Annotated in this window: 60 protein-coding genes (2 of these 60 only partly in view); 25 read left to right on the forward strand and 35 right to left on the reverse strand. The window is 60.6% G+C overall.

Annotated features, from left to right (window positions below):
- Both AB7951_RS24505 and AB7951_RS24510 read right to left on the reverse strand, forming a co-directional pair.
- On the reverse strand, window positions 1-203 hold the 5' portion of the coding sequence (locus AB7951_RS24505) for a type II toxin-antitoxin system RelE/ParE family toxin (RefSeq protein ID WP_441256077.1). It extends 103 nt beyond the left edge of the window; only the first 203 of its 306 coding nucleotides appear in the window; it begins with the start codon at window positions 201-203; its stop codon lies beyond the left edge, outside the window.
- A complete protein-coding gene (locus AB7951_RS24510) occupies window positions 203-430 on the reverse strand; it encodes a hypothetical protein (protein WP_120288294.1) in 228 nt (75 codons plus the stop codon). The genes AB7951_RS24505 and AB7951_RS24510 overlap by 1 nt, the downstream gene beginning before the upstream one ends.
- Before the next feature lie 86 nt (window positions 431-516).
- On the opposite strand from AB7951_RS24510, the gene AB7951_RS24515 reads away from it, so the two are divergent.
- On the forward strand, window positions 517-1008 hold the full coding sequence (locus AB7951_RS24515; RefSeq protein ID WP_439083791.1) for a hypothetical protein: 492 nt from the start codon (window positions 517-519) through the stop codon (window positions 1006-1008).
- Window positions 1009-1014: 6 nt separating this feature from the next.
- Here AB7951_RS24515 and AB7951_RS24520 read toward each other — a convergent pair whose 3' ends face one another.
- From AB7951_RS24520 to AB7951_RS24530, 3 genes are all read right to left on the reverse strand, one after another.
- Window positions 1015-2619 carry a Na+/H+ antiporter gene (locus tag AB7951_RS24520; protein WP_120288292.1) on the reverse strand — a complete coding sequence of 535 codons (1605 nt, stop codon included), beginning with the start codon at window positions 2617-2619 and terminating at the stop codon, window positions 1015-1017.
- A 167-nt stretch (window positions 2620-2786) separates the two neighbouring features.
- Window positions 2787-3485, reverse strand: a complete 699-nt coding sequence (locus AB7951_RS24525; RefSeq protein WP_089262695.1) for a DUF1345 domain-containing protein — start codon at window positions 3483-3485, stop codon at window positions 2787-2789.
- Window positions 3486-3498: 13 nt separating this feature from the next.
- On the reverse strand, window positions 3499-4425 hold the full coding sequence (locus tag AB7951_RS24530; RefSeq protein WP_120288291.1) for a polyprenyl synthetase family protein: 927 nt from the start codon (window positions 4423-4425) through the stop codon (window positions 3499-3501).
- Window positions 4426-4593: 168 nt separating this feature from the next.
- Here AB7951_RS24530 and mtgA point away from each other — a divergent pair, with 168 nt between their 5' ends.
- From mtgA to AB7951_RS24545, 3 genes are all read left to right on the forward strand, one after another.
- Window positions 4594-5256 carry a monofunctional biosynthetic peptidoglycan transglycosylase gene (mtgA, locus tag AB7951_RS24535; RefSeq protein ID WP_120288290.1) on the forward strand — a complete coding sequence of 221 codons (663 nt, stop codon included), beginning with the start codon at window positions 4594-4596 and terminating at the stop codon, window positions 5254-5256.
- 298 nt (window positions 5257-5554) lie between these two features.
- Window positions 5555-5740, forward strand: coding sequence for a 50S ribosomal protein L32 (rpmF, locus tag AB7951_RS24540; RefSeq protein WP_068732923.1), 186 nt, complete (start codon window positions 5555-5557; stop codon window positions 5738-5740).
- Window positions 5741-5975: 235 nt separating this feature from the next.
- Window positions 5976-6641 carry a hypothetical protein gene (locus AB7951_RS24545; RefSeq protein ID WP_120288289.1) on the forward strand — a complete coding sequence of 222 codons (666 nt, stop codon included), beginning with the start codon at window positions 5976-5978 and terminating at the stop codon, window positions 6639-6641.
- 182 nt (window positions 6642-6823) lie between these two features.
- On the opposite strand, the gene AB7951_RS24550 is transcribed toward AB7951_RS24545, so the two are convergent.
- The gene (locus tag AB7951_RS24550) at window positions 6824-7150 is read right to left on the reverse strand and encodes a hypothetical protein (RefSeq protein WP_120288288.1); all 327 of its coding nucleotides are present in this window, start codon (window positions 7148-7150) and stop codon (window positions 6824-6826) included.
- Between the two features lie 207 nt (window positions 7151-7357).
- On the opposite strand from AB7951_RS24550, the gene AB7951_RS24555 reads away from it, so the two are divergent.
- The 3 genes from AB7951_RS24555 to AB7951_RS24565 all read left to right on the forward strand — a co-directional run bounded on the left by AB7951_RS24555 (window position 7358) and on the right by AB7951_RS24565 (window position 11317).
- Entirely contained in the window at window positions 7358-9112 is a 1755-nt protein-coding gene (locus AB7951_RS24555; protein WP_120288287.1) for a phosphodiesterase, read from the forward strand.
- A 231-nt stretch (window positions 9113-9343) separates the two neighbouring features.
- Window positions 9344-9709 (forward strand): DUF1304 domain-containing protein, encoded by a 366-nt coding sequence (locus AB7951_RS24560; RefSeq protein WP_089262707.1) that lies wholly within the window; start codon window positions 9344-9346, stop codon window positions 9707-9709.
- A 405-nt stretch (window positions 9710-10114) separates the two neighbouring features.
- On the forward strand, window positions 10115-11317 hold the full coding sequence (locus AB7951_RS24565; protein WP_231081223.1) for an ABC transporter substrate-binding protein: 1203 nt from the start codon (window positions 10115-10117) through the stop codon (window positions 11315-11317).
- Window positions 11318-11573: 256 nt separating this feature from the next.
- Here AB7951_RS24565 and AB7951_RS24570 read toward each other — a convergent pair whose 3' ends face one another.
- The gene (locus AB7951_RS24570) at window positions 11574-11936 is read right to left on the reverse strand and encodes a hypothetical protein (protein WP_120288285.1); all 363 of its coding nucleotides are present in this window, start codon (window positions 11934-11936) and stop codon (window positions 11574-11576) included.
- Between the two features lie 215 nt (window positions 11937-12151).
- Between AB7951_RS24570 and AB7951_RS24575 the strand changes: the two genes are divergently transcribed.
- Window positions 12152-12901: a DUF5131 family protein gene (locus tag AB7951_RS24575; protein ID WP_093759745.1), complete on the forward strand. Its 750-nt coding sequence runs from the start codon at window positions 12152-12154 to the stop codon at window positions 12899-12901.
- On the opposite strand, the gene tcmP is transcribed toward AB7951_RS24575, so the two are convergent.
- Window positions 12857-13753 carry a three-Cys-motif partner protein TcmP gene (gene tcmP, locus AB7951_RS24580; protein ID WP_120288284.1) on the reverse strand — a complete coding sequence of 299 codons (897 nt, stop codon included), beginning with the start codon at window positions 13751-13753 and terminating at the stop codon, window positions 12857-12859. The two genes, AB7951_RS24575 and tcmP, sit on opposite strands and share 45 nt — an antisense overlap.
- A 946-nt stretch (window positions 13754-14699) precedes the next feature.
- Here tcmP and AB7951_RS24585 point away from each other — a divergent pair.
- Window positions 14700-16967, forward strand: a complete 2268-nt coding sequence (locus tag AB7951_RS24585) for a transglycosylase domain-containing protein (RefSeq protein WP_120288283.1) — start codon at window positions 14700-14702, stop codon at window positions 16965-16967.
- 51 nt (window positions 16968-17018) lie between these two features.
- Here the strand turns inward: AB7951_RS24585 and AB7951_RS24590 are convergent, their stop codons facing one another.
- From AB7951_RS24590 to AB7951_RS24605, 4 genes are all read right to left on the reverse strand, one after another.
- Window positions 17019-17855: a M48 family metallopeptidase gene (locus AB7951_RS24590; protein ID WP_089262719.1), complete on the reverse strand. Its 837-nt coding sequence runs from the start codon at window positions 17853-17855 to the stop codon at window positions 17019-17021.
- A 291-nt stretch (window positions 17856-18146) separates the two neighbouring features.
- Window positions 18147-19472, reverse strand: coding sequence for a polyhydroxyalkanoate depolymerase (locus tag AB7951_RS24595; RefSeq protein WP_089262721.1), 1326 nt, complete (start codon window positions 19470-19472; stop codon window positions 18147-18149).
- A 136-nt stretch (window positions 19473-19608) separates the two neighbouring features.
- Window positions 19609-20424 (reverse strand): ABC transporter permease, encoded by an 816-nt coding sequence (locus tag AB7951_RS24600; protein WP_120288282.1) that lies wholly within the window; start codon window positions 20422-20424, stop codon window positions 19609-19611.
- Complete coding sequence (locus AB7951_RS24605; protein WP_093760075.1) at window positions 20421-21215, reverse strand: ABC transporter ATP-binding protein; 795 nt, start codon at window positions 21213-21215, stop codon at window positions 20421-20423. Before AB7951_RS24605 ends, AB7951_RS24600 begins: the two co-directional genes overlap by 4 nt.
- A 109-nt stretch (window positions 21216-21324) precedes the next feature.
- Between AB7951_RS24605 and AB7951_RS24610 the strand changes: the two genes are divergently transcribed.
- Together AB7951_RS24610 and AB7951_RS24615 are read left to right on the forward strand one after the other, a co-directional pair.
- Entirely contained in the window at window positions 21325-22641 is a 1317-nt protein-coding gene (locus AB7951_RS24610; RefSeq protein ID WP_089262725.1) for an ActS/PrrB/RegB family redox-sensitive histidine kinase, read from the forward strand.
- A 221-nt stretch (window positions 22642-22862) separates the two neighbouring features.
- Window positions 22863-24086 (forward strand): LON peptidase substrate-binding domain-containing protein, encoded by a 1224-nt coding sequence (locus AB7951_RS24615; RefSeq protein ID WP_120288281.1) that lies wholly within the window; start codon window positions 22863-22865, stop codon window positions 24084-24086.
- 88 nt (window positions 24087-24174) lie between these two features.
- Here the strand turns inward: AB7951_RS24615 and AB7951_RS24620 are convergent, their stop codons facing one another.
- Entirely contained in the window at window positions 24175-25413 is a 1239-nt protein-coding gene (locus tag AB7951_RS24620) for an MFS transporter (RefSeq protein ID WP_439062095.1), read from the reverse strand.
- 114 nt (window positions 25414-25527) lie between these two features.
- On the reverse strand, window positions 25528-26208 hold the full coding sequence (locus AB7951_RS24625; protein WP_120288279.1) for a DUF938 domain-containing protein: 681 nt from the start codon (window positions 26206-26208) through the stop codon (window positions 25528-25530).
- Between the two features lie 145 nt (window positions 26209-26353).
- On the opposite strand from AB7951_RS24625, the gene AB7951_RS24630 reads away from it, so the two are divergent.
- Together AB7951_RS24630 and AB7951_RS24635 are read left to right on the forward strand one after the other, a co-directional pair.
- On the forward strand, window positions 26354-27394 hold the full coding sequence (locus tag AB7951_RS24630) for an MBL fold metallo-hydrolase (protein ID WP_120288278.1): 1041 nt from the start codon (window positions 26354-26356) through the stop codon (window positions 27392-27394).
- Between the two features lie 50 nt (window positions 27395-27444).
- Window positions 27445-28275, forward strand: a complete 831-nt coding sequence (locus tag AB7951_RS24635; RefSeq protein WP_231078240.1) for a class II aldolase/adducin family protein — start codon at window positions 27445-27447, stop codon at window positions 28273-28275.
- Between the two features lie 10 nt (window positions 28276-28285).
- Here the strand turns inward: AB7951_RS24635 and AB7951_RS24640 are convergent, their stop codons facing one another.
- A complete protein-coding gene (locus tag AB7951_RS24640) occupies window positions 28286-29341 on the reverse strand; it encodes a HoxN/HupN/NixA family nickel/cobalt transporter (RefSeq protein WP_120288277.1) in 1056 nt (351 codons plus the stop codon).
- Window positions 29342-29560: 219 nt separating this feature from the next.
- Here AB7951_RS24640 and AB7951_RS24645 point away from each other — a divergent pair, with 219 nt between their 5' ends.
- Complete coding sequence (locus AB7951_RS24645) at window positions 29561-29797, forward strand: hypothetical protein (protein WP_068732887.1); 237 nt, start codon at window positions 29561-29563, stop codon at window positions 29795-29797.
- Window positions 29797-30051 carry a hypothetical protein gene (locus AB7951_RS24650; RefSeq protein ID WP_089262737.1) on the forward strand — a complete coding sequence of 85 codons (255 nt, stop codon included), beginning with the start codon at window positions 29797-29799 and terminating at the stop codon, window positions 30049-30051. Before AB7951_RS24645 ends, AB7951_RS24650 begins: the two co-directional genes overlap by 1 nt.
- A gap of 37 nt (window positions 30052-30088) precedes the next feature.
- On the opposite strand, the gene AB7951_RS24655 is transcribed toward AB7951_RS24650, so the two are convergent.
- Complete coding sequence (locus tag AB7951_RS24655; RefSeq protein WP_068732883.1) at window positions 30089-30337, reverse strand: hypothetical protein; 249 nt, start codon at window positions 30335-30337, stop codon at window positions 30089-30091.
- A 161-nt stretch (window positions 30338-30498) separates the two neighbouring features.
- Between AB7951_RS24655 and AB7951_RS24660 the strand changes: the two genes are divergently transcribed.
- Window positions 30499-30648, forward strand: coding sequence for a hypothetical protein (locus AB7951_RS24660; protein ID WP_170849725.1), 150 nt, complete (start codon window positions 30499-30501; stop codon window positions 30646-30648).
- A gap of 78 nt (window positions 30649-30726) precedes the next feature.
- Here the strand turns inward: AB7951_RS24660 and AB7951_RS24665 are convergent, their stop codons facing one another.
- The 4 genes from AB7951_RS24665 to AB7951_RS24680 all read right to left on the reverse strand — a co-directional run bounded on the left by AB7951_RS24665 (window position 30727) and on the right by AB7951_RS24680 (window position 34627).
- Window positions 30727-31653: a dihydrodipicolinate synthase family protein gene (locus AB7951_RS24665; protein ID WP_068733701.1), complete on the reverse strand. Its 927-nt coding sequence runs from the start codon at window positions 31651-31653 to the stop codon at window positions 30727-30729.
- Between the two features lie 71 nt (window positions 31654-31724).
- A complete protein-coding gene (locus tag AB7951_RS24670) occupies window positions 31725-32708 on the reverse strand; it encodes a TRAP transporter substrate-binding protein (protein WP_120288275.1) in 984 nt (327 codons plus the stop codon).
- A gap of 28 nt (window positions 32709-32736) precedes the next feature.
- Window positions 32737-34002, reverse strand: a complete 1266-nt coding sequence (locus AB7951_RS24675; RefSeq protein ID WP_093759765.1) for a TRAP transporter large permease — start codon at window positions 34000-34002, stop codon at window positions 32737-32739.
- Between the two features lies 1 nt (window position 34003).
- Window positions 34004-34627, reverse strand: coding sequence for a TRAP transporter small permease (locus AB7951_RS24680; protein WP_120288274.1), 624 nt, complete (start codon window positions 34625-34627; stop codon window positions 34004-34006).
- Between the two features lie 179 nt (window positions 34628-34806).
- Here AB7951_RS24680 and AB7951_RS24685 point away from each other — a divergent pair, with 179 nt between their 5' ends.
- Window positions 34807-35484: a GntR family transcriptional regulator gene (locus tag AB7951_RS24685; protein ID WP_120288273.1), complete on the forward strand. Its 678-nt coding sequence runs from the start codon at window positions 34807-34809 to the stop codon at window positions 35482-35484.
- Between the two features lie 30 nt (window positions 35485-35514).
- Here the strand turns inward: AB7951_RS24685 and AB7951_RS24690 are convergent, their stop codons facing one another.
- Complete coding sequence (locus AB7951_RS24690) at window positions 35515-36693, reverse strand: M20 aminoacylase family protein (RefSeq protein ID WP_120288272.1); 1179 nt, start codon at window positions 36691-36693, stop codon at window positions 35515-35517.
- Between the two features lie 539 nt (window positions 36694-37232).
- Between AB7951_RS24690 and AB7951_RS24695 the strand changes: the two genes are divergently transcribed.
- Window positions 37233-37703 carry an aminoacyl-tRNA deacylase gene (locus AB7951_RS24695; protein ID WP_089262750.1) on the forward strand — a complete coding sequence of 157 codons (471 nt, stop codon included), beginning with the start codon at window positions 37233-37235 and terminating at the stop codon, window positions 37701-37703.
- Window positions 37704-37795: 92 nt separating this feature from the next.
- Here AB7951_RS24695 and AB7951_RS24700 read toward each other — a convergent pair whose 3' ends face one another.
- Complete coding sequence (locus AB7951_RS24700; RefSeq protein WP_089262752.1) at window positions 37796-38596, reverse strand: AMP nucleosidase; 801 nt, start codon at window positions 38594-38596, stop codon at window positions 37796-37798.
- Between the two features lie 327 nt (window positions 38597-38923).
- On the opposite strand from AB7951_RS24700, the gene AB7951_RS24705 reads away from it, so the two are divergent.
- From AB7951_RS24705 to AB7951_RS24715, 3 genes are all read left to right on the forward strand, one after another.
- Window positions 38924-39343, forward strand: a complete 420-nt coding sequence (locus AB7951_RS24705) for a CBS domain-containing protein (RefSeq protein ID WP_120288271.1) — start codon at window positions 38924-38926, stop codon at window positions 39341-39343.
- Between the two features lie 330 nt (window positions 39344-39673).
- Window positions 39674-41077 carry an NfeD family protein gene (locus AB7951_RS24710; protein ID WP_120288270.1) on the forward strand — a complete coding sequence of 468 codons (1404 nt, stop codon included), beginning with the start codon at window positions 39674-39676 and terminating at the stop codon, window positions 41075-41077.
- A complete protein-coding gene (locus AB7951_RS24715; RefSeq protein ID WP_441256078.1) occupies window positions 41074-41838 on the forward strand; it encodes an SPFH domain-containing protein in 765 nt (254 codons plus the stop codon). Before AB7951_RS24710 ends, AB7951_RS24715 begins: the two co-directional genes overlap by 4 nt.
- 98 nt (window positions 41839-41936) lie before the next feature.
- Here the strand turns inward: AB7951_RS24715 and AB7951_RS24720 are convergent, their stop codons facing one another.
- The 7 genes from AB7951_RS24720 to AB7951_RS24750 form a co-directional block, all read right to left on the reverse strand.
- Complete coding sequence (locus AB7951_RS24720; protein WP_089262760.1) at window positions 41937-42140, reverse strand: hypothetical protein; 204 nt, start codon at window positions 42138-42140, stop codon at window positions 41937-41939.
- A gap of 135 nt (window positions 42141-42275) precedes the next feature.
- On the reverse strand, window positions 42276-42569 hold the full coding sequence (locus AB7951_RS24725; protein WP_120288269.1) for a GYD domain-containing protein: 294 nt from the start codon (window positions 42567-42569) through the stop codon (window positions 42276-42278).
- A gap of 36 nt (window positions 42570-42605) precedes the next feature.
- Window positions 42606-42971 carry a cytochrome C oxidase subunit IV family protein gene (locus AB7951_RS24730; RefSeq protein ID WP_089262764.1) on the reverse strand — a complete coding sequence of 122 codons (366 nt, stop codon included), beginning with the start codon at window positions 42969-42971 and terminating at the stop codon, window positions 42606-42608.
- A gap of 9 nt (window positions 42972-42980) precedes the next feature.
- Window positions 42981-43703 carry a heme-copper oxidase subunit III family protein gene (locus AB7951_RS24735; protein WP_093759781.1) on the reverse strand — a complete coding sequence of 241 codons (723 nt, stop codon included), beginning with the start codon at window positions 43701-43703 and terminating at the stop codon, window positions 42981-42983.
- Window positions 43704-43719: 16 nt separating this feature from the next.
- Window positions 43720-44424 carry a cytochrome c oxidase subunit 3 gene (locus tag AB7951_RS24740; RefSeq protein ID WP_093759783.1) on the reverse strand — a complete coding sequence of 235 codons (705 nt, stop codon included), beginning with the start codon at window positions 44422-44424 and terminating at the stop codon, window positions 43720-43722.
- Entirely contained in the window at window positions 44421-46196 is a 1776-nt protein-coding gene (locus AB7951_RS24745) for a cbb3-type cytochrome c oxidase subunit I (protein WP_120288268.1), read from the reverse strand. Before AB7951_RS24745 ends, AB7951_RS24740 begins: the two co-directional genes overlap by 4 nt.
- An 81-nt stretch (window positions 46197-46277) precedes the next feature.
- Window positions 46278-47111 (reverse strand): cytochrome c oxidase subunit II, encoded by an 834-nt coding sequence (locus AB7951_RS24750; protein ID WP_120288267.1) that lies wholly within the window; start codon window positions 47109-47111, stop codon window positions 46278-46280.
- Between the two features lie 255 nt (window positions 47112-47366).
- On the opposite strand from AB7951_RS24750, the gene AB7951_RS24755 reads away from it, so the two are divergent.
- Together AB7951_RS24755 and AB7951_RS24760 are read left to right on the forward strand one after the other, a co-directional pair.
- Window positions 47367-47552, forward strand: coding sequence for a hypothetical protein (locus AB7951_RS24755; protein ID WP_147421598.1), 186 nt, complete (start codon window positions 47367-47369; stop codon window positions 47550-47552).
- A gap of 159 nt (window positions 47553-47711) precedes the next feature.
- Window positions 47712-48623, forward strand: a complete 912-nt coding sequence (locus tag AB7951_RS24760) for a DUF2189 domain-containing protein (RefSeq protein WP_120289089.1) — start codon at window positions 47712-47714, stop codon at window positions 48621-48623.
- Between the two features lie 152 nt (window positions 48624-48775).
- Here the strand turns inward: AB7951_RS24760 and AB7951_RS24765 are convergent, their stop codons facing one another.
- The 6 genes from AB7951_RS24765 to AB7951_RS24790 all read right to left on the reverse strand — a co-directional run bounded on the left by AB7951_RS24765 (window position 48776) and on the right by AB7951_RS24790 (window position 53409).
- Complete coding sequence (locus AB7951_RS24765) at window positions 48776-49648, reverse strand: amidohydrolase family protein (RefSeq protein WP_120288266.1); 873 nt, start codon at window positions 49646-49648, stop codon at window positions 48776-48778.
- 12 nt (window positions 49649-49660) lie between these two features.
- On the reverse strand, window positions 49661-50053 hold the full coding sequence (locus AB7951_RS24770) for a RidA family protein (protein ID WP_115031419.1): 393 nt from the start codon (window positions 50051-50053) through the stop codon (window positions 49661-49663).
- A gap of 22 nt (window positions 50054-50075) precedes the next feature.
- Window positions 50076-50885, reverse strand: a complete 810-nt coding sequence (gene hpaH / locus AB7951_RS24775; protein WP_439062702.1) for a 2-oxo-hept-4-ene-1,7-dioate hydratase — start codon at window positions 50883-50885, stop codon at window positions 50076-50078.
- Window positions 50882-51742 carry a fumarylacetoacetate hydrolase family protein gene (locus tag AB7951_RS24780; RefSeq protein WP_120288264.1) on the reverse strand — a complete coding sequence of 287 codons (861 nt, stop codon included), beginning with the start codon at window positions 51740-51742 and terminating at the stop codon, window positions 50882-50884. The genes hpaH and AB7951_RS24780 overlap by 4 nt, the downstream gene beginning before the upstream one ends.
- An 89-nt stretch (window positions 51743-51831) precedes the next feature.
- Window positions 51832-52440 carry a flavin reductase family protein gene (locus AB7951_RS24785; RefSeq protein ID WP_120288263.1) on the reverse strand — a complete coding sequence of 203 codons (609 nt, stop codon included), beginning with the start codon at window positions 52438-52440 and terminating at the stop codon, window positions 51832-51834.
- Window positions 52441-52443: 3 nt separating this feature from the next.
- Window positions 52444-53409 carry a tripartite tricarboxylate transporter substrate binding protein gene (locus AB7951_RS24790; protein WP_120289088.1) on the reverse strand — a complete coding sequence of 322 codons (966 nt, stop codon included), beginning with the start codon at window positions 53407-53409 and terminating at the stop codon, window positions 52444-52446.
- Window positions 53410-53544: 135 nt separating this feature from the next.
- Here AB7951_RS24790 and AB7951_RS24795 point away from each other — a divergent pair, with 135 nt between their 5' ends.
- Window positions 53545-54333 carry an IclR family transcriptional regulator gene (locus AB7951_RS24795; RefSeq protein ID WP_120288262.1) on the forward strand — a complete coding sequence of 263 codons (789 nt, stop codon included), beginning with the start codon at window positions 53545-53547 and terminating at the stop codon, window positions 54331-54333.
- 436 nt (window positions 54334-54769) lie between these two features.
- A protein-coding gene (locus AB7951_RS24800) for an NAD-glutamate dehydrogenase (RefSeq protein WP_439062094.1) crosses the window boundary here: on the forward strand, window positions 54770-55277 show its 5' portion. 4319 nt of this gene lie beyond the right edge of the window; the window shows 508 of its 4827 coding nt (coding positions 1-508); the start codon lies at window positions 54770-54772; its stop codon lies beyond the right edge, outside the window.

Genomic DNA, 55277 nt, shown 5'->3' on the forward strand with positions numbered 1-55277 from the left:
GAAAACGGATAGCGCACGATCGGCAGCATACGGGCCTCGTCTTCGCTCGTAGCCACACCTGTGAACGGGAATTGTTCGAGTTGTGTGCAAACCCGCTCGATACGAGCCACAACGGCACGTGCAGCCGCCTCATTGCGCTCGGATATATAAAGGAAAATCTCTTCGAATTCGATCAGGGCGGTCTTAGACCACCTGACTTTCATCAGCGAAAGCGATTGAAGAGAGCCGCAACTTCTTCTTCGCTAGCCAACTGGCCAGCTCGCATTTCAGCAAGACCGCGGAGCACGGCGGCCCGCTCTTCGTCATTCAATTGGTAGACACCGACGTGCTTTGCCTCGATCTCATTGAACGACGTCAAAAACTCTTCCTGCGCCTCTTCCGGCCAGGTGGCGACTTGTTCAAGGATGAGTTCGATATCCTGACGGGTCATCGATTATGTTTAGCACATTTTTGCTGCCATGGCGATAATTTCAATCTATAGTTTTATTTTAGGATACAGCACGCGAAGAGGCAGTCTTGCGTCTCGGCAATCGCTTATTCGGATTGGCACCCGGGCCGAACGCTACGGTCGCCGGCGCCTTTTTCTTTCTTGTCTCCTCAGCCTCTTCCAACGCTCAGATGTTTGGCCTGCCCGGCCGCTTCACGCGGCCTGACATCGCGCCATCACAGCAGACGCCGCCGGCCGCGCCCCCTCAGGTGCCGAAGCGGACCGGCAACGCTGCAGCTCACTGGGGACCACTCTTCAAAGCCCAAGTGGAGCGATGCTGGAAAAAGCCCGGTGGTGGCGGCAAGGAGCCGATCGAGGCAATCTTTGTGATCAAGCTGAATCGCGATGGCATGATCGATGAGGCGCGCCCGATATCGATCACCTCGACCACGCCCTATAGCAAGGCGTATCAGATGAGTTGCATGCGTGCGCTCGAGAACTGCCAGCCCTACAGGCTTCCTGATGCCTATTACGACGAGTGGCGCTTCTTCGAGCCGGTCTTCACCGAGCGCATCCGCTGAGCAACGCTACAGCGGAATCCGCCGGAACTCGCGGTTGCTCAGCCCCGCTTCTTCCAGATCCAGATCGCGCTCGATGCGGCGGCGGCTCTCGTCGGTGATCTTGCCGTCGCGCAGTTGCGCGTGGATGAATTTGCGCTCGGCCTTGATGAGTTCGCGCACCAGATCGATGCCAACCGCCGAGACGTCGACGTCGGGATCGAATTCGCCCGGCAACTGGTTCGAGCGGCTTTCATGGCGCGCGCGCAGCAGCTTCACGACCTCGTCGGATAGTTCGCGATCGTCGGTCATGGCATCGAGCCGCGCCAGGGCTGTGGCCAGCGCCTCCCGGCGCGTGGCGAGTTCGGCCTCATGCTCGGCGATATACTCCTCGCGGCCGATTTTGGTCACGCCGAGCCACTTCACCACGATGGGCAGGCACAGGCCGAAGCCAACCAGCGTGATGAGAATGATGTTGAAGGAGACGAACAGGATCAGGTCGCGCGACGGAAAGCCTTCGTTCGAGACCAGCGTGAATGGCAGCGCCAGCGCTGCGGCGAGCGATACGGCACCGCGCACGCCGGTGAAGGCGACGACGAAGGTCCATTGCCAGTTCGGCGCCGGATCGCGCTTGCGCAGGTCAGCGCTCAGCCAACGCGGTACATAAATCGCCGCATAGACCCAGACGAAACGCGCCACGATGATCACGACGGTGACGAGCACCGTGGCCCACATGATCTCGGCAAACGGAAACGCCTTCGATTTCTCGATCAGCGCCCGCATCTGGAAGCCGGTCAAAAGGAACAGTAGACCCTCGACCAGATAGATCACCAAATCCCAGAAGAAGATGCCCTGCAGGCGCGTCGCCGCCGAGATTAGCAGCGGGCCGTTCCAGGAAATGTAGAGACCGCAGGCCACAGTGGCGATGATGCCGGAGCCACCGAAATGTTCGGGAATGAGATAGGCGACATAGGGCGTCAGCAACGACAGTGTGATTTCGACCTGTGGATCGCGCGCGCGGTGACGCATGCGCAGGCTGATCCAGCCGATGGCGAGGCCGAAGACGAGTTCGCAGGCGAGAATGGCGACGAAGGTGCCGGCCGCCTTCGGCAGCGAGAACGCCCCCGTGGTGATCGCCACCACCGCAAAGCGATACAGGATCAGCGTCGTCGCATCATTGGCGAGACCCTCGCCTTCCAGCACCACCAGAATGCGGCGCGGCAGGCCGATTTTTCGCGCAATCGCCAGCGGCGCCACCACGTCGGGCGGCGCGACGATGGCGCCGAGCAGGAAGCCGACCGACCACGGCAGCCCGATCAGAAAATGCGTCGCGGTGGCGACGAGGCACGCCGTGAAGATCACGCAGCCGACGGCCAGGAGCGTGATGATCCGCAGATTGGCGCGGAATTCGCGCCAGCTCATGGCGACGGAGGCCGAATAGATCAGCGGCGGCAGCACGCCGAGCAGCACCACATCCGGCGGCAATTCGATCGATGGCATGCCCGGCACGAAGGCCAGCGCAATGCCGGCCAGCAGCAGCAGGATCGCGGGGGCGATGCTGATGCGCTTGGCCAGCCACGCGGTGCATGCGAGGGCGGCGATCAGGACCAGGAAAATCTGAAACTTGGCTTCCACGCGGCGGCATCCTCTACACGCCTAATTTGCCCGGATGGGAAGTGAGGTCAATGCGATCGTCATTGCGAGGAGCCCTTGCGACGAAGCAATCCAGTCTTACTTCGCTTGTGGCCTTCTGGATTGCCGCGTCGCTTCGCTCCTCGCAATGACGGCGGAGAGGTCGAAGCTCAGATCGCGCTTGCCGCGATATTGACCATCAGCGCCACCAGCGCCGTGTTGAAGATGAAGGAGACGATGCCGTGGGCCGTGGCGGTGCGGCGGATGGATTTCACGGTGATGCCGACGTCGGAGACCTGCGCGGTCATGCCGATGACGAAAGAGAAATACACGAAGTCCCAATAATCGGGCTGTTCCTTCGTGTCGTCATCGCCAGACGGAAATGCCAACCCGCCGGGTTTGGCTCCGCGATAGAATTGATGGGCATAGTGCAGCGAGAAAGTCGTGTGCACGGCGGCCCAGGACGAGGCGATGGTGACGATCGCCAGCGTCAACTCCCAGCCCGTGCGATGACCCTCACCAAGTTCGAACACGATGGCCGCGATGCTGGCGAAGGCGCCCAAGGCTGCCACCAGCAGGATGATGAAACTGCCATCGTCCTGCAGGGCGGCGTTGCGGCGGATGTGTTTCTGACCGCCGCTTGACAGCATCATGCCGTAGACCAGCATGAGATAGAACGCGATGAACACGTCCCAGCCGATCAGCAGACGCGTCACCAGCCGCAGCGAGGATGGCAGCACGAAGAACGCGACGATGCCGATCAGAAGCGCCAGAAACGTGCGCGGTCGCCCATAGACGACACGGAGCGGCGCCGGCATCTTGCGAAAACGGACAAGGAGCTCATCGAGATCCTTGCCCGTCTCCGACATGATCAGGTCTTCCTTAGTTCTTGCGCTCGGCCACGAAGCGGGCGGCGGCGCGCAGCACGTCGCCCTTGGCGCCGAAGATCGACAGCGATGCGTCGGCAGTGGCGATCAGATCGGCGACACGCTTCTTGGCGCCTTCTACGCCGAGCTGCGTGACGAACGTCGTCTTGTTCAGTACGGCATCGGCACCGGCGGGCTTGCCGAGCGCCGCGGCGTCGCCTTCGACGTCGAGCAAATCATCGGCGATCTGGAAGGCTTCGCCGAGCGCGCGGCCGTAATCGTCGAGCGCCTTGTATTCCTTCTGCGTGGCCTGGCCGAGCAGCGCACCGGCGATGACGCCGTAACGCAGCAGCGCACCGGTCTTCATCTGCTGAACACGCGCGACGTCGACCGGCCCCTTGTCGCCGAAGCGGCCTTCGCCGGCGAGATCGAGCATCTGGCCACCGACCATGCCGCCCAAACCAGCGCAGCGCGCGAGGGCTCGGGTCAGCAGCAGGCGCACCGTCGCATCGGAATGGATCTCATCGCGGGTGACGATGTCGAAGGCCAGCGTCAGCAGCGCGTCGCCGGCGAGGATTGCGGTGGCATCGTCGGTCGCCTTGTGCAGGGTCGGGCGGCCGCGGCGCAGGTCGCTGTTGTCCATCGCCGGTAGATCGTCGTGGATCAGCGAATAGCAGTGGATGCATTCGAGGGCGGCGCCAACCAGCAGCGCCTGCTCGCGATGCACGCCGAATACCGCCGCGCTCTCGACCACCAGGAACGGACGCAGCCGCTTGCCGCCGCCGAGCGAGGAGTAACGCATCGCATCCATCAGCCGCTTCGGCCGGGCGATTTCATCGGGTAGCACGCCATCGGCGAGCACTTTGGTCAGTACGGCTTCGGTATCGTCCGCGGTCTGGTCCAGGCGCGAGGCAAAATCTTTGGTGGAAGCACCGGTCGACATTAAGAATAGCTCCAGAACAATTTGGCCGGACAATCCTCTATGGCAAAGGCCACGTCAATTGCGCCTGCGGCGTCCCGCCGCGATTGGTCGCGGCAAGCTTAACCGGCTTGAAAAGAGCGGGGAAAGCCCGCTTTATCAGCGGCATAGCTCCGACCGGGAACGCCCCTCTTGCGCCTTATCCGCCGCCTCATCCTGATCGGAATCCTGCTCCTCGCATTGCCCTATCTGCTGACGCCGCTTTATGCCGTCGGCCGGCCGATTTCGGCGCTGATGGCCTGGCGCTGGATCACCGGTTCCCCCGTGGAGCGGACCTGGGTTGACCTCAAGGCCATGTCGCCGGCGCTGCCGCGCAGCGTGGTCGCGTCCGAAGACGCCAAATTCTGCAGCCATCGCGGCATCGACTGGGATTCCCTGCAAAACGCCATCGACGACGCCCAGGACGGCGAAGTCTCCGGCGGCGGTTCCACCATCACCCAGCAGGTGGCGAAAAACCTGTTCCTGTGGTCGGGCCGCAGCGTGATCCGCAAGGGCCTCGAAATCCCGCTGGCCATGTGGGTCGATCTGATGCTGTCCAAGCAGCGGATCCTGGAAATCTACCTGAATATCGCCGAAATGGGCCCATCCGGGCAGTTTGGCGCCCAGGCCGGCGCCGAATATGCCTTCAATCGGCCGGCCTCAAACCTGTCGGCCCGGGAAGCCGCGCTTCTGGCGGCGATCCTACCCAATCCGGTCACCCGCAGCGCCCGGACGCCGGGGCCGGGGGTGCGGCGTCTGGCGGGAACCTATATGGCGCGGGCGCAGGCGGCGGAGCTGCAGAGGTGCTGGAACTAGGCTGTCATTCCGGGACAGGCGCAGCGCCAGCTGCGAACGAGCCCGGAATCCCGATATGTTCAAAACACTTCGAGGTTCCGGGCCCATGCCCGTCGGCTTTGCCGCCGGTCCTGTCCCGGAACGACGAGTTCGGGGCCCCATTTGCCCTAAAATTCCCGCGGCCCCGCCCTAGCCATCGCGTCGTCATTCCGTTATAAGCCCGGCCTTATCAGCGATTTTGCCCGCGCGTTCTGTGCTGGCCGCCTGTCACCGGGCGCCGATCGAAACCATCTGCCAAGAACCTGCAAGGACTTTTCCTATGGCCGTTCCGAGAAGAAAAACATCGCCGTCGCGGCGTGGCATGCGTCGTTCGGCTGACGCACTCAAGACCCCGACCTATGTCGAGGACAAGGACTCCGGCGAACTGCGCCGTCCGCACCACCTCGACCTGAAGACCGGCATGTATAAGGGTCGTCAGGTTCTGAAGGTGAAGAAAGAATCCTGACCACTGGATGGAGGGCAGCGCCACGTCAGGTGGCGCCGCCTTCGCTCGTCCACGTAAGGTCCGGGTCAGGCGGGTCGAAGCGCCAGCGGGCAAGCCGAGAAAGCTGTTCAGACTATAATTCTGAACTGGTCTTCCGCCCGAATTCGCTCCAACTCTGGAGCTAATGCGTTGTCCCGGTGATGTCCTGCATCGCCCACATGCGTTCTGGTTCTCTCGCTCGCAAAGAAGGCCTTCGATGGCGTCGATCGGTTTCCCGCTGCTGCTGATTCCAGTGGCGATCTGCAACATCATCGCCTTCCTGATGCCCGACCTCGCGCTGTCGGGTCCGATCCCCCTCTTCCCGATCACGCTGATGTCGAAAGACATCTGGATGGTGACGCTCAACGACCTGCTCGTTGCGCTCAGCATTCTCTTGCTGTGGCTCGAAGTGATGCGCGCCGCGCGCCCGGCGCCGAAATATTTCACCGATCATTTCCTGTCGCTGCTGGTGTTCGGCGCGGCAGCTACTGAATTCGTGATGCTGCCGAAATTCGGCAACGCGACCTTCTTCCTGATCACCCTGACGGCGATGGTGGATTTCCTCGCCGGCATCTCGCTCCGCGCCCGCCGTCCGCGCCGCGTCGCCGCGCCGGTTTATGCACCGGAGCCAGCACCGCGTTATGAGCCAGCGCCAGTCGCTCCGACGCCTCCGCCCACTCACGTTCCGGCCGCGACGTCAGTTGCCGAAGCCGTGCTGACCGATCGTCCGGAGCCAAAGGTCGAGAAGCTCGAACGGATCGAGCCGAAACTTGAATCGACCCCGGTCCCGCCGGAAGTCGCGGCGCATACGTCGCCGCAAATCACGTCACCGGATTTGCAGCCGGGTGGCGTCGCGTCGCCTGACGACAAGCCGAAGACGTAAGCGACGGACCTCTCAGCCCGTCGTCCTCGCGAATGCGGGGACCCATAGCCTCCGATTTCAAAACTGAAACAGGGGCAGAGCCACATCCACAGCGTCTTTTATTAATTCTTCGGTGTTTATGGGTCCCCGCCCCGCGCACGCCTTCGGCGTGCTAGGCGAGGACGACAGCGGAGAGTGCCGAGTCAGGCCGTACGCTGCGTGCGGCTGATCGCCGATCCCGCAACATACATATTTGCCACCGCCCGATAGGCCGCCTCGACATCGGCGACATCCGCGCGGCGCAGCACCCGCGTTTGCGGCGCCTGCTCGGCGGTCGCGATCAGATGTGCGATGAAGGATGCGTCGGGCCGTGCCACGCGTGACGACACCGGGGCGGTATGCTGCACCGGCTCAAGCCGCGTCAGCGCGACGGCTTCCACGATGACCGACTCTTTTTCGACCACGAAATCGCCGGCGCGCCGCATCGGCTGCGGCGTCGTGGCGTAAGCGCGGGTCGCGGAAATCGACATCGTTAACAGTGCTCGCGTCTCAATACGGGACGAGGGTTGCCCCTCCACCCTCTGCGTCGCAAGGGTCGTGCCGCGGCTCTCCACAACTCAGATCGGGGCCTCATCAGCTTTGCGAAGGCCTGCCCGGCTACACTTTCTTAAGTCTTTAGGAACTTTGACTAACGATTGTAGCGATCTGAGCCGTATTGTCGGGGGGCGAATCACCCGATGACGTCCCAAAACGAGGCGACTTTGACATCCGCTGTTTCCCAGAGCGCCGATTCTTCCTTGCAGGCAGGTCGCGCTTCCGAGCCGCAGGCAGCAGAGATTCTGGCCGCACTCGGCCAGGCCGCCTTCATCTGGGACATTGCCAGCGACCGGATCACCTGGACCGACCAGGCCGCCGCCATCTTCACCGACATTTCCCCGGCCGCCATCGCCAGCGGCGCCGAGCTTGCGACTCTTATTGAGCCGCAGCGTGGCATTCGCACCGAGGCACTGGCCAAGGCACTCGCTTCCGGCGGCGGCACCTACCGGATCGAATACGGACTACGCGCCTCGACCACGGCCGCCGTGCTGTGGATCGAGGAAAGCGGCAACTGCCGTGCCGATGCCGCGGGCAAGGCGGTGCGTGTCGAAGGCGTCGTCCGCATCGACAACGAACGCCATGCCCGCGACGAACAACTGCTGAAACTGGCGCAGCACGATCCCGTCACCGGCGAACTCAATCGTGCGCATCTTCTGGCGTCGCTTGCCGAAGCGATCGAGGAAGCCACCCGCTTCCGCTCGTCCTTTGCCTTCATGCTGATCGGCATCGATCATCTGGCGCGCATCAACGACGCCTTCGGCTTCGATATCGCTGACGAGGTGATCGTCGAGATCGCCAGGCGGATTCGCGCGCGGCTGCGCGGCGGCGACGTGATGGGCCGCTTCTCCGGCAACAAGTTCGGCCTGATCCTGAAGAACTGCACTGTTGACGATGCCACCATCGCCGCCGAGCGCTTTCTGGTCGGCATCCGCGACGACGTCATCCCGACGCAATCCGGCCCGGTCTCGGTGACCGCCACCATCGGCGCCGTCAGCGTTCCCCGCTATGCGCAGAACGTCAACGAAGCCGTCAACCGCGCGCAGGAAACCCTGAACGGCGCCAAGCGCCGCCGCCACGGCAGCTTTGCCCTGTGGCGGCCGAACGTGGAGCGCGATGCGCAGCGCCGCGTCAATATCCGCGTCACCGACGAGATCGTGACTGCGCTGAACGAGCGCCGCATCGTCACGGCCTTCGAACCCGTGATGCATGCCGACAGCCGCACCCCCGCTTTCTATGAAGCGCTGGTGCGCATGAAGCAGGATGACGGGCAATTGCTGCTGGCGCCGGATATCGTGCCGGTGGCCGAGAAGCTGGGGCTGATCCGGCTGGTGGATCACCGCGTGCTCGAACTGGTCGTCGCCGAACTCGCCGCCGCGCCGGATGTGCAGCTCTCGCTGAACATCTCGCCGGATACGACAATGGATCCGGACTGGTGGACCTCCATCGAGTCGATGATGGCGGCCCATCCCGGTGTCGCGCAGCGGCTGATCGTCGAGATCACCGAGACCGTGGCCATCCAGGACCTCGACGACGTCCGCGGCTTCGTCACGCGGCTGAAGAATTTCGGCAGCCGCATCGCCATCGACGATTTCGGCGCCGGCTACACCTCGTTCCGCAATTTGCGCAAGCTCGGCGTCGATATCGTCAAGATCGACGGCGCCTTCGTGCAGAACATCGCGCATTCCGCCGACGACCGCGCTTTCGTGCAGACCCTGATCGATCTGTGCCATCGGCTCGGCATCAAGACCGTCGCCGAATGGGTGCAGGACGAGGAGTCCGGCCTGCTGCTGCGCGACTGGGGCTGCGACTACATTCAGGGTCGCCTTACCGGCCTCGCGTCATCCGCGCGTCCGTGGCTGGACCCGGCATCGCTGCCGAAGCCGGCGGTGGGATAGTTTCGGTCCCACACTGTCATTCCGGGCTATCTACCTTCGTCATTCCGGGGCGCTTTCTCAGCGAAGCTGAGAATGCGAACCTCAGCCACTCCAATGGGAGTGGCGGGGAATCTTGTTATGGTATGAACACATCCAGATTCCGGGTTCGCGACCGCCAAGAGGCGTTCGCGCCCTCAGGCAAACCAATTGGTTTGCCGGGAATGACGCTGGGGATACTAACGGGGGGCTCTCATGAACTTCATCGGTAATCTTCTGACCGCGCTGGTCGCGGCGCTGCACATCTATTTTCTCGTGCTGGAAATGTTTCTCTGGCAGAAGCCGCAGGGCCTGAAGACCTTCCGGAACACGCCGGAGAAGGCCGAGATCACCGCAGTGCTCGCCGCCAATCAGGGCCTCTATAACGGCTTCCTCGCCGCCGGGCTGATCTGGGGCCTGCTGCATTCCGCACCCGCCTTCGCGTTCCAGATCAAGGCGTTCTTTTTGCTGTGCGTGATCGTCGCCGGTGCTTACGGCGCAGCGACGGTGAGCAAGCGCATTCTCTATGTGCAGGCTGCACCGGCGGCGCTGGCGCTGATCGTGTTGTGGCTGGCAAGTTAGCCCGGAGCGCCGCGCGGCTCCTTCTCCCCGCCTGCGGGGAGAAGGGTGGGATGAGGGGCATGGCACGCAGCCGCGACAAACGTTCGCCCTCGGATCGCACAAACTGTGCAGCGGCTCACTGACCCGCACCGACGGAGTTAGGGTCAACCCGTGTGCATGGCCCCTCACCCGCCGCGAAGGCGCGGCGACCTCTCCCCACCTAGCGAAGCTTCGCTTCGCCAGGAGCGGGGAGAGGTGAAGGAAAGTGCCCATCTCCTCGCCTTGCCAACGCGAAATCCTTGCCTCACACTCCCCGATAACGACGGCGCCCACACGGGAACGACTGTCGAGTGACATCATCAGGGAGGCAACGACATGAGAACTACGCTTCTTCATCGCTTCGCCACATCGGCCAAATTCGTCGGGATGGCGGCGATTGCGCTCACGGCCACATCCGCCGCGATCAATCCGGCATCCGCGCAGAAGAAATACGATCCCGGCGCCACCGATACCGAGATCAAGATCGGCCAGACCGTGCCGTTCTCGGGCCCCGCCTCGGCCTATTCGTCGATCGCCAAGACGCAGCTCGCTTATTTCAAGATGGTCAACGACCAGGGCGGCGTCAACGGCCGCAAGATCAACCTGATCCAGTATGACGACGCCTATTCGCCGCCCAAGGCCGTGGAGCAGGTGCGCAAGCTGGTCGAATCCGACGAAGTCCTGCTGACCTTCCAGATCATCGGCACGCCGTCCAATGCGGGCGTGCAGAAATATCTGAACCAGAAGCAGGTGCCGCAACTGTTCGCCGCCACCGGCGCCACGCGCTTCACCGATCCGAAGAACTTCCCCTGGACCATGGGCTACAATCCCAACTACCAAACCGAAGGCCGGATCTACGCCAAATACATCCTGAAGAACCATCCGACCGCCAAGATCGCCATCCTCTGGCAGAATGACGATCTCGGCCGTGACTATCTCACCGGCATGAAGGCCGGGCTCGGCGACAAGGCCGCGTCGATGATCGTTTCGGAAGCGTCCTATGAACTCGCCGACCCGACCATCGACTCGCAGATCGTCAAGCTGAAGTCCTCCGGCGCCGACCTCTTGTTCAACGCCTCGACGCCGAAATTCGCCGCGCAGGCGATCAAGAAGGTGGCGGATCTCGGCTGGAAGCCGATCCACATCGTCGACATCAATGCGACCTCGGTGGGCGCCGTGCTGGTGCCTGCGGGGCTCGACAATTCCAAGGGTCTCATCTCGACCAATTACGGCAAGGACCCGCTGGACCCGCAGTGGAAGGACGACGAGGGCATGAAGCGCTACATGGCCTTCATGGACAAATATTATCCCGACGGCGACAAGAACTCGAACTTCAACACCTATGGCTACGGCAATGCCCAGCTCATGGTGGAAGTGCTGAAGCGCTGCGGCGACGACCTCACCCGCGCCAATGTGATGAAGCAGGCCAGCAGCATTTCGGGCTTCAAGACCGATCTCGGCCTGCCCGGCATGAGCCTGTCCACCTCACCCACCGACTACCGCGTCAACAAGCAGTTGCAGATGCAGCGCTTCAACGGCGAGCGCTGGGAACTGTTCGGCCCGATCATCGAGGATGATTCGGCGGGTTAGGCTGCACACGACAAAGCCACGCGCGGGATCATCGGCGCGTGGCTTTGCATTTGTGCGCGGCTTCAACTTTCGCTGACGCGCTCAACACTCTCACCACGTCATGCCCGGGCTTGACCCGGGCATCCATCTTACTTGTTAGCGTACAGCAAAGCTGGATGGCTGGGTCATCTAGCGAAGCTCGCCTCGCACTGCTCGGCCATGACGAGAGTGTGGTGCGTGTGGCAGAGGCCTCCGGCGCAAGCGCGCCATCGCGCACCTATGCCGTCTTAGCAAACATCGTCAGCACACCATCGGCGATATTGATCGCCACCACCTGCGCCGAACTCATGCCCTTTTCCTTGAGCGCATTGGCGGCCGCCGGCGACGCATCGATCGAGGCGCGCAGCGCCTTCAGATCCTCCTCGCTGGATTTCGACACGACCTCCTCGACCTGCTTCTTCACCGCCTCCGGCAATTGCTTGACGTCCACCACCTGGATGCTGGAAATCTTGGCGCTGGTCCGCTCGCCGGATTTGGCCGGAGCCTTCTCAGCCTGGTTCGCAGCTCCCTGTGCGAGCACGAAACCCGGCGTGCCGAGCGAGAGAATGGCCGCGAGGGCCGTCGCTGTCATAATGCGCATGGTCGTTCCTTTCCGGTTGGGAAGGAGCGAAGCAATAGCGATGAAGTGTGCGGAAGGTCTGGAATGGGTGTGGTAGTTTAGTGAGGTTAATGCGGCGATGATGTGGGAGACATCGCGAGCGCAGATTTTCGCCGCCTCTATTGAGTAGGTTTGGAAGACTGAGTAACTAAATCTAACCACTTTCTTGAGATTCTATAGGAACTTGAGAGGCTCCTATGGCTGACACATCAATCGAGTGGACTGACGCAACGTGGAATCCGGTCGCCGGATGTACCGTGCTGACAGCTGGATGTACAAACTGCTACGCAATGCGGATGGCCGCCAGACTCGATGCGATGGGCGCTGAAAAATACAAAGGGCTTACTCGCAAGAGCGGAGGCAGAGCCGTTTGGACCGGGAAAATTCGTCTCGATGAAAAATCACTCGATGCGCCGCGATCATGGTCGAAGCCGCGCAAGGTCTTTGTGAATTCTATGTCCGACCTGTTTCACGACGATGTGCCAGTCGAGTTTATCCGTCGTGTCTGGAAGGTGATGCAAGACACGCCGCGCCACACCTATCAGATTTTGACAAAGCGCCCGGAGCGGATGGCGCAGATTCTCAACCATCCGGGCTTTTCCGTACTTCCGAATGTGTGGCTTGGCACAAGCGTCGAAGATGGCCGCGTTCTCAATCGCCTAGATGCGATTAGAGCCGTGCCGGCAGCAGTGCGGTTTGTATCGCTAGAACCACTCATTGGATCTGTTGCCGCGGGCGACCTACGAGGAATTCATTGGGTGATCGTTGGCGGGGAGAGCGGCCCGCGCTCACGCGAGATGAAACTCGAATGGGTAGATGAGATCGAAGCTATGTGCCGGCGGTCAGGGGCAGCATTCTTCTTTAAGCAGTGGGGCGGGAAGAACAAGAAAGCAGCTGGCCGCCTACTTCGTGGTCGAACTTTTGATGAGATGCCGCTTCGAGTCTAAAAGATGACTCCCGATATTCGTTGCCAAGCCGATTGCTTTTGGCGTCTTGTTTGAGATGCAGAGGAAAAGCGAGAACATCTGTGGCCCTTTGCGAACGGGCAATGCCAACGGTTTGAGAACTTTACTAAATATGGTGCTGAGCCTCTTCTGAACATAAGCTTCAAGTCCGCGTGGGTCCAAGTCCCTTCGCCGTTCTGGAATGGCACCCAGCAGGTCGGCGGCCTCAACAGGATATAACTCCGACTCCCACGCTGCAGAGCCGAACATACGCGTAAGCGCAGCACGCTTAGATTCATCGATATCCGGTAGGCGACGCGTTGCCTGTCTAAATAGACCTGCTAGTGGGAACAAGAACCAAACGTCAATTGCTTCTGTTGAAGCAAGTGCTTCTAGTGTGGACCATTCGACCTCCATTCCGTATGGGTCAAGGAAGACCACAGCTCTCTTGTCATCCCATCTGTTGTTGTCCACCAGTTGTCGCAGTGCTGTATTGGCATCTTCTTCCGCGACCACAATCTTCCGCTGAAGATTGTGTGCAGCTAGATCGTTTAATGCAGCTACGTAATTTTTATTCTTTTCGATAAATACGAGAAAATCGAAGAGTGGGCGCGTATCGATAGCAATTTGAGCCGAGCCGCGCCGGCGCTCAACCACCTCGTCGGCTGGTGCCTCAACTAGAGAGGCTCCCTTTCGCTCTGTTCGCACTGTGCGACTGCCTGTCCCAGCGAAGGCGTCGATGTACCAAAGGTTCTTAAAGTGAGGCCTTAGAGCGGTCGTGAATGCACGTAGATATCCTTCAATGATGGATAGCTTGAGTTCGGTGTGCTGACCTCCAAACTCGTGATCGATCATCTACAAGCCCCACTCGAAGGCCTCCCCAGACCCTCAAATTAGAATGCCTCAACCAGTACGCGAGAACAAGATTGAACTAACTTTTTAGCTGTTCACCAGTTGACACCTTTACGGATCAGACTATATTCCTTTTCGTCCTACTCACGAGGGGCGCTTCTCGAGGGCGCTTTCGAAGTGGAGTTTGGATGCGGCGCCCGCGGACGTGCCTCGCAAGCACGCACTCGGGAGGTCGGGGGTCACCGTCCGGGCCCACTACGGGGCTCTGCCGGAAACGGCTGGACGGGTGCGGGTGAAGGCAGGCGAAAGCCTGTCCGGAACGAAGGACTTTCATTAGTCCTGCCCAGTACCCGGAAGCACGGTCCCTCGAACAGAAAAGCCGCGATGGCGCGCCGAAAGGCGATGCGCGGATCGCAAGGGCCTTCGCAAGGCCGGAGCGACACGCGAGAATGTTGAAGTTGCGCCTTTCGGCGCGTCATCCCCCTCATTGTCGAGGGGGAAAACCGGTCCACCCGCTTTGCGCCACGGGCGCGATACGGACGGCGCGTGGGCGGTGGTAAGATTTCCCTTTTTGCTGGACGTGGCTGTTTGACAGTTGAAGCGGAAGCCGCGGCAGCGTGTGACGCAGGGCGCGCTCCACATACTCTCGTGTCATCCCCGCCTAGTGCGCCGAAGGCGCACGCGGGGCGGGGATCCATAGACACGTGCAGAGATAATCGAGACGAGGATCTCGCAACGCTTATCCTTCGGGCCAAACATGAACTCGGAGGTTATGGATCCCCGCCTTCGCGGGGATGACAGCCATGTTGGCAGAGGCTTCGCGCATACGAGCACGTACAAATAGCGGCCTGACCATGGAACCGCGTTTCCCTTACGTTAACTTCTGCGTAACCGCCCCTTAAACCGCGGCGGCTAGGCTCCGCGGTATCGGGTGGCGTGGTGTTTGCGTATGGCGTGGGGCAAGAAAAAGAGCGGGCGCAAGGAGCCGACCTTCGGGATCGGCGCGGCGCTGTCCGATCTGCGCCTCACGGCGGATGATCGCGTGCCCGGCGGCGGCGATGATCGGCCCAAGAAGACTCCCAAACAGGCGCCGAAACGCGAGTCCAATAGTGGCGGCGACAAGCCGCGCAAATCCAGAACTTCGAGCAAGGCGCGCAGCGGCGGTTTCGGCAAGGGCGTCAAGCGGCTGTTCTACTGGGGCGCGGTGCTCGGCCTGTGGGCGGCGATCGCCATTGTCGGCGTCGTGATCTATGTCGGCGCGCATCTGCCGCCGATCCAGTCGCTGGAAATTCCGAAGCGCCCGCCGACGATTCAGATCGTCGGCATGGACGGCACGGTGCTGGCGACGCGCGGCGAACAGGCCGGCGCCAATGTGTCGCTGAAGGATCTGCCGCCCTATCTGCCGAAGGCGTTCATCGCGATTGAAGACCGGCGGTTCTATTCGCATTACGGCGTCGACCCGATCGGCATCGCGCGCGCGGCGGCCACCAACCTGATGCATCGCGGCGTGTCGCAGGGCGGCTCGACGCTGACGCAGCAGCTCGCCAAGAACCTGTTCCTGACGCAGGAGCGCACCATGGCGCGCAAGCTGCAGGAAGTGGAGCTGGCGTTCTGGCTGGAGCGCAAACATTCCAAGGCGGAGATCCTGGAACTGTATCTCAACCGCGTCTATTTCGGCTCCGGCGCCTACGGCGTGGAAGCGGCGGCGCAGAAATATTTCGGAAAACCCGCCAAGAACGTCACGGTGGCGGAAGCGGCGATGCTGGCGGGGCTCGTGAAGTCGCCGTCGCGCCTCGCGCCGAACCGCAATCCGGAAGGCGCCGAGGCGCGCGCCAAGGTGGTGCTGGCGGCGATGCAGGACGCCGAATTCATTACGGCCGCGCAGGCCAAGGGCGCGACCGGCGTGCCGCAATACAACGTCAAGCCGGTCGGCGCCGGCACGGTGAATTATGTCGCCGACTGGATCGGCGAAGTGCTGGACGATCTCGTCGGCCAGGTCGACGAGAGCATCATCGTCGAGACCACCATCGATCCCAAGCTGCAGAGCGTGGCCGAAGCCGCGATCATCGACGAACTCGCTGCGAAGAGCGTCAAGTTCAACGTCACGCAGGGCGCGCTGGTGGCGATGACGCCGGACGGCTCGGTGCGCGCCATGGTCGGCGGCCGGAACTACAGCGAGAGCCAGTTCAACCGCGCGGTGACCGCGAAGCGCCAGCCGGGATCAAGCTTCAAGCCGTTCGTCTATCTCACCGCCATCGAGGCGGGGCTGACGCCGGAGACGATCCGCACCGACGCGCCGATCGATATCAAGGGCTGGAAGCCGGAGAACTACACCCACGAATATTTCGGCTCGGTGACCCTGACCCAGGCGCTGTCGATGTCGCTGAATACGGTGGCCGTGCGGCTCGGCATCGAGGTCGGCCCGGCCAGTGTGGTGCGCACGGCGCATCGGCTGGGCATCGCCTCGAAGCTGGAAGCCAATGCCTCGATCGCGCTCGGCACCTCGGAAGTGTCGATGACCGAACTGGTCGGCGCCTATGCGCCCTTCGCCAATGGTGGCCTCGCCGTGTCGCCCCATGTGGTGAACCGCATCCGCACCGTCGAAGGCAAGAAGACGCTGTATACGCGCCCAGCGGAGACCGCGAGCCAGGTGATCGACGGCCGCGCCGTGGCGATGATGAACACGATGATGCAGCAGACGATTTTGTCCGGCAGCGCCAAGAAGGCCGAGCTGCCGGGCTGGCAGGCCGCGGGCAAGACCGGCACCAGCCAGGATTTCCGCGACGCCTGGTTCATCGGCTACACCTCGCAGCTCGTCACCGGCGTCTGGCTCGGCAATGACGACAATTCGCCGACCAAGAAGGCGACCGGCGGCGGACTGCCGGTGGAGATCTGGTCGCGCTTCATGAAGACAGCGCATCAGGGCCTGCAGCCGCAGCCGGTGCCTGGATTGGCGCCGTCGAATTCGTTCAGCACCAATCCGATCGGCCAGGCGCTGTCGAGCCTGCTGCCCGGATCGCCCGCACCGTCGCCATCAGCGCCACCGGAACGCGGCTATGTGCCAAGCGCCCCCGTCTATAACGGCTATCGCCCGCAGCCGCCGGCACCGACCCAGACCAGCTACCCCGCCGCGCGCCAGCAGCCACAGCAGAACGTGCGGCCGGAAGCCGCGAGCGGGCTCGATGGCTGGCTGACGGAGCGACTGTTCGGGAGATAGTGAGCGAGCGTCCCGGACACGATGCACAGCACCGCGGCCGGGACAGGAAGCTCAGTCCTGCACGCCGAAGCGATGCAGGTCGTTGCCATGGGTATCGAGCCAGGCCTTGGCGCGTTCGGTTGCGGGGCAGATACGCCCGACCACGCGCCAGAACTTCACCGAGTGGTTCATCTCGACGAGATGCCCGACTTCATGGGCCGCGAGATAATCCAGCACGAAGGGCGGCGCGAGGATCAGACGCCAGGAGAACGACAGCGAGCCCTCGGTGGTGCACGACCCCCAGCGGCTCGACTGATCGCGGATCGAGATCCGCTTCACCTTGACGTTCAGCTGCGCCGCATAGCGGTTCGATGCCTTGACGAGATCGGCCTTGGCTTCGCGCTTGAGGAAATCGTGGATACGTCGGTCGATATGCTCGACATCGCCGGCGACGCAGATGATCTTTTCGCCGTTGTCGCGGGTCTCGGTCCACACCGTCCCCCGCCCCGCGCGGTGCACGATTCTATGCGGAGTTCCCCGCAACGGAACCGTTGTGCCGTGTTCGAAGGGTGCTGCCTTCGGCAAACGGCCGAGACGCGCGGCGATCCAGGCGCCATGACGTTGTGCAAAGTCCTTTGCATCGGCCAATGACCCACGCGGCGGCATGGTCAGGATGGCTTCGCGCTCGCTCGGATGAATGCGCAGCGTATAACGCGTCGCACGGCGGTGCCTGCGCAGGCGTATGGCGAAGATCTGGGAGCCGTGTTTGACGGCAAGCGTGTCTGGTTCGGTGGGGCGGCGGTAGAGAAGTGCGCGGAAGGCCATGTCAGTAGTCCCGGTCGTCAGTAGATCGACCGGATTCTGCCATAACCGCCGCCACGGGAATTGCTCGGCGCAAAAACAAATCATTTGCCCAATATACGGGGTCAAAAGGCGATTTGTCCCCTACCGGATGGGGTCCGGAACAGGAATCTGGATTCAAAAGAACGTTGAATTTCGGAATCTAAGAGTGAATCGCGCACCGCTGCTAGAAATAGGCGGAAAATCCGGTTTCCATGCCTATTTTCAAGGGCTTAGAAAGCGCGCCATCGCAACTCACCCGCGATGATCGCGCATTTCAACGATGTTGTTTTCGATTCATCGATGGTGATCGCGCACATGCGATGACGATGCATCGTCACCGCATGTGCGCGTGTTGAATCACTCAGCAGCAGCGGCGCGATGGCGCGCGCTTGCTGCGCTCAGCATGAAGTCAGACACGCGCGGCACGATTTCAGATTTGAATCGCGATCCATTGAACACGCCGTAGTGTCCAACGCCCTTCTGAACGTAATGCACACGACGCTCATCGGGGATCGAACTGCACAACATATGCGTCGCTTCGGTCTGACCGAGGCCGGAAATATCGTCGTTCTCGCCTTCGACGGTCATCAGCGCAACGTTGACGACCTTCGACGGATCAACAGGCTTGCCGCGATGGGTCATCTCGCCCTTCGGCAGCGCATGTTTGACGAACACGGTATCGACGGTCTGCAGGTAATACTCTGCAGTCAGATCCATCACCGCCAGATATTCGTCGTAGAATTCGCGATGCTTGTCCACGAGATCGCCATCGCCCTTCACCAGGTTCTCGAACAGCTTCTTGTGTGCTTCCACGTGGCGGTCGCGATTCATGCTGATGAAGCCGCTGAGCTGCAAAAAGCCTGGATAGACGTCGCGCATGATACCTGGATGCGGAAACGGCACCTTGGTGATCACGTTGTTGCGGAACCAATCCATGCCCTTTTCGGCCGCGAGATTGTTCACAGCGGTCGGATTGCGGCGTGTATCGATCGGGCCGCCCATCAGCGTCATCGACAGGGGCACATAGGGATCGTTCTCGGCTTCCATCACCGACACCGCAGCAAGCACCGGCACGGCGGGCTGACAGACGGCGAGAACATGGACGTTGCCGCCGAGCACGTGGAACATCTCGATCACATAGTCGATGTAGTCTTCGAGATCGAAGCGGCCCGCGGCCAGAGGTACCTGACGCGCATCCGACCAGTCGGTGATGTAGACCTCATGGGTCGGCAGGAAGGCTTCGACGGTACCGCGCAGCAATGTCGCGTAGTGACCGGACATCGGCGCCACGATCAACACACGCGGCTGCGGTGCGCGCAGCGGACGCGGGTGCTTGCGATCGAAATACAACAGACGGCAGAACGGCTTTTCCCACACCGAGCGAATCTCGATCGGCGTGCGCACGCCGTTCACGTCGGTATCGTGAAGGCCCCATTCCGGCTTGCCGTAGCGACGCGTGGTGCGCTCGAACAATTCGCAGCCCGCTGTCACCGACTTGCCGAACTCGGTCTGCGAGAACGGATTCAGCGGATTCTGAAACAGCATCCTGGTAGCGTCTGTCATCGCGCGCGCCGGATTGAGCGACGCGTAGGCCATCTCATACATCCAGTACATCGGGGTGGTCAGAGCCGGGCTCGTCTCGGACGGCAGGGCTGGCGGCCTGCCAAATTCACCTATCGGCATCTGTCCTCACTCGTTGAGCGTCTGCTTTTGCGCTGCAGTATATACTGGTGTCTGCGTAAGAAAGCGTCAATGCGCCGCACACATGGCTTTCAGGCCATTGGCGGTAAAAACGGCGGTTATCCCTTGATAAATGGTCTTATTCGCCGCCGGAGATCAACGTTCCGGCGCGCCTGGCGCTGTTCAAAAGCCCAAGAAATATCGCGAATGAAACAATAAACAGCACGACGTTGATGGCCAGCGCAGTCAACATCAGGTCGGCGCGGAAGGTGTGATCGAACAGCAGCGCCCGCATGCCCTCGAACACATAGGTCGGTGGCAAGGCCCAGGCGACATATTGCAGCCACGTCGGCAGCACCGAGACTGGATAGTAGACGCAGGCCAGCGGCATCAGCCCGAACATCAGCGTCCAGACAATGCTCTCGGCGCCGAGGCCGTTGCGCAGTACCAGACCCGACACGAAGATACCGAGCGACCAGCTGGTGAAGATCAGGTTGCAGAAGAACGCGATCAGCGGCAGGCCGAGCGCGAACAGGTTGAATTTGAAGAACATTGCGAGAATCACCATCGGGATGATGCCGATGGCGAGGCGGATCAGGCTCATGATCATCAGCGAGATCAGAAACTCGATCGGCTTCAGCGGGCTCATCATCAGGTTACCGAGATTGCGCGCCCACATTTCCTCGAGGAAGGAGATGGAGAAACCAAGCTGGCCGCGAAACAGGATGTCCCACAGGATCACTGCGCCGATCAGCGTGCCGCCGGCCTGGGCGAAGAACCCGGCGTTCTGCGAGATGTAATTCTGCAGGAAGCCCCAGGTGATGATCTGCAGCGCCGGCCAATAGACCAGTTCCAGCATGCGCGGCCACGACGACACCAACAGATACCAGTAGCGCAGCACCATCGCATTGATGCGATGCATGGCGATGCCGTGTGACCGCTCTACGAGGCTCATGGCGCCTGCTCCCGGTCGCGACCGCGCGCGACGTCGAGGAACACGTCTTCCAGCGTCGTGCGGTTATAGCGCAGCAAAATCTGCTCCGGGCTATCGTCGTCCTCGATGCGGCCCTTCTTCATGATGATGACGCGGTCGCATAGCCGCTCGACTTCCAGCATGTTGTGCGAGGCCAAGAGGATCGTGGCGTTGTTGCTCCTGCGATAGGTCTCGATATGTCGCCTGATCCAGTCCGCGGTATCCGGGTCGAGCGAGGCCGTCGGCTCATCGAGCAGCAACAGCTCGGGCGCATTGATCAACGCCTTGGCCAGCGCGACGCGCGTTTTCTGGCCTGCAGAGAGCTTGCCGCTGGCGCGGTCGAGAAAATCCTTGAGATCGAGGTCTTCGGCCAGTTGCGCGATGCGGCCCTTGAGGTCAGGCACGGCATAGAGCTTTCCGAACACGGTGAGGTTCTGCCGGACCGTGAGTCGCATCGGCATGTCGACGTAGGGGCTTTCAAAATTCATCCGGCCGAGCACTTCGGCTGATTGCGCCGGCATCGCACAGCCGAGCACCGAGACCTTGCCCGAGGTCGGCAGCGTCAGCCCCATGATCATGGCAATGGTGGTGGTCTTGCCGGCGCCGTTGCCGCCCAGGAGACCGGTGATGCTGCCGCGCGCGATCTTGAACGAGATGTCGTCCACGGCGCAGTTGGTCTTGTAGAATTTGACGAGATGAGCGACGTCGATCGCCGCCGCAGCATTGCGATCAACCGTCGCCGCATGACCTGACTTGGTGTCTTCAATCGTCATTGCTGCCGTTCCATGCGGCATTGTGGCGGCGAAGGCAAGCTTGGGCGCTTCAAGTGGCCGCAGCCCGCATGGGTTTGTGGTCATCGCCCGGGGCGTCTAATGTCCTGATATGACCGATATTTCCGCCTCCGACTTTCGCCAGCCGCGCCGTTATGTTCGCCTCGACACGATCCTGCGTTTGCGCTGGCTCGCGGCGCTCGGCCAGTTGGCTGCGATCTTCGTCGTGGTGCAGGGGCTCGAATACGACGTCGCCATCATTCCCTGCGTGACGATCATCGGCCTGTCGGCGACCCTCAATCTCGTGCTGCAGACGCTGTTCAATCCGGTCCACCGCCTGGAACCGCTCTTCGCTGCGGCCCTGCTCGCCCTCAATATCATCGAGCTCGCAGGATTGCTCTACTGCACCGGCGGATTGCAAAATCCGTTCTCGTTCCTGTTTCTGGCACCGGTGCTGATCTCGGCGACGGCATTGCCGACGCGGTTCACCATCGCGCTCGGCGTTCTCGCGGCAGCCTCTGCCACCGTGCTGGCCTTCTTTCATCTGCCGCTACCATGGGACTCCGCAGAACCGCTGGTGCTGCCGCAAATCTATCTGCTCGGCGTCTGGTTCTCGATCCTGACCGCCATCGGCGTGACCAGCCTCTATGCGTTTCAGGTCACCGAGGAAGCCCGCAAGCTTTCGGACGCACTCGCCGCCACCGAACTGGTGCTGACGCGCGAGCAGCATTTGACCCAGATCGACGGTCTCGCCGCCGCTGCCGCGCACGAATTGGGAACGCCGCTCTCGACCATCTTCTTGATCTCCCGGGAGCTCGAGAAGAACATCCACAACAACCCGGAACTTGCCGATGACCTGAAGACCGTCCGCGAACAGGCGCAGCGCTGCCGCGAGATTCTGTCCAAGATCACGCAGCTGAATTCGAGCGGCGCGCCATTCGACCGCATGCCGCTCTCGCAGCTGATCGAGGAAGCGGTGGCGCCGCATCGCGACTTTGGCATTGCCATCAAGATACGTATCGCCGTCGCCAACGCCCCCGAACCAGCCGGCATGCGCAATCCGGCGATCCTCTACGGCGTCGGCAATATTCTGGAGAATGCGGTCGATTTCGCGCGAGAGCAGGTTGAAGTGAACGCCTGGTGGAATGCGGAAAGTATCGTGATCTCGATCTCGGACGATGGCCCGGGCATTCCGCCAGACCTGCTGAAGCGGATCGGCGAGCCCTATCTGTCGCGTCGGCGCCCCGCCGAGGAGGGCGAACACCGCGGCCTCGGCCTTGGCGTGTTCATCGCGCGCACGCTGCTGGAGCGTACCGGCGCCAGAGTCACTTTCAGCAATCGTGTATTTCCCGATCACGGCGCGGTGGTGCAAATCTCATGGCCACGCGACGCGTTCGAGACTGCGGACCAGTTGGCCGATGTCGACTGACGCAAGTCTCACTGTCGTTTGAACGCAGCCGACAGTTGCACCTCATTGACAGCTAGGCGCGTTTGAGCCAATTTTATCTCGGTTGATACGACCTGCCGGTTGCGCCCTGAACGGGACGGTGAACGTATCACTTCCTTTGCCGACGCCCTTTGTCCGAGCGACCGGGTCAGCAACGCAACCACCTGATGCCTCCTGGTTCGCTCACGCAAAGGACGAAACAGATGCGCGATTTTCGCGATGCAAAGGCTATGGCGCAGACCCTGCGCGAAAACCTCACCACCAAAGCCGTCACGATCAGTCACAGCGAAAGCCTGGAGCTGATATCGAGAATATTGGGTGTCGCTGACTGGAATACCTTGTCGGCGATGCTGCAGGTCGGTCGAACATCGCCGGAAACGGCAACCGTCAAGCTTCAAACCGGAATATCAAGCTACCCCGCCATTCCTCTGAGAGATCTCGTTCCATTCCCGACAACGACCTACCCGCTTTTTGTCGGACGGGAGAAAACAATACTCGCTCTGAAAGATGCCTTCGAGCGGCAGCGGGAGGTCGTGCTTGCTATTCAAAAGAACGAAACTGTTGACGAACCTGGCTTCGAGGACATCTACGACATTGGCGTTCTCGCCCAGTTGCTTGAAATTCAAAGGCTCGATGACGGCACGCTCAGAGTTCTGGCACAGGGGCGTCAACGCGTCGTGATTCAGCGTTTCGTAGGCGAGACTGGCTCGTATAGAGCCGATGTTACAGGCGTGAGTGAGGGTCCTATTCCTGATGAGCCCGAACTGATCCAGCAGGCAGTCAAGCGGTTCGAGAGCTACGTTTCGGCTCACGACATGCGCGTGCCACTAATTTGGCCGCCACTGGAGAGAACCCTCGACCCCGGACGGGTTGCCGACGTCATCGCCTCGCATATCGTCCTGCCGATCAGCGAAAAGCAGAGGCTGCTGGCGACCCTCGACCCCGTAAAGAGGCTGAAAAGCGCCGATGCCCTCATCGACCTGTCGACGCTGCCGCTTTCGTCCGCGCTTCACGCGACTCGGCGACGCGCTATCGAATATGCCGACCAGAGAGGTCATCAATATGCAACCTTGGAGCACCTGTTACTCGCACTGGTCGATGACGCCGATGCCGCGGCGGTGCTGCGGGATTGCAATGCCGATTTCGGCACGTTGAAAGCCGACCTGATCCGCTACCTCGATAAGGAACTGAAAAATCTGATGATCGAGACCGGCAAGAATGGCCAGCCGACGGCAGCATTTGTGCGCGTGTCTCAGCGTGCTGCGGTTCACGCGCAGGAGCTTGGCTGGTCTGAAGTGAGAGGGTCGAACACCCTGCTGGCCATCTTTCCCGAAACAAGAAGTCCGGCTGTCCGCCTGCTGAGCGGACAAGGTATCACCCAGAAGCTGGTGGCTGCCTCGATCACTGGAAACACAGGAACGGCCTGACGACGGCCGGACGTCTCAGAGTGTCGTTCACAAATGCCGGCTTGGGCGATGTTGATCGCCCGGCCGGCAAGTGTGTGATGCGCCTTGGTTAGACCGCCGGATCGGGAAACGCCGCAGCCTGCTGCACCGCGCGGCGCTTGATGAAACCGGCCATGACCAGCGCCACGAGCCCGAGAACGACCGGCGGGAAAACCACAGCATTGACCGTGGACCAGCCATAATTCGCCAGCAACTGGCCGGAGGAGAACGAGCCAACCGCCATCAGGCCGAACACCAGAAAGTCGTTGAAGGCCTGCACCTTGTTGCGCTCCTGCGGCCGATGGGTTTCGAGCACCAGCGCGGATGCGCCGATGAAACCGAAATTCCAGCCGATGCCGAGCACGACGAGACAAACCCAGAAATGCATCGCGCTCATGCCGGCGATGCCGATCACCGCGGCGATCGCCTCCAGCGCCAGACCTGCAGCCACGACCTTCGATGCACCGAAGCGCGTGATCAGCGATCCCGTGAAGAAGCTCGGACCGTACATCGCCACGATGTGCCACTGCAGGCCAAAATTGGAATCGCTCAGCGTGAGCCCGCAGAGCTTCATCGCCAGCGGCGCCGAGGTCATCACGAGATTCATCATCGAATACGACACCACACCGCAAATCGCGGCCGCGACGAAGCGCGGTTGCCGCACGATCTCCAGCAGCGGCCTGCCGCCATGCATGTCGGCGGGCGCAGGTTTCGGTGCATCCACGGTCGAGAGCAGCGCCATCGCGATCAGGGCAACCACCGCCTGCGCCGCGAAGCTCGCAGCAAACAGATAGGGCGACCAGATATCCATGGTCCATTGCACGAGCTGCGGGCCCAGCACGCCGGCGAATACGCCACCAGCCATCACCCAGGAGACGGCTTTCGGACGATAGGACGGGCTGGCGCCATCGGCGGCGGCGAAGCGATAGGATTGCGCGACAGCACCGTAGAAGCCGCCGAAGAATGTCGCGCAGCAGAACAGTGCGAATGATGCTTTCAGGATCGCGATGGCGCCGAGCAGGCCGCAGATCGCACCGGCGCCACTGCCGATGATGAAGGCGACGCGGCGACCATAGGCGCGGGAGATCATCCCAACCGGCAGTGTTCCGCAGGCAAGGCCGACGACATAGACCGAGATCGGCACCGTCGCGAGCGACACGCTCGGCGCCAGCGTTGCACCAACGATGGCGCCGGTGGCAAAGATGACCGCCGAATTGGCGCCGCCAAGCGCCTGCGCCGCAGCCAGCCGCATCACGTTGGAACGTGCGCGCGCGTCATCGTGAATCTCTGGGGTAGCCGCGTCGATCATGGGGAAATCCGCCCGGATGTGGCCCGGTTCGTCCCGGGGTCTTTATTCGCCACGACTATGACGACCGCCCTGCGGCAGATCAACACACGCCAGCGCGCAAGCACCATGCGCTGATCATCCGGGCAACCGGGCAAATACAAGGATCAGATTGTTGGCGGGCATCTCGATGATCTCAGCCAGCCGAAGGCCGACGCCCTGCGCGACGTGCTCCAGATCCTCGACATCGCGCACGCCCCAGTCAGGATTACCGTCGCGCAGGCTGGTGTCGAACACGGCATTGCTCACGGCCGTATGTTTGCCGCCGCGCTTGAACGGGCCATAGATAAAGAGACGCCCGTCCGGCCGCAGATATTTTGCGGCGCCCGCGATCAAACCTTCGGCGACGGGCCATGGCGCAATGTGGACGACATTGGCGCAGAACACCGCGAGCAGAGCATCCGGGCCGTTGCCGTTCTCCATCTCCGGGCACCATGCCGGATCGGTCAGATCGATCCGCAGCGGCGGTCTGACATTCGTCAATTGCGCATGGGTGCGCCAGGCGGCGATGCTTTTGAGATGAGCGTCGTTGAGGTCGCTCGGCCACCAGGTAATGTCGGGCGTTTGTCCAGCGAAGTGAATGACATGCTGGCCGGTGCCGCTGCCGACTTCCACAACGTCGCCGCAAGCCTGCTGCAGGAAAGTCGCAAGAACCCGCCAGATCGCCTCGTGGTTGCGATGGAAAGCTGCGGCATCGAGCCGGCCATCATCTTCCACGCGTCGGCCATCCCGACCGAATTCGACCACATATTCCGCCATCAGGCCCTCACTGCTGCGGGCAGTATCCCGAAGTTGCCTTCACGAACAAGAGAAGAAAGAGATCGTCCAAACGCAGCCAAATGGGTTAATATTCTGACGAATACCCGATCTGAAGAAGGATCGACCACGCAGAATTGGTGCGCCTATGATCTTCCGTCAGCTGTTCGACAGTGTGTCCGGCACATATAGCTACCTGCTTGCCAGCCGCCACGGCGGCGAGGCGCTGATCCTCGATCCGGTCCTGGAAAAGGTCGATCGCTATTGCCAGTTGTTGCGCGAACTCGACCTGAAGCTCGTGAAGGCGGTCGATACGCATCTCCATGCGGACCACGTCACCGGCCTCGCCGAACTGCGCGATCGCACCCATTGCGTCACCATCATGGGCGACCAGAGCAAGGCCGACGTCGTCGCCATGCGTGTCAGCGACGGCGACAAGGTGACGATCGAGGGCGTCGAGCTCGACGTGATGTATACGCCCGGCCACACCGATGACTCCTACAGCTATCTGATGGGCGACCGCGTCTTCACCGGCGACACGCTGCTGATCCGCGGCACCGGCCGCACCGATTTCCAGAACGGCAGCGCGCGGGCGCAATATGATTCACTGTTCAACCGCCTGCTCAAGCTGCCCGACGAGACGATGGTGTTCCCGGCACACGACTACAAGGGCGACACCGTGAGCACCATCGGCGAAGAGAAGCGCTACAATCCGCGCCTGCAGGTGAAGTCCGTGGAGGACTACATCGAGCTAATGGGCAAGCTCAACCTGCCGAACCCGAAACTGATGGATGTGGTGATCCCGGCCAATATGAAAGTCGGGCTGAAGCCGGACGCGCTGAAGAAGCAAGGCCTGGCGCTGTCTCCGCGGGAGGCCATTGCTCATCTCGGCGATCCCGCCATCCTGCTGGTTGATCTGCGCGAGAGCAGCGAACGCGCCAAGCACGGCGTGCTCGCTGGCGCGCTGCATGCGCCCTACCCGTCGATATCGGACAGCCTCAAGCCCGGCGGCATGTTGCGGGAGGTCGCCACTGCCACCAAGCGCCGCATCGTGTTCTTCTGTGCCTTTGGGGAGCGCTCGGCCATGGCGGTCACTGCCGCAAAGGATGCTGGGATCGACAATGCCGCACATCTGGACGGCGGCATCGATGCGTGGAAGAAAGCTGGCGGCCCGGTGCTGGCCGCATGATATAGCGAGCAAGGCGGACCAACCCGCCACTCGACAGGGGGAGGATGATAATGGCGTCGACACGATCGGCTGCGCCAATGCTGCTGGCAATGGTGTTCGCACTCTCCCTACAACCGGCCTCCGCACAAACCGCAGCACAGACCCCCGCGCCAACATCTGCCGGCACCGTCGACCCAGCGTTGATGCAGGACCTCGTGGTGGCGAACCGCGTCCTCACCGACCTCAATGTCATCGACGGATTCGGCCATGTCAGCATGCGCCACCCGACCGACCCCAATCGCTACCTGATGGGGCGCTCCGTGGCTCCGGCGCTGGTAACGGCCGACGACATCATGGAATACGACCTAGACTCCAATCCGGTCGATGCGAAGGGACGCGCCAGTTTCCTCGAACGCTTCATCCACGGCGAAATCTACAAGGCCCGGCCCGACGTCAAAGCCATCGTCCATACACATTCGCCGGGGATCATCCCCTTCAGCGTCAGCAGCACGCCGTTACGGCCGGTGTTCCACCTCGGCGCCTTCCTGTTTCCCGACGTGCCGGTGTTCGAGATCCGCGATAGCGCCGGCATGAGCAACATGCTGGTCAGCAACACGCAACTGGGCAAGGCGCTGGCCAGTACGCTCGGCGACCGCAGCGTGGCACTGATGCGGGGCCATGGCAGTGTTGTCGTGGCGAGCACAATTCCGATGGCGGTGTTCCGCGCCCATTACAGCAACGTCAATGCGCAGCTACAGTCCCAGGCGCTCGCGCTTGGCGGATCCGTGAGCTATCTGCTGGGCGAGGAAAGCCAGAAAACGCTGGCTGTGATCGACCAGATTCATGGCCGGGCCTGGGATCTGTGGAAGCGCGCAGCGCTGGAAAAGATGGCGCCCAAATAGCGGCGCCGCATCAGGCTTCGTGAACCCGAACCTCGATGTCGTCATAGCCTTTGACGCGATACACGATCACCGAGATTATCCAGCTCAGGATGAAAATCGCGATGATGAGATAGCCGAGCGCGCCGAAATTCTCGTTCAGCGCTTCGATGCCGTCCCAGAAGCTGCCTGACAGGTCGAGCTTGCGGCCGATCAGGCCGAGTGCCTCGACGCCGCCGATCACCAGCGCCACGATCACCGACACCAGCGTGATGATCATGTTGTAATACAGCTTGCGGATCGGCTTCACGAAAGCCCAGCCATAGGCGCGCACCATCAAGACCGAGTCCGTCGCATCGACCAGCGACATTCCCGCCGTGAACAGTGCAGGAAACACGAGAATCGACCACATCGACATGCCATCGGCGCTTTGCGAGGCGGAGATACCCAGCAGCGCGATTTCGGTCGCGGTGTCGAAGCCGAGACCGAACAGGATGCCGAGCGGATACATGTGCCAGCTCTTCGAGATCACGGCGAAGACCGAACGCAGCATGCGGCCGATGACGCCGCGCTGCGAAAGCAAAACATTGAGATCTTCATCGATGAATCGCTCACCGCGCTTCACTGCCTTGAACAGGCGATACACCGATACGAGAATGAAGATATTGGCCACTGCCACGATCAGCAGGAAGAAAGCCGAGACGCTCGTGCCGATCAGGCCGCCGATTTCCTTGAAGTCCGCGAATTTCTCCTGCAGTGCCGACACTGCCAGCGCCACGAAGATGGATGCTACGACGACCACAGTGGAGTGACCGAGCGAGAAAAACAGGCCCACGGACAGCGGCCGCTTGCCGGACTGCATGAGCTTGCGCGTCACATTATCGATGGCTGCAATGTGGTCGGCGTCAACGGCGTGGCGCAGGCCGAAGGTGTAGGCGAGCAGCGCGGTGCCCAGCAGAACCGGCTGGTCGCGGAAGGCGATCAGGGCCCATATCCAGGCCAGCACATTGGCCGGGATCAGAATGGCGTAGATGGCGATGATGCGGCCGCGCAGGTTGTCGGCGCCATCGTTGAACAGTGTGCGGATCATGGAGATTCTTGCAGTCCGGATTACCACCGGATTGTCTCAGGAAGGCCTGACGGACGCAACCTGGCCTCATTCGCGTCGAATTCGCCGCATTTCCGGCACAAAGCGATTAACTGCAGCGGCCAGTTAGGTGGCAGCAGGGGTGCCGCTTCCTATATCTACGTGATAAGAATGACACAGAGTTCGCTGCGCGCCGATCGCGTGGCCTAACCCGAGGCGTTGATGGACACCGAACAGGAACAGAAGACACCCGCAGAACTGAAGGAAATCCGGCTTGCCCGCAAGGCGGCGCAGGAAGCCGAAGGCGTGAAGGCGATGGCCGACATTGCGGCCGCCGATGTCGCCATCCGCAAGCGGACCGAGGAACTGCGCGCGCTTCGCCTTGCCAGGGAAGCCGAAGAACTGGCCAACCCGCCCGAACCCAAACCGAAAGCTACCAGAAAAAAGAAAACGAGCTGATGCCAACTGACGACAAAGCGACGAAATCCGAACGCGACGCCGCGGCCAAAGCGGTACTCGACAACATGGCCCGACTAAAGGCCATGCGCCTTGCCCGCGAAGCGGTATCGCCCCCCGCGCCGGCCAAGAAGAAGACCGCAACGAAATCGGGCAAGACGTCTTCGAGCAAGACATCGTCAAGCAAGTCGGCGGAAAAAGCACAAGCCCTGGCAGCGTGGCTCGCCGATCAGCGCAGCGGCGGCCGCAGGACCTGACTATCGCAGGACCTGCTTTCGCAGGGTCTGATCTATCTCAGGCCGCGCTCGGCGCAGGCCATTCGATCATGGTACGGGTCTTGGTCGCAGAATCGTAGACCTGGATCTGAAGCATCTGAAACTGGTTCTTCAGCTTCATGCCAGCTTCTTCCGCGGCTTCGACCGTATCGTGATGGGATTTGAAATGGCCATCCACCACCAGTGAATAACCTTCGGTCGGCGCCCTGTCGGCGCGAATGAATTTGCGGGCCTGCGGTTCGTCGAGCTCTAACTTCGGTTTTTTCATCGTCACTCCAGAACAAGATTCGCCCGATTTCAAAGCGGGCAGGATTCGCCCCCGTTTACACGGTCATGCGGAAAAACACAGGGCAATTGCGGGATTACGGCAATATCTGCTTCAATCACGGTCAGAATGAGGTCAACACAAGCAATCCGGCGGGGAAAATGATGAGCGGACGAGTGGGCGGAGCCCGCGACGACAAACCGGCCAAGGACGATAAGCAAAAGCCCGTCCCCACGCCGCCGCGGCCTGACGACGACGAGGAAGACGGCGATATCGCCACACCGAAACGCGATCGCGACGACGAAGATATCTAGCTGTGCGAAGGCATCGCTACATAAGACATCGGCGCGCCACGACTGACGCGCCGATAAATTTCAGATAGCGACGAGTCGTTAAGCTGCCTTGAGGCCGACATCCGGCAGCATCGGACGGTGACGCAGCGCCTTGGTCATGATCCCCTCCACTTCCGCCTTTTCATGCGGCAACAGCGCCAGACGTGGCGGCCGGGTCAGTGCGGTACCGCGGCCCATGATGTTTTCGCACAGCTTAATGCACTGGACGAGATCCGGGCGCGCATCGAGATGCAGCAGCGGCATGAACCACTCATAGATCGCCATCGCCTCTTGGAGCCGTCCGGCCTTGGCCAGACGGAACAGCGTCTCGCCCTCGCGCGGGAAGGCATTGGACATGCCGGACACCCAGCCGACCGCGCCCATAGCTACGCTCTCGACGATCACGTCGTCGAGGCCGGCGAACAACACGAAGCGGTCGCCGACCATGTTGCGCGTGTCGATGAAGCGGCGTGTATCGCCCGACGAATCCTTGAAGCAGACGACCGTATCGACATCGGCCAGTGTGGCGAGAATGTCGGGGGTGACATCGTTCTTGTAGATCGGCGGGTTGTTGTAGAGCATGACCGGCAGATCGGTGGCCGTGGCGACCGAACGAAAGTGCGCGGCAGTCTCGTGCGGCTTTGACGAATAAACCAAAGCGGGCATCACCATGATGCCATCGATGCCGACACGCGCAGCCTCCTTTGCGGTATCCACCGCGAAGGCCGTGGTGAACTCCGCGATACCGCACAGCACAGGCACGCGGCCCTTCGCGACCGACTTGGCCGCTTCCATGATCGCGATCTTTTCCTTGCGCTCGAGCGAGGTGTTCTCGCCGACCGATCCGCAGATGATCAGGCCGGACACGCCGTCGCGGATCAGGCCGTCCATGACCTTCGCGGTGGCGTCGATATCGAGCGACAGGTCGTCATGGAATTGAGTGGTGACTGCCGGGAAGACGCCTTCCCAGGAAATACGGGGACTCATGGCAAAACTCCGTGTGATGCCGGCGCGCATAGCGCGCCGGCTGATGAGGATGATGGGCAAGAATTAGAGGATCAGATCGTCGCGCCGACCTTGCGCAGCTCGGCGAGCACTGGCGCTTTCGGCAGCCAGATCTTGTCGAATTCGGCGATGACGGCTTCGGTATCCTTGACGGCCACCTGACGCACGGGCACCGACGTGCCCTTGAAATTCTCGATCAGCGCCGGCTCACCAGCAGCCAATTCGTCGATCTGCGCATCGAGCGTCGACTTCACCGCCTTGGTGATCAGCTCCTTTTCGGCGGCGGGCAGCGACTGCCAGACGCGGCCGGACACGACCGCGGCCATCGGCATGAAGACGGCATTCATCTGCAGGATCGACTTCGACACCTTGTCGAAGCGCTGGTTCCAGGAGAATTCCAGATCGGCTTCAAGACCATCAACCTGGCCGTTCGACATGGCGTCGAACACCTGCGGCGTCGGAATCGGCGTCGGTGCGGCGCCGAGCGATGAGTAGAAGTCGCGATAGACCGGCGTCGGATTAATACGCAGCTTCATGCCCTTGATATCGGCGAGCGTATTGAGATCCCTGACCGCGAAGACCGCGCGCATGCCGGTGATGCCCCAGCCAAGACCGATGGTCCCGGTTTCCGCAGGCAGCACGTCAAACAGTTTGACCGCCGCCGGATGACGCACGAATTTCGCCACGGCCGGCGTCGAGCGCACGATATAGGGCGCGTTGATCGCCGCGATATGCGGCACGCGTGAGCCGAGCTCAGCAGCCTGGATGAAGCCCATATCGAGCGCGCCGGTCTGCAACTGCTGCATCATCGCTGCTTCGTTGCCGAGCTGGCCGGAGTGAAACACCGTCATGGTGAGACGGCCCTTGGTCTCTTCCTTGAGCTGATCGGCGAGCTTCAGCGCAGCCTTGTTCCAGGAATGGCCGTTCGGCGTGATCAGGCCGAGACGCAGCTCCTTGGCCTGCGCCAATGCGAGCGACGGCGCAAACACCGAAGCAGCTGCCGATGCGGCGAGGAAGCGACGACGTGAGATGGTCATGACGGAGGCTCCTTGATGGGTATGGGGCTTACTTGATGAGGGCGAGAGACAGATACGGATAGAGCGAGAGCAGCACCAACAGGATGCAGGAGATGAAGAAGAACGGCAGCGTCACCATGAACATCTTGCCGGGCTTGGCGCCTGTGACGGCGGCGGCGACGAAGAAGCAGAGCCCGACCGGCGGCGACAGCAATCCGAGCACGAGATTGATCACAACCACCACGCCGAAGTGACGCGGGTCGATGTGGTAGATCTCGGTCGCCACCGGGAGCAGAATCGGCACGGTCATGATCAGGCCGGGCACGCCGTCGATCACCGTGCCGATGACCAGCAGGATGACATTGCAGATCAGCATGAAGCTGATCGGATCCTTGGCAACTGTCTGGATCCAGGCGGCGGTCTCCTGCGGCACCTTGCCGAAGATCAGAACCCAGGAAAACACGGCGGCAGCGGCAACGAGAAACAGCACGATCGCCGAATAGATGCCCGAGCGCAGCATCATTTGCGGCAGTTGCGACCATTCGAATTCCTTGGTCCAGTATTTGCCTACGACCGCAGCGGCGACAGCGCCGACGGCAGCCGATTCCGTTGCGTTCGCCAGACCGCCGAGGATGGAGCCGACGATGACGATGGGAATCAAAAGGGTCGGCGAGGTGCGCAGGATGGTCATCACACGCTGTTTCGGCGTCTGATAGTCCGCACGCGGATAGTTGTAGACGTAGCCCATCAGCGCGATGACGACACAAAACATCACCGTGAGGATGACACCGGGAATGATGCCCGCGATCAACATGTCGCTGACCGACACCTGCGCCAGCACGCTGTAGACCACGAACATTACCGACGGCGGAATGATCGGGCCGAGCATGCCGCCGTAGGCGGTGAGACCGGCAGCGAAGGTCTTGTCGTAGCCTTTCTTTTCCATTTCCGGGACCATGATCTGCGCCATGATCGCGACCTGTGCGGTCGCCGAGCCGAGAATGGAGGAGATGAACATATTGGCGAGAATGTTGACGTAAGCCAGTCCGCCCTTCAGTGAGCCGACAAAGGCCATCGCCATGTCGACGATGCGCTTGGTGATGCCGCCGCCATTCATAATCTCGCCGATCAGGATAAACAGCGGGATCGCGATCAGACCGTAGCTGTCGACGCCGCCGAACAGTTGCAGCGGATAGGACTGGAACAGCACCGGATTGCCGGACGCCATGATGTAGACGAAGCCGGCGAGGCAAAGGCAAAGACCGATCGGCACGCCGACCAGCATGATCACCGTGAATGCGGCGAAGGTGATCATATTAGTTCACCCCGTCGAGTTCGGAGAGCTGGAAGCCTTTCGGCGGCACCTTGGCGACGAGGCCGAGGTCCTCGAGCAGATTCGCAATGCCATGGATGGTGATCGACACCGCGAAAATGGGCAGTGTCAGATAGAGGACCCATGTCGGCCAGTTCAGCGTCTGGGTGCGCTCGGTGTAGAGAAAATTGAAGGTCTGGCCCGCGAACTTCTTCGCGTCGAAGCCTGCTTGCGCAAGGCCGATCGGGTCCATCCAGAGCATGCAGGTGACGATCAGGCCGACACCGAACACGATCACCGTGCTCGTGGCGATAATCTTGAAGATCTGCTGGCTTCTGGCCGACAGACGTTCGGTCATCATGGTGACCGCAAAGTCGAGCCGCAGGCGGGTCATCGCGGAGGCGCCGATGAAGGTCAGCCAGACCACCGAATACACCGCCGACTCATCGATCCAGTAGATCGGGAAGTGCGAATAGCGGGTGACGACATTCACCAGGATCAGCGCCGTCAGCAGATACATCAGGCCCATCAGAGCCAGCCGCTCGAAGGCCAGCAGCCCGGCGGACGCCACCAGGATGACCCGGCGGGCCCCGATGGCCGGGGCCGTCGACATCGTCTGGTCACTCATAAACTGCCCCCGCTGTCACGATTGTGATATGATTTTTGGATCGTATAATTTATACAATTTCTCTGTCAAACGCTGATTTGCACAAATTCGCGCCTTGAGGAGTTTTTGTGCGGCAGCGAAGACGGGACGAGATCTGAGATCAATCCGGCTGGAATCCGGAGAAAAGGCTCGATAAATCAATGACCGCGCCGCTGAAGCACCGCACCCTCTCGGCCATGATCACCGATCAGCTCCGCCAGGCGATCCTCGACGGCACGCATCCGGCCGGCGCGCAGTTACGCCAGGACGCCTTGGGCGAAGCCTATGGCGTCAGCCGGATTCCGGTGCGGGAAGCCCTGTTTCAGCTTGAGGCCGAAGGGCTGGTGAAGATCGTCCCGCAAAAGGGCGCCATCGTTTCGGAACTGTCGCTCGACGAAATCAACGACGTGTTCGATCTCCGGGTCATCCTCGAGCCACGGATGCTGGCGCAGTCCGCGCCGCATTTTGTCGACAACGACTTCGCTGCACTCGACGACATCCAGCACCGCTTCGAGAAGGCGATTGCCGCCGGCAATATCAGCGAATGGGGACAGCTCAACGCCGATTTCCACATGGCGATGTATGTCCGGGCGCGGCAGCCGCGCACACAGACGATCGTGATGGCGCTGCTGCAAACCAGCGACCGCTACACGCGCATGCAACTCTCGACCACCACCGCGATGGGCATCGCCGAGAAAGAACACGCCGAACTCATCGCGCTGTGCCGCAGCCAGAAGATCGATGACGCCTGCCGTTTCCTTGAACGTCACATCGAGTCGGTGCGCGCAGACCTTCTGCGCGTCATCGGCCGCACCATTCCGAAGAGCGGCGCGGCGTAGACACGCCGCTCAGATCGCGTTGATCGCGGTCTATGCGAGCTCTTGCTCCACCAGTCCGGCGAGATAGCTCGCACCGATCGGCAGCAGATCGTCGTTGAAATCGTAGCCGGGATTGTGAACGGGCACGCCGCCCTTGTCGGCGGTGCGCTGCCCGAACATCAGATAGGCACCACGGTTGCGTTCGAGCATGAACGCGAAATCTTCACCGGCAAGAATTGGATTGCCTTCGCGCAGCACCTCGGTAACGCCCGGCACCGCCGCCGCCGCTTCTGCCGCGCGCACCGTCTCGTCGGCCGTGTTGATCGTGGCCGGATAGGCGTGGCGATACTCGATCTCCGCCGTGCCGCCGCAGGCCTGCGCGGTCAGCGTCACCGCGCGCATGAACAACTCCTCGACGCGTTCGCACACCTCGGGCTTCAGCGTACGTACCGAGCCGCGCAACTCCACCGTCTCGGGCAGAACGATGTCCGAGGTACCGCCGTGGATCTGGCCGATGCTGATGATGGCGGATTCCAGCGCATCGACCTGACGGGACGGAATCGCGTTCAGCGCATTCACCACCTGTGCTGCCATGGCCACCGTATCGATGCCCTGATGGGGATGCGCGCCATGCGACGAGCGCCCACGCAGCGTTACCTTGAAATAATCGATCGCCGCTAGCGCCGTGCCGGTCAGCGCCTTGACGGTGCCGAGCGGCATGTCCGGGCTGTTGTGGATCGCATAGATGGAATCGCAGGGGAAACGCTCGAACAACCCGTCGTCCATCATCGCCTTGGCGCCAGCGAGCCCTTCTTCAGCCGGCTGAAAGATCAGATGCACAGTGCCGGCGAAATTGCGCGTCTCGGCAAGATATTTCGCAGCACCAAGCAACATGGTGGTGTGCCCGTCATGGCCGCACGCATGCATGCGGCCAGGATTCTGCGAGCGATATTCAACACCGTCGCCCTCCTCCATCGGCAGCGCGTCCATATCGGCCCGCAATCCGATGGCGCGGTTGCTACCGGCCGCCTGGTGACGGCCGCGGATCACGCCGACGACGCCGGTACCGCCGAAGCCGCGATGCACCTCGATGCCCCACTCCGACAACCGCTCCGCTACCAGCGCGCTGGTGCGCTCCTCCTCGAAGCCAATCTCCGGATGCGCATGGAAATCTCTGCGCCATGCGGTCATTTCCGGGTGCAATTGGTCGAGACGTTCGCGCGGGGTCATATGCTCTCACCTTTGGGCTTGTCCTGCCCATAGGCTAGCCCGGTGATCTTGCCCTCGCAACCAACCGGCCGCACACGCTGCGCGCGCCACACACTTCAGCGCTCCGTGGTGACAACAAGCAGTTGGGATTAGCGGCTGCGAGATGCGCGCCACCACATGATCGACATCGTGATCGAGCGGCCTGCCTGTGAATGCTGAGCGTTCTGGAAAATGGCACGCCATTCAGAATACGACGGCGCCCCCTTATGCTGTTGAAACAGATACATAATTCGATTGAACACCTCATGCGCCCCCGCATGCGCTCAAATGGACAGCAGCCACTCTCGTTTGGGGAAGAAGTGTCGCGGCGCTCGCAGTCACCACCGACAGCGCGGGCATTCTGATTATCTTGCAAGAGAGAGTCACCGATAACGAATTGCAGCTGTCGGATGGGAGGCCTATGCTGAGCCTATAACCACGCAGCCGCCCATCGCACGGCGAGAGTCTGCAGACAAAGACCTTACGATGGATGGCTTGCATTTTGCCCCGGAGGTCACGCCATGACCATTGCTCCCACACTCCAGAAATACCTGGCCGCTGAAAACATCCAATACGAGGTGATCCCGCACGAACTCCGCATGACGTCGTCCGGCACGGCTGAGGCATGCCACATCTCGGGCGATCGCCTCGCCAAGGGCATCGTGTTGCGGCGCGACGGCGAATATATACTGGCCGTCTTGCCCGCATCGCATCACCTCCGCCTGTCGGACCTGAGGACATCACTCGGCGACAATGTCCACATGGCCGATGAAACCGAGATCCATCAGCTGTTCCGCGACTGCGCACACGGTGCAGTTCCTGCCGTCGGTAAATGCTACGGGCTGGATATCATCGTCGACGACAGCATCCAGGCGCAGCCGGAGGTCTATCTGGAAGCTGGCGATCACGAGACGCTGCTTCATATGGGTCACGCGCAGTTTGCGCGCCTGATGGCCAACGCGCAGCACGGGCGCTTTAGCGCGCATGACTGAGGATTAGTCCGGCGATCCGCGGCGACCGTCGCGGACCCAAATGGAAAGATCGTGCCGCTGCTTAATTGTCGATGCAGCGGTGCGACGCCTCTTTACGTCTCATGCCCTGCATCGAAATCGTCTTCGAAACGCAAATGCTTGACGCTGCGGCCGCGGCGCCGCACAAGCTTCAGGGCCTCCACCCCGATCCTGATATGCCTTTCGACATAGTTCGCGGTCACCTCCTGATCCGACGCTTCGGTCTTCACACCCTCGGGAATCATTGGCTGATCGGACACGAGAAGCAGTGCGCCAGTCGAAATGTGATTGGCAAATCCCGCAGCAAAGATTGTTGCGGTCTCCATGTCGATCGCCATGCTCCGTGTACGACGCAATATATCCCTGAAGCGATCATCATGTTCCCAGACACGACGATTGGTCGTGTACACGGTGCCGGTCCAATAGTCGTGACCGAGATCGCGGATCATGGTCGACACCGCGCGTTGCAACTGGAACGCGGGCAGCGCAGGAACCTCCGGGGGCAAGTAATCATTTGAGGTGCCTTCGCCCCGAATGGCCGCAATCGGTAGAACCAAATCGCCAATTTTATTTTTGCGTTTCAACCCACCGCATTTGCCGAGAAACAATACGGCTTTCGGCGCGATGGCACTTAATAGATCCATCACGGTCGCCGCATTCGGACTTCCCATGCCGAAGTTAATCAGAGTGATACCATCGGCAGTCGCATTGGGCATCGGTCGATCAGCGCCCTTTACCAAACTGCCATACGCCGTGGCGAACCATTCGACGTAGTTGTCGAAGTTGGTCAAGAGAACATACTCTCCGAACTCAGCAAGCGGCGTGCCGGTGTAACGCGGCAACCAGTTTTCTACGATATCCTTTTTCTCTTTCATTCCCAATGATCTCGTCCGGAGGTGTGCAACACCGCCGCCTGCCAAACTAGTGGATAGGACCGCTCCCTGTCCAATGAGACACGTTTGGATTATTTGGGTTCCATTAATCCACTTGCAACCGTGGATGGTCCGGGCCTTGCGTCGAATGCGCGCTGTTCAGGAGGGTGGATTGCAACAGCGGCCGCGTTTGTCCGGTCTGATCGCGCAGGAATGATGTTTTCTTCTGCGACCTCGCACGTAATTGATTGTATAGTTGGAGGACATGGAGGGAGGCGAGACATACTGCATTGCATCAATTCACCTGAACTCTAGGAACGGAGGTTCGCCATGAAAGTCAAAGAGGTGATGCACAAAGGTGTCGACTGGGTCAGCCCTGACACCCCTGTCACCGAGCTCGCGAAATTGATGCGGGGGCATGACATTGGCTGCGTTCCGGTTGGCGAGGACGACCGCCTGATCGGGATGGTGACCGACCGCGACATCGTCTGCAAAGGGCTCGCGAGGAACAGCTTCGATGCCGGCCGCGCGACGGCGCGCGATGTGATGACCGAAGGTATCCATTGTTGCCGGGAGGACGACGATCTCGCAAAGGCAATACATCATATGGAGAAACTGCGGGTCCGCAGGCTGCCGGTGATCAACAAGAGTAAACGGATGGTCGGTATCGTCAGTCTGGGCGACGTCAGCCATTCTGCATCAGGTGATTTGTTGTCCGAATGCGTCAAGAGCGTTTCGGCCCATCACTGAAACACGGCCAGCGCTCCTCTTGCGATCCGGCAGAGGGGCGCGGCCAGTCGGCATGATCGTCGAACAGTTCGATGACAGAACTTTGCTCATCGAGCCGCGATGAAGAAGGCCGTGCCTACGCGGTCACGCCATTGTTCGGAGGCGAAGCGAGGGCGCGGATCGAAACTGCGAACTTCTTATGCCATTGAGACTGCCTGATAATATCGACGATTCTTCTCGTCTTGCGCAGCCCTCACATTCGTTTCGACAACGAGCGATGGCTCGCCAATCCCGGTCGTATTGAGATTCTGCCAGGACCTCCCACATCATCTTGATAAGGGAGTCCAGGCTATGCAGACAGTACAGGCCACTCTTGCCGCGACAATTGCGATTGTCGCTCTGGCTGTCTCCCCCACCACGCCTGTCTCGGCGGAGGGGAGCGGGAAACTTGTGCTGACGATCGCAATCGACGGAGCGATCGGACCGGCAACCGCCAGCTACGTGAAAGACGCACTCGCCAAGGCAAGCGAACGGCGCGCCGAAGCTGTCATTCTGCGCCTGAATACGCCGGGCGGTCTCGTCACCAGCATGCGCGAGACCATCGCCGACGTGCTGGCCTCGCCCGTTCCTGTCATAGGTTATGTCGCCCCGTCGGGAGCCCATGCTGCCAGCGCCGGCACCTATATCCTCTATGCAACGCATATCGCCGCAATGGCGCCGGGCACCAATCTTGGCGCAGCGACGCCAGTGCAAATCGGCAGTCCGGTGCCAGGCCTGCCGGGCATCACCCCTGACAAAGACGGCAAGGACAAGAAAGACAGCTCCCAGCAAACGGAGCCGAAGGACGCGATGATGGCGAAGGCGACGAACGACGCCGTCGCCTTTATCCGCAGCCTGGCCGAATTGCGAGGACGTAACGCCGATTGGGCAGAGAAGGCTGTCCGCGAGGCAGCCAGTCTTTCCGCCAGTGCTGCGTTGCAAGCGAATGTCATCGATCTCATTGCGCGCGACCCGGTCGAACTGCTCAGGCAAGTCGATGGTCGCGTCGTGGAGCTTCCCGGTGGCGACAGACGGCATCTGGCGACGAAGGATGCGATGATCGAGACGATCGATTCCGGATGGATCGCGCAATTTCTGTCTGTGATCACCAACCCCAACGTCGCCTTCATTCTTCTGCTGGTTGGCATCTACGGCCTGATTTTTGAATTCATGTCTCCTGGCGCCGTCGCGCCCGGCGTGGTCGGTACGATCTGTCTGCTGCTGGGCCTCTATGCCTTCAACCTGCTGCCGATCAGCTATGCCGGCCTTGGGCTGATGATGTTGGGGATCGCGCTTCTGATTATCGAGGCCTTCAACCCGACCGTGGTTCTTGGCCTCAGCGGAGCCATCGCCCTCGTCCTTGGTGGGTTGATGTTGTTCAGGATCGAAGCGCCCGGATATCGGCTGTCATGGACGCTCGTCAGCATCGTGACGGCGATGTTCATCGGACTGCTGCTCATTGTGCTCGGCTCGCTTCAGCGCGCGCGCAAAGCTCCGGCACGAGTCGGCGCGCAGGCCATGCGCGGCCTGGCTGCCGAAGTTCTCGACTGGAATGACATCGAAGGTCACGTCTTCACGCAGGGTGAGCGCTGGCGAGCCCGCGGCATGGAAACATTCAAGCCCGGAGAGACGGTCGAGATCGCCAGCATCACGGATCTGACGCTGATGGTGCGTCGCCGGCCGGCACTCAGCGCCGGCGAAGGAGGTGTGCGATGATGCTCGATTACATAGCCTACTCGCTGCTCGCGATCATCGTGATCGCCTTTCTCTCCTCCGCCATTCGCATCCTCCGGGAATACGAGCGCGGCATGGTCTTCACGCTCGGACGCTTCACCGGCGTGAAAGGTCCGGGCCTTATTATCCTGATTCCGTTCGTTCAGCAGATGGTGAAAGCCGATCTCAGGGTGATGGTGCAGGATGTGCCGCCGCAGGACGTCATTTCCCGCGATAACGTTTCCGTCAAGGTGAACGCCGTTCTCTATTTCCGCATCGTCGACCCGGAACGTGCGATCATCAAGGTCGGGAATTTCATGGCCGCGACCAGCCAGTTGGCACAGACCACGCTGCGCTCGGTGCTCGGCAAGCATGAGCTGGATGAAATGCTCGCAGAGCGCGACAAACTCAACGCCGACATTCAGGAGATCCTCGATCAGCAAACTGACGCGTGGGGCATCAAGGTCACCAACATTGAGATCAAGGACATCGACCTCAATGAGAACATGGTGCGTGCCATCGCCAAGCAGGCCGAAGCGGAGCGGCTGCGGCGGGCGAAAGTGATCAATGCGATAGGCGAGCAGCAAGCCGCTGAGAAGCTCGTCGAGGCCGGCCGGATCCTTGCTCAGGAGCCGCAGGCGATGCAGCTGCGCTATTTTGCGGCGTTGCACGACATTGCAGGCGAGCGGTCATCGACTGTGGTCTTTCCGCTGCCGATGGATCTGCTCAGCCATATGACGCCGCGGCCGGGCGGAGTACCGTGAGTTTATTTCTTGTGCTTCTGCGCCAGCTTCAGCTTGAGTCTGCCATGGGCCGAACGAACCATGGCTTGCGCTGGCTTGCTCATCACCCCAATTTACCATCAATGAGTATCCTCGGCGCGCTCGTCGACAGGCACATGTGACGGGTGTCGTGCGTCGCCGCGCCGGTTTTGCGGGCGCACATACATCGTCATCGCTTCCGGGAGCTCCGCCTTGACTTTCAGAGCGGCGACAAGCGCGTCCTCGGCGTCTACGACGACATGACCCGCCTTGCCCTTCAGCTTGAATCCAACGGTAAATTGCATCTGCGCACCACCTCGTCTTCACTAATTGTCTCGCCCGCGTACTTTCCGCCAGCGGGCGCCATCTCGGCCTTCTTTCCTGTCGACATGACATTTGGCCGGCGCGTGGCACCTCGCGGACGCGCTTCCGGTCCGCAATCAGCCCAGCGACTTGATGATCTCCCGGTAAGCTGTTTCGGGAAACGCTTTCAATGTGTGCGTTCGAATGTTTCCCAGCATGCCCAACTGCAAATTGAATCGCGCGGCGACGGCATCGTCCGGCGCTTCGTAAACCGCGACGATGTCATAGTCGCCCATGGTCAGAAAGAACGATTTGAACTCTCCGTCCATATCCTTGAGAGCTTTCTTCGCCAAATCGAGACGACGCGGCGAGTCCTTGACGTGTTGGATACCTTGATCAGTCCAGTTTGCAAGCATGATATATGTAGTCATGGAAGTCCTCCTTGCGCACGAGACCCCCGTTCATCTTCACGCCCCAGTCTTGAAGAAAATGATCCGACTCAACAACGTGTAGTCCGATTCAAACACCATGATCCCGACAAAAACCAACAACACCAACGGCGGGAGCAGGATGGCATAGGCCAAAGCCAGACGCTCCCACGCCATGTGCATGAAGACCGCAACAATCAAGCCTGCCTTCAACATCATGAACACCACGATGAGAGACCACCTCAGATATCCCTGCAGGTTGAAGTAGTCGACGAGGTAAGAGCATGTACTCAAGACAAACAGCCATCCCCAGACCACGAGATAAAGCTTGATCGGGTGCTGGTGTCCCTCGGCATGTGCTGCGGGAGTTGCATGAGGTGTTGCATGTAGCGTGACTTCAGCCATGTTTTTCCCTCACCAAAGATAGAAAAAGGCAAAGATAAACACCCATACCAAATCGACGAAATGCCAATACAGGCCGGTGATTTCGACGATCTCGTAGTTCCCCTTCCTGCTTGTGAAAAAACCCCGACGTTCAGTCTCGAAATCTCCGCGCCAAACCTTTCGCGCAATGATGATCAGGAAAATCACGCCAATCGTTACGTGCGTTCCGTGGAATCCTGTAATCATGAAAAAGCATGAGCCGAATTGCTCTGCCCCCCACGGATTTTCCCAGGGCCTCACCCCCTCCATGATCAGCTTCGTCCATTCGAAAGCCTGCATTCCGACAAATGTCGCACCGAACGCAGCGGTCACCAGCATCAGAATCGCCGTTTTGCGGCGATCGTGGCGGTAGCCGAAATTGACGGCCATAGCCATGGTCCCGCTGCTGCTGATCAGCACGAAGGTCATGATGGCAATCAGAATGAGCGGGATGTGTTGTCCTGCAATCGTCAGAGCGAAGACTTCACTCGGGTTTGGCCAGGGCACCGTCGTGGACATGCGCGCCGTCATGTACGACAGCAGGAAGCAACCGAAGATAAAGGTATCGCTGAGGAGAAAGATCCACATCATGGCCTTTCCCCAGGATACATTCTTGAATGCCCGTTGATCCGAGGACCAGTCGGCGACAATACCTTGCCAGCCTGCGGTCGTCGTTCGGCGCTTTTCGATGTTTGTCAGCACAGTCTCTGTCATCGCATCGATGCCTTCCCTATGTCAGCAACTGGCGACAGATGGTAACGAAGTCATCCGCCCAGCCTGTCAGCAGAGCGAGCAGGATCAACCAGACCAAAAGCAGGAAATGCCAATACATCGTGCACAGTTCCACACTCAAACGCAGGCGCGGGATTTCAACACCACGCCATGCCTTGACGATGGTTCTGCCCAGAGCGACGAGACCGCCGAGCAAGTGCAGTCCATGGACTGCGGTGATCAGATAGAAGAAAGCGTTGGCAGGATTGGCCGCCAGAAAGTAGCCCCCGGTGTTGAGCTGCTGCCACACCAGCAACTGACCTATCAGGAAAACGACGGCGGAAAGGCCGCTTGCAAGCAGGCCGATCAGCACATTTTCGCTGTCGTCGCGATGTGCGGAAACCTGCGCCCATTGCAGTGCGCCGCTGCTCACGATCAGAACACCGGTGTTGAACCACAGCAACCCGGGCACGGGCAGCGACCGCCAGTCGATCAGTTGCATGCGCATGGAGTAAGCGCTGACGAAGAGCGCAAACAACGACCCGACGACCGCGAGAAACACACCCAAACCTATTTTCGCCGCCGGCAACGACATCGAACTTCCGCCGGGAAAATCGCCGACCGCCCCCTCCTCCAGCCAGGGCTTGGCCGCAAGCCGTTGCTGCGAGAGCCACCATCCCGCAATGGCCGCTATTCCAGCCATGAACAGGACGATGGCCGTCATGGATGCGCTCCCTTCGGCGTCGAGCTGGCCGGCGGTTCATTCTGGGGGATGAAATCCCGTACTGCGCCGGGCACGCTATAATCATAAGCCCAGCGATAGACGACCGGGAGTTCCTTGCCCCAGTTGCCATGTGCCGGCGGCGTCTGCGGCGTCTGCCACTCGAGCGTGGTCGCGTTCCACGGGTTGCCGCCGGCGTCCTCGCCCTTGGACAGGCTCCGGATCATGTTGAACACAAATACGAGCTGGGCAAAGCCGACGATGAGCGCAGCGATACTCATGAATGCATTCAGGTCGTGAGCAGACGCCGGGACGAATGCCGTCCCGCCGATGTCGTGATAGCGGCGCGGCACACCCAGCAGCCCGAGATAGTGCATGGGAAAGAAGATCGCATATGCTCCAAGGAATGTGACCCAGAAATGGAAACGTCCCAGCGTCTCGTTCAGCATCCGTCCCGTCACTTTCGGATACCAGTGATAGATCGCGCCAAACACGACCATGACCGGCGCAACACCCATGACCATGTGAAAATGGGCGACCACGAACATGGTATCGGACAACGGAACGTCCACGACGACGTTGCCGAGGAACAGGCCAGTCAGGCCGCCATTGACGAATGTGATAATGAATGCGAGCGCAAACAGCATCGGAACGGTGAGGTGAATGTCGCCACGCCAGAGGGTCAGGATCCAGTTGTAAACCTTGATCGCCGTGGGGATCGCGATGATGAGGGTCGTTGTTGCGAAGAAAAATCCGAACTTCGGATTCATGCCACTGACATACATGTGGTGCGCCCACACCACGAAGCTCATCGCTCCGATTCCGACAATCGCCCACACCATCATGCGATAACCGAAAATATTCTTTCGCGCATGAGTGCTGATGAGATCAGAGACAATCCCGAAAGCGGGTAAAGCAACGATATAGACTTCGGGATGGCCGAAAAACCAGAACAGGTGCTGGAACAGCAGCGGACTGCCGCCGCCGTACTTCCCCAGCTGACCCATCTCCACGAGCGTTGGCATGAAGAAGCTGGTGCCAAGAAGCCGATCGAACAGCATCATCACCGAGGCGACGAACAAGGCTGGAAATGCGAGCAAGGCCATCACGGTCGCTGTAAAAATGCCCCACACCGTCAGAGGCAGCCGCATCAGCGTCATTCCGCGCGTGCGACCCTGCAGCACCGTCACGACGTAATTCAAGCCGCCCATGGTGAAGCCGATAATGAACAGGATCAGCGACACCAGCATCATGATGATGCCTGCTTCCTGTCCGGGGCTTCCGGAAAGAATGGCCTGTGGCGGATACAGCGTCCATCCTGCCCCCGTTGGACCGCCCGGCACGAAGAAGGTCGCAACCAGCACCAGCACGGCAAGCAGATAAATCCAGTAGCTCAGCATGTTCGCGTAGGGGAACACCATGTCGCGAGCACCAACCATCAGCGGGATGAGGTAATTCCCGAAGCCTCCGAGAAACAGCGCTGTGAGAAGGTAGATCACCATGATCATGCCATGCATGGTGATGAACTGGAGATACTGGCTCGGATCGATGAACGAAAACGTTCCGGGGAAGCCGAGCTGCAGCCGCATCAGCCACGACAGCACCAGCGCGACCATACCGATAGCCATTGCCGTAATCGCATACTGGACCGCAATGATCTTGGCGTCTTGCGAGAAGACATATCGCGTCCACCAGCTTCGCGGGTGATAGAGATCGACCTCACCCACTTCGGCCGGCGGGATTCCTGCGAGTACGTCAGACGGGACATCAACCATTAAAATGGTCCTCCTGGATCTATCCTCTGATCGTCGCTCATCGTGAGCGCTACGACGTACAATGCCGCCGCACCGGTCCTGCTATTTGCCGCGGATCTTGTAAGTCGCCTTCATGATGATGCGATGGCCATATAACGCTGCGAATGTCTGCTGCTTCTCCAGCCATGCATGATATTCGCTCTCTTCCTGGACGATGACGTTGCTCCGCATTTGCGCATGCGCGATGCCGCACAACTCCGCGCAAAGAACCTCGAATGTTCCTGTGCGCGTGGGAGTGAACCAAAAGTATGTGACTGAGCCCGGCACCATATCCATCTTCGCCCGGAACTCAGGCACGTAGAAATCGTGCAGAACGTCGATTGAACGGAGCAATACCTTGACCGGCTTCCCGATCGGGAGATGCAAATCGTCGTTCTCAACCACGACGTCGTCCTGACCATTGGGATCGTTCGGATTCAAGCCCAGTGGATTCTCGGCACTGACGTTGCGGGCATCGACCGTCCCGAGCCGGCCGTCTTTTCCGGGCAGCCGGTAGCTCCAGCGCCATTGCTGGCCCATGACCTCTATCTCTGTCGCATCGGACGGCACAGTCACGAACTGATGCCAGACAACCAAACCGGGCGCTAACATCGCTCCGACACCGATCGCGGTCCCTATGGTGAGCCACCATTCCAGCCTTTTGTTTTCGGGCTCATAGGCCGCTTGTCTTCCTTCCTTGTGATGAAAACGGAAGATGCAATAGGCGACGAATGCGACGATCGCGAAGAAGACCGCCCCGGTGATCCAGAACGTCATGGTGATCGTGTCGTCGATGTAACTCCAGTTCGATGCGATCGGTGTCCACCACCATGGGCTTAGGAGGTGAAACAGCACCGAAGCGACTGCGACCAACAGCAGTATGAATGCTACAGCCATCCCTTGTTCATCCTTGCCTCTAGAGGCTGCGGACAAGACTTAGAAAAGGGCGCAGTTCACGTCTGCATCGATGGCTGATTTCGAGCTCGCCATCACAATGCTGGCCGCCTTGCCCTCTAACCGGTCGCAACATCAAATTCAAAAAGTTGCGATCGCTGGTGTCGTCGAACTACGGGCACTTGCCACTACAGGATGTTCCCCGGCAGGCTTGATTGTCAATAGACCGGCTTATTCCTCGCGACAGACGATAGCACCATGATCGAACCGCTGAGCAATGGCACGCACAACGGATTCCTATATCGCACTGCAATGTACGACGCCGTGCGTCCGCATGGCAGACAAAGTGACGCGTCAATTGCCATCAGCCACGCGGTGAAACGTAAACCTTACAAAGGAAGAATTCACCGAACAGTGCGTGCTATTCTTTCCGGATTGCGCTAAACTTGCTGCACAGGTTGCGACAGGTTTTGCTCGGCAAAGCTCTCTTCGTTGAACTTGGCCGTCTTCCAGAACCAGTCGCGATTTCTGCGCACGAAGGCGAATACTCGTCATTTGAAAATGACCAGATCTCGCCGGTGCGAACGCATGGAGATCGTGACCATGGCTACTCCGTATTCTGACAAGATCTCGCAGACAGCACCTGGCGCTTCCGATAGCGTTGCCGCGCCCGTCATTCGCAAGATCGGGTTGTCCGATCTGCATAATGCGTTGCGGCTGGGCTGGGAGGACTTCAAGGCGGTTCCGAGTCACGCCATTATTCTGTGCGTCATCTATCCTGTTCTCGGGCTTGTGCTGGCCAGAATGACCCTGGGCTATTCGGTGTTACCACTGCTTTTCCCGCTAGCCGCCGGTTTTGCGTTGATTGGTCCTTTTGCAGCCCTCGGTCTCTATGAACTCAGCCGCCGCCGCGAACGCGGCGAAGAGGCGTCGGCGTGGCATGCACTCGGCGTGCTGCGCTCGCCGTCCTTTGGAGCCATGCTTGGCCTCGGCACGCTCCTGCTCATTCTGTTCGTGGTCTGGGTGACTACTGCAAATGCGATTTACGTCTCCAAGTTCGGCAATGCCCCTGCGGCCAGCATTCCTGATTTCGCATCGCGCATCTTCACAACCACAGAGGGGCACCAACTGATCGTCCAGGGCTGCGGCGTCGGACTATTGTTCGCTATCATGGCGCTGTGCGTTAGCGTCGTGGCGTTTCCGCTGATGCTCGACCGACATGCGAGCGTGACAGACGCAGTTCAGACCTCGCTGCGGGTCGTGATGAAAAATCCTGTGACCATGGCGGCATGGGGTCTGATTGTGGCCGCGCTGCTGGTGGCCGGTTCGCTGCCGTTATTCGTCGGTCTCGCCGTTGTTCTGCCGCTACTCGGTCATGCCACCTGGCATCTTTATCGCAAGGTGCTGGAGCCGGACCCGAATCCTCGGCAGGACCCTCCGCGTCCACCGAAAGGGCGGCGCTATGCGGCCGATTTTCCGGTCTCTCTCTTCCCGTGGGGCCGCGATAAGCCGTAGGTCGAAACAAACGACCGGGACGCGCGTTCAGGCTTCGCAATCAGTCGAACCACCCGCGCCCGCGCGGATGAAACCCAGCTCGGATGAGGGGCGATCTCGGATATCCGCCGGAAGCGGACTCCGCTCCCGGCAGGGTGTCCGCCCACTATCTATTAAGAGAACCCAAACAGCTTTGCCGGATTTGTGACCAGTATCTTTTCCAGCAAGGCATCGTCCGGCGCGTAGCGATAGAGCAATTCAAGCAGGTCGGCGTCGTTCGGCGGCTGGACGACCGATACGGGGTGCGGCCAGTCGCTTGCCCAGACGCAGCGATCGGGCGCGGCTTCGAGATAGGCTTGCGCGATAGGAACGACGTCGTCCCACGGCGGGCCTTTTTTGGACGTCTTTTCGCCGAGCGAAAGCATCACCCAGAAATTTCCCTTAGACAGCAGATCGAGAACCGCACGCAAATTCGGATCGTTCTTGCCGAGGGTTGGATCCGGGCGGCCCATGTGATCGATGAGGACCGGCACCTTGAGAGACGCGATCTTGTCGAGATTGGCGACGATGCCGTCCTTCTCCGGCTGGAATTTAGCGTACCAGCCGAGTTCGGAAATACGTGCGATGGCGCGCTCGTAGTCGCTGTCCGAAAGCACGGCGCCGAGCTCCTTGCGGAAGCTGAACCGCGCCCCGCCGACGCCGGCGTCATTCAGCTTGGCGAGATATGCATCGTCGCGTTCGGCGAAAACCAGCGCATTCGCGCAGGCCTTGTAGTTCGGCCCCATCGCCGCCAGCCCGTCCAGAACCACCGAATGATCGGCACCATATGTCGTCGTCTGCACGATGATGCCACGCTCGATACCAAGCGCCTTGTGTACCCGAAGTGCGGCCTCCCAGGTCGCCGTCGGCATCTGATAGGCCGCGCCCGGCCGGATGGGATAGCGTTCCACCGGACCGAGCACATGGAACTGACTGTCGATGCTCTTCGGCGGCGGCTTGCGGGATGGCGTGCGCGGGTTTGGATCAAATGGAAGATAGTCGGGCATCTGTCTGCTCCTTTAATCGATCACCGCAGTGAAATCGCATTGCACCAGGGCGCCGCCCTCCATCTCCATGGAGAGCGCATGACGGGCTGGGCGCGAATGCTCGTCGGGAAACATCTTGAGCCACTCGACATTGACCGGCCCGCGATTGCTGCGATCCTTGAGCCAGACCGTCATCTTGATGATGTCGTCAGTGCTGCCCCCGCCGGCTTCCACGATCGCCTTCATATGCGCGAACATGTTGGCGCACTGGCTTTCGAGATCGGGCGGCATCTCGCTTGTTTTGGGATCGCGGCCGAGGATGACGCCGGACATCAGCAGATTGTTGATGCGGCAGGCATTGGGGATCGGATTTGCGTGCTTGAACTCGCCGATATGAACGCTGCGGCGGCGCTTGGAAGATGTCATGGCTGCAGTCTCCGGATAACGGTCAAACGAATTGGCACGACACCGAGCCATACGGCCCGTAATCGGCATGTATCGTATCGCCGCGGCTGACCTCGATCGGACGCGTGAAGGATCCGGCGAGCACCACCTCGCCTGCAGCGAGATATTCGTCGTGCGGCGCGAGGCGATTGGCGAGCCACGCGATGCCGTTTGCCGGATGGTTCAGCACGCCGGCGGCGACGCCGGTCTCCTCGATCTGGCCATTCCGGAACAGCAGCGCGCTGACCCAGCGCAGATCGACATCCAGCGGACGGAATGGACGACCGCCGACCACAAGCGCGGCATTCGCTGCGTTGTCGGAGATCGTGTCCACCACCGTGCGGGGCTTCTTGGTTTGCGGATGCACGCGGTGCATGCGCGTTTCCAGGATTTCGAGCGCCGGAGTGACGTAGGCTGTCGCGTTCAGCACGTCGAAGATCGTACAATCCGGCCCGCGCAGATCGGTCTTGAGCACGAAGGCCAGTTCGACCTCGATGCGCGGCGCGAAAAACCGTTCATAAGGGATGCTGCCGGCATCCTGATAGAACATGTCGGCGAACAGCACGCCGTAATCCGGCTCGGAGATGCTGACCGCGTTCTGCATCGCCTTCGAGGTCAGGCCGATCTTGTGGCCTTTGATCACTCGCCCGCGTTCGAGCTGCAGCGCCGTCCAGGTCCGCTGGATCGCATAGGCATCCTCGATGGTGAGATCGGGATAGTCAGCGGTGAACATGGTGATGAGCGTCTTGGTCCGCTCCGCCTCGTCGAGGCGACGCGCCAGCGCATCGATGACCGTCTGATCAAGCACCGTTATTTCTCCTCTGCGACGACGTTGCGAAGAATGCCGATCTGCCTGGACTCGACCTCGACGACGTCGCCTGGCTTGAGCCAACGCGGCGGCGTGAAGCGGGCGCCGGCGCCGGTCGGCGTTCCGGTCGCGATCATGTCGCCGGGCTTCAAGGTGGCAAAAGTCGACAGATAAGAAATCAGATAGTCGAAGGTGAACATCAGCCGCTCGGTCGAGTCGTTCTGACGCTCCTCCCCGTTCACTCGCGTGACGATATCGTGCGTCCCCTGCGGATCGCATTCGTCGGCCGTGACGATCCACGGCCCGACGCTACCGGACCGATCGAAATTCTTGCCCTGGGTGACGTTGAACTTGCCGTGGTGCAGCCAGTCCCGCACCGAGCCTTCGTTGCAGAGAGTCATGCCGAAGATGTGCGACCACGCATTCTCTCGCGTAATGTGACGACCTTCCTTGCCGATGACAATCACGAGCTCGCCTTCGTAGTCGAGCTGCTCGGAGATCTTCGGCTTTTCGATCGGCTGATCGGAGCCGACCACCGACGACGGGTTGCGGACGAACAGGCTCGGATATTTCGGCAAATCCGAGCTGTCTTTGTATTCAGCATTGCGGTCCTTGTAGTTGACCCCGATGCACCAGAGCTTCTCCGGCGCCGGGATCGGCGGCAGCAAGACCAGATCCGACAGTCGATGATCGGGCTTGCGGCCGGCGCTCACCTGTTTCGCCTTCGCCAGTCCGTTGCCGGCGATCACGCTGCGCAGATCGGGAAACTCCGATCCAAGCAATGCACTGAGATCGATAACGCCGTCATCGGCCACCACGCCGTAGCGGCTGTTTCCGCCGGTCGAATAGCTGCATAGTTTCATGAAGGCTCCTGAATAATTCACTAGATCGATTGCCGCCGGATCGCGGTGCCGGACCGGCTGCCCGAATAGCGCCCGCGGCGTTGTTCCGATTACTTCGATGTCTGGAATACGGACTTCAACGTGAAGATCTCGCCTAGCCGCGCGTAACGCGGACCGGCAATGCGGGCGATCGGATCGAGGCTCTCGGTTTCAATCTTGCCGTTGGCGAGCAGATCATCCTTGATGTGAAATGCGATCACTTCGCCGACGATCAACCGGCTGCGGGTATCGCCGAATTCGAGGCATTGCCGAAATCGGCATTCCATCGCAATAGGCGCCGCCGTCAGCCGCGGCACCCCGATATGGTCGCTGGGGGTCGTCTCGAGACCGAGGACTTCGACCTCGCTCACCTCCGGCGGATGTTCGGCGGAGCTTTCGTGAACCGCAGACATCAACGGCGAATCCGCGATGTGAATGACGTATTCTTCGCGATCCAAGATGTTGCGCGCCGTGTCTTTGTAGACGCCTGATTTGCGGCCGACGCTGATTGCCAGCATCGGCGGCTTGGGCGAGACGAAGGTGAAAGCACTGAACGGCGCAAGGTTGACGGTACCTGCCTGCGACAGGCTGGTCACCCATGCGATCGGTCGCGGGACGACGATGCCGGTGAGCAGACGATAGGCCTTCTCGGCACCAAGTTCAGCGGGATCGATCTTCATTCGTCAATCCGCCTTTACGTTGGCCTTGCGCACGACCGGAATCCACTTGGCGTCCTCACGATCGAGATAGGCTCTGAACTCACCTGGCGTCATCGGGAGCGCTTCGGCGCCAAGCTTTTCGAACTTGTCGACCACGCCTGGCTCCTTGAGAATCTCAGCCAGCGCTTTGTTCAATTTATCGGCGACCGGAGCGGGGGTGTTCGCCGGAGCAAACAGCCCTGTGAAGGTCTGGCCGTCAAAATCCGGATAGCCGAGCTCGGCGAAAGTGGGCACGTCCGGAAGCGTCTTCAGTCGATGTGGGCTCGTGACCGCCAAGGCGCGCAACATTCCACTCTTGATATATTGAAGGCTGACCGACAGTTGATCGAATGCGAACTGAACCTGTCCGCCGAGAAGGTCATTGGTCGCGGGCGCGTTGCCGCGATAATGCGCCGTCACCCAACGAATCTCGAGCTTGGACTGCATGAGTTCGCTGAGCAGGTGATTGGTGGTGCCCGGCCCCGGAGAGGCCATCGTCAGCTTGCCCGGATCGCGCTTCGCCAGTTCGAGCAATTCGGCGAACGACGTAGCCTTCACGGACGGATGAACCTCGAGCACCAGCGGCGTCATCGAGATGCTCGAGATCGGCAGGAAGTCGCGCTTCCAGTTGTAGGCGTCGCGCTTGTTGATTTCGGGAGCGAAGAGAATCGGACCATTGGCGCCGACCATGAGCGTGTAGCCATCATTCGGCGCTTTCGCCAGCGCTTCCCCGGCGATCATGCCGCCAGCGCCCGACTTGTTTTCGATCACGAAGGGCTGGCCCAATTTCTCTTGCAACCGATCCGCGACGATGCGCGCCGCGCTATCGACATTGCCGCCGGCCGGATAGGGCACGATCAGTTTGACAATGCGCGCGGGCCATTCCTGGGCCGTCGCCGCGCCATTAACCAGCGTCGCGGCAATGGCTGCAGCGATCCATAGCGACTTCATCATTTCCTCCCGCCAGATGCGGCTTTCACGCCGCAGACCGTATGTTCGACGCCGATTGGGACCAGCGCTCTTGCGGCGAACAATTGGTTCAACCGCTTTACTTGTCGATGCCAATGTGCGGTTATTGTCCACATTATGGACAGTGGATTGCCGACAACACTCGACCCGGAGCCGCGACAAGGCGCGCAGGCGATCCGGCGCGCGCTCTTCCTCCTGCGCGTGCTTGCAGCGGGCGGTGAGAGCGGATTGCCGCTGAAAGACGTTGTCCAAGCGACGCGTCTATCGCGCCCGACCGTACACCGGATCGTCCATGTCCTGATGGAGGAGGGGCTCGTCGAGCGCCACGAGCGCTCGGGTCGCTATGCAATCGGCACGCAGGTCCCTGAATTGGCACTCGCTCGCCCGTCGCGCTCGCCATTGCTCGCCGCAGCGGACGACATTTTGCGCGAAACATCGCAACGGGTCGGCGACACACTGTTTCTAACGGTGCGCACCGGCAACGACACTTTATGCGTGGATAGGAGAATTGGCTCATATCCGATCCAGGTACTCTCGATCGCCGTCGGTGCGCGGCGGCCGCTCGGCGTCAGCAGCGCAGGCGTTGCCATCCTGGCCGCGTTACCGGCTCAAGAATCACGCCGGATCGCTATGACGAATGAGCCTCGATTTGCGGGATATCGGACCGATCGGCAGACCGTGTTGTCAGAGATCGCCGACGCCCGGCGCAGGGGTTATGGCGTGCGCGAAGTCGGATTGGTCCAGGGCACGAAATCGATTTCGACCTGGATCAAGACAGCCGATGGGGATCCGGCGGCGGCCCTCACCATATCGGCCGTCCGAACACGGCTCGGCCCGCGACGCGAGCAGGAAGTTGTCGAAACGCTTTTGAAGGCAGCTTACGAGGTCGAGCAGAAAATCCGATAAGCAAGCACGCGTCGCCCAATCCAAGGCAAAGGTCCGCTTGCGACATATGCAGCGATTGAGCAGCCAATCGACGACTAGCTATTCTAATCTGAACGGAGAAGTCTGGCGGTCCATTCGGGATAAAACTGCGCCCCCCTCCCGTTGCCCGCGCAAAATGGCGCGCCATTCGGAGTATAACCATAAACTCATATATTGTTGAAATTGCTTGTGATTTTATAAGATGCCTTATGGCGCGAGGCTCGTCGCATCGATTCCGGCCTCAAGACACACCTCACAACTCCGCGCGCCACGGCGGCTCCGGGGTGCTAATATAGTCGAGACCGCACGACCGAAGATTTCATCTGTGCGATTGAATCGCGGTCGGGAAACGATGGCGCACGAAGAGATGCACTCCAAAAACAACGGCCGACCGTAATTGCGGTGAGTTGGCTGGGACGTGGAGGACGCTATGGCGTGGCGTGACGACAAGGCCCGGGCAACTCTGATCCGCGACGCGGCGGGAAGCGTGCAGCCGGGCAAGGCTCCCCGAACCTTTGCCGAGCTTATGTTCGGCTACACCAATGCCGAGGACCTCGCCAGTTACGATGCCTCCTCGCTTGCCTTCCTGGCGGAGCAAGCCTGGGAGCATGTACAGCGACGCACGGCGGGTCGTGCCGATATCCGCGTCGTCAATCCGATGATGCCGGACGGGCGCGAGATGTCCGTGCTCGAAATTCTCAACGACGATATGCCTTTCCTGTTCGATTCCATTATGGCGGAGCTCGCCGAGCAGGGCATCGAAGTTACCCTCGTCGCTCACCCCATCATCGCGGTGGAGCGCGATGACCAAGGCAAGCTCCTGCACTTCCACGGTGAAGCACTGCCGGAAGGGACAAAGGGCGCGCGCGAGAGCCTGATTCACCTCCACATCACCCGCCTCGACGCCGACGCTGACCGCGAGAGGC

The sequence above is a fragment of the Tardiphaga sp. 285_C5_N1_2 genome (assembly GCF_052076065.1).
GTDB lineage: Bacteria > Pseudomonadota > Alphaproteobacteria > Rhizobiales > Xanthobacteraceae > Tardiphaga > Tardiphaga robiniae.

Bases quoted from the DNA above. Each gene is read 5' to 3' on its own strand.
- AB7951_RS24510 (WP_120288294.1), bottom strand. From the start codon at position 430: ATGACCCGTCAGGATATCGAACTCATCCTTGAACAAGTCGCCACCTGG.
- AB7951_RS24525 (WP_089262695.1), bottom strand. From the start codon at position 3,485: ATGTCGGAGACGGGCAAGGATCTCGATGAGCTCCTTGTCCGTTTTCGC.
- AB7951_RS24530 (WP_120288291.1), bottom strand. From the start codon at position 4,425: ATGTCGACCGGTGCTTCCACCAAAGATTTTGCCTCGCGCCTGGACCAG.
- rpmF (WP_068732923.1), top strand. From the start codon at position 5,555: ATGGCCGTTCCGAGAAGAAAAACATCGCCGTCGCGGCGTGGCATGCGT.
- AB7951_RS24545 (WP_120288289.1), top strand. From the start codon at position 5,976: ATGGCGTCGATCGGTTTCCCGCTGCTGCTGATTCCAGTGGCGATCTGC.
- AB7951_RS24550 (WP_120288288.1), bottom strand. From the start codon at position 7,150: ATGTCGATTTCCGCGACCCGCGCTTACGCCACGACGCCGCAGCCGATG.
- AB7951_RS24555 (WP_120288287.1), top strand. From the start codon at position 7,358: ATGACGTCCCAAAACGAGGCGACTTTGACATCCGCTGTTTCCCAGAGC.
- AB7951_RS24560 (WP_089262707.1), top strand. From the start codon at position 9,344: ATGAACTTCATCGGTAATCTTCTGACCGCGCTGGTCGCGGCGCTGCAC.
- AB7951_RS24565 (WP_231081223.1), top strand. From the start codon at position 10,115: ATGGCGGCGATTGCGCTCACGGCCACATCCGCCGCGATCAATCCGGCA.
- AB7951_RS24570 (WP_120288285.1), bottom strand. From the start codon at position 11,936: ATGCGCATTATGACAGCGACGGCCCTCGCGGCCATTCTCTCGCTCGGC.
- AB7951_RS24575 (WP_093759745.1), top strand. From the start codon at position 12,152: ATGGCTGACACATCAATCGAGTGGACTGACGCAACGTGGAATCCGGTC.
- tcmP (WP_120288284.1), bottom strand. From the start codon at position 13,753: ATGATCGATCACGAGTTTGGAGGTCAGCACACCGAACTCAAGCTATCC.
- AB7951_RS24585 (WP_120288283.1), top strand. From the start codon at position 14,700: ATGGCGTGGGGCAAGAAAAAGAGCGGGCGCAAGGAGCCGACCTTCGGG.
- AB7951_RS24590 (WP_089262719.1), bottom strand. From the start codon at position 17,855: ATGATTTGTTTTTGCGCCGAGCAATTCCCGTGGCGGCGGTTATGGCAG.
- AB7951_RS24595 (WP_089262721.1), bottom strand. From the start codon at position 19,472: ATGCCGATAGGTGAATTTGGCAGGCCGCCAGCCCTGCCGTCCGAGACG.
- AB7951_RS24600 (WP_120288282.1), bottom strand. From the start codon at position 20,424: ATGAGCCTCGTAGAGCGGTCACACGGCATCGCCATGCATCGCATCAAT.
- AB7951_RS24605 (WP_093760075.1), bottom strand. From the start codon at position 21,215: ATGACGATTGAAGACACCAAGTCAGGTCATGCGGCGACGGTTGATCGC.
- AB7951_RS24610 (WP_089262725.1), top strand. From the start codon at position 21,325: ATGACCGATATTTCCGCCTCCGACTTTCGCCAGCCGCGCCGTTATGTT.
- AB7951_RS24615 (WP_120288281.1), top strand. From the start codon at position 22,863: ATGCGCGATTTTCGCGATGCAAAGGCTATGGCGCAGACCCTGCGCGAA.
- AB7951_RS24620 (WP_439062095.1), bottom strand. From the start codon at position 25,413: ATGATCGACGCGGCTACCCCAGAGATTCACGATGACGCGCGCGCACGT.
- AB7951_RS24625 (WP_120288279.1), bottom strand. From the start codon at position 26,208: ATGGCGGAATATGTGGTCGAATTCGGTCGGGATGGCCGACGCGTGGAA.
- AB7951_RS24630 (WP_120288278.1), top strand. From the start codon at position 26,354: ATGATCTTCCGTCAGCTGTTCGACAGTGTGTCCGGCACATATAGCTAC.
- AB7951_RS24635 (WP_231078240.1), top strand. From the start codon at position 27,445: ATGGCGTCGACACGATCGGCTGCGCCAATGCTGCTGGCAATGGTGTTC.
- AB7951_RS24640 (WP_120288277.1), bottom strand. From the start codon at position 29,341: ATGATCCGCACACTGTTCAACGATGGCGCCGACAACCTGCGCGGCCGC.
- AB7951_RS24645 (WP_068732887.1), top strand. From the start codon at position 29,561: ATGGACACCGAACAGGAACAGAAGACACCCGCAGAACTGAAGGAAATC.
- AB7951_RS24650 (WP_089262737.1), top strand. From the start codon at position 29,797: ATGCCAACTGACGACAAAGCGACGAAATCCGAACGCGACGCCGCGGCC.
- AB7951_RS24655 (WP_068732883.1), bottom strand. From the start codon at position 30,337: ATGAAAAAACCGAAGTTAGAGCTCGACGAACCGCAGGCCCGCAAATTC.
- AB7951_RS24660 (WP_170849725.1), top strand. From the start codon at position 30,499: ATGAGCGGACGAGTGGGCGGAGCCCGCGACGACAAACCGGCCAAGGAC.
- AB7951_RS24665 (WP_068733701.1), bottom strand. From the start codon at position 31,653: ATGAGTCCCCGTATTTCCTGGGAAGGCGTCTTCCCGGCAGTCACCACT.
- AB7951_RS24670 (WP_120288275.1), bottom strand. From the start codon at position 32,708: ATGACCATCTCACGTCGTCGCTTCCTCGCCGCATCGGCAGCTGCTTCG.
- AB7951_RS24675 (WP_093759765.1), bottom strand. From the start codon at position 34,002: ATGATCACCTTCGCCGCATTCACGGTGATCATGCTGGTCGGCGTGCCG.
- AB7951_RS24680 (WP_120288274.1), bottom strand. From the start codon at position 34,627: ATGAGTGACCAGACGATGTCGACGGCCCCGGCCATCGGGGCCCGCCGG.
- AB7951_RS24685 (WP_120288273.1), top strand. From the start codon at position 34,807: ATGACCGCGCCGCTGAAGCACCGCACCCTCTCGGCCATGATCACCGAT.
- AB7951_RS24690 (WP_120288272.1), bottom strand. From the start codon at position 36,693: ATGACCCCGCGCGAACGTCTCGACCAATTGCACCCGGAAATGACCGCA.
- AB7951_RS24695 (WP_089262750.1), top strand. From the start codon at position 37,233: ATGACCATTGCTCCCACACTCCAGAAATACCTGGCCGCTGAAAACATC.
- AB7951_RS24700 (WP_089262752.1), bottom strand. From the start codon at position 38,596: ATGAAAGAGAAAAAGGATATCGTAGAAAACTGGTTGCCGCGTTACACC.
- AB7951_RS24705 (WP_120288271.1), top strand. From the start codon at position 38,924: ATGAAAGTCAAAGAGGTGATGCACAAAGGTGTCGACTGGGTCAGCCCT.
- AB7951_RS24710 (WP_120288270.1), top strand. From the start codon at position 39,674: ATGCAGACAGTACAGGCCACTCTTGCCGCGACAATTGCGATTGTCGCT.
- AB7951_RS24715 (WP_441256078.1), top strand. From the start codon at position 41,074: ATGATGCTCGATTACATAGCCTACTCGCTGCTCGCGATCATCGTGATC.
- AB7951_RS24720 (WP_089262760.1), bottom strand. From the start codon at position 42,140: ATGCAATTTACCGTTGGATTCAAGCTGAAGGGCAAGGCGGGTCATGTC.
- AB7951_RS24725 (WP_120288269.1), bottom strand. From the start codon at position 42,569: ATGACTACATATATCATGCTTGCAAACTGGACTGATCAAGGTATCCAA.
- AB7951_RS24730 (WP_089262764.1), bottom strand. From the start codon at position 42,971: ATGGCTGAAGTCACGCTACATGCAACACCTCATGCAACTCCCGCAGCA.
- AB7951_RS24735 (WP_093759781.1), bottom strand. From the start codon at position 43,703: ATGACAGAGACTGTGCTGACAAACATCGAAAAGCGCCGAACGACGACC.
- AB7951_RS24740 (WP_093759783.1), bottom strand. From the start codon at position 44,424: ATGACGGCCATCGTCCTGTTCATGGCTGGAATAGCGGCCATTGCGGGA.
- AB7951_RS24745 (WP_120288268.1), bottom strand. From the start codon at position 46,196: ATGGTTGATGTCCCGTCTGACGTACTCGCAGGAATCCCGCCGGCCGAA.
- AB7951_RS24750 (WP_120288267.1), bottom strand. From the start codon at position 47,111: ATGGCTGTAGCATTCATACTGCTGTTGGTCGCAGTCGCTTCGGTGCTG.
- AB7951_RS24755 (WP_147421598.1), top strand. From the start codon at position 47,367: ATGATCGAACCGCTGAGCAATGGCACGCACAACGGATTCCTATATCGC.
- AB7951_RS24760 (WP_120289089.1), top strand. From the start codon at position 47,712: ATGGCTACTCCGTATTCTGACAAGATCTCGCAGACAGCACCTGGCGCT.
- AB7951_RS24765 (WP_120288266.1), bottom strand. From the start codon at position 49,648: ATGCCCGACTATCTTCCATTTGATCCAAACCCGCGCACGCCATCCCGC.
- AB7951_RS24770 (WP_115031419.1), bottom strand. From the start codon at position 50,053: ATGACATCTTCCAAGCGCCGCCGCAGCGTTCATATCGGCGAGTTCAAG.
- AB7951_RS24780 (WP_120288264.1), bottom strand. From the start codon at position 51,742: ATGAAACTATGCAGCTATTCGACCGGCGGAAACAGCCGCTACGGCGTG.
- AB7951_RS24785 (WP_120288263.1), bottom strand. From the start codon at position 52,440: ATGAAGATCGATCCCGCTGAACTTGGTGCCGAGAAGGCCTATCGTCTG.
- AB7951_RS24790 (WP_120289088.1), bottom strand. From the start codon at position 53,409: ATGAAGTCGCTATGGATCGCTGCAGCCATTGCCGCGACGCTGGTTAAT.
- AB7951_RS24795 (WP_120288262.1), top strand. From the start codon at position 53,545: ATGGACAGTGGATTGCCGACAACACTCGACCCGGAGCCGCGACAAGGC.